48 protein-coding genes (1 of these 48 running past the window's edge) are annotated in these 57,671 nt (G+C 64.0%); 32 read left to right on the top strand and 16 right to left on the bottom strand.

Annotation, left to right across the window (positions count from 1 at the left end; translation table 11 throughout):
• The 9 genes in view from hypF to K1X74_16760 are tightly spaced (at most 4 nt apart) and all read right to left on the bottom strand, a layout consistent with a single transcriptional unit that may run on beyond the window.
• On the bottom strand, positions 1–2,109 hold the 5' portion of the coding sequence (gene hypF / locus K1X74_16800) for a carbamoyltransferase HypF (GenBank protein MBX7167996.1). It extends 246 nt beyond the left edge of the window; 2,109 of the gene's 2,355 nt are visible here — the first part of the coding sequence; it begins with the start codon at positions 2,107–2,109; its stop codon lies beyond the left edge, outside the window.
• Positions 2,110–2,111: 2 nt separating this feature from the next.
• A complete protein-coding gene (gene hypB, locus K1X74_16795; GenBank protein MBX7167995.1) occupies positions 2,112–2,846 on the bottom strand; it encodes a hydrogenase nickel incorporation protein HypB in 735 nt (244 codons plus the stop codon).
• Entirely contained in the window at positions 2,843–3,202 is a 360-nt protein-coding gene (locus K1X74_16790) for a hydrogenase maturation nickel metallochaperone HypA (protein ID MBX7167994.1), read from the bottom strand. The genes hypB and K1X74_16790 overlap by 4 nt, the downstream gene beginning before the upstream one ends.
• Complete coding sequence (locus tag K1X74_16785; GenBank protein MBX7167993.1) at positions 3,195–3,662, bottom strand: hydrogenase maturation protease; 468 nt, start codon at positions 3,660–3,662, stop codon at positions 3,195–3,197. Before K1X74_16785 ends, K1X74_16790 begins: the two co-directional genes overlap by 8 nt.
• The gene (locus tag K1X74_16780) at positions 3,659–4,975 is read right to left on the bottom strand and encodes a Ni/Fe hydrogenase subunit alpha (GenBank protein ID MBX7167992.1); all 1,317 of its coding nucleotides are present in this window, start codon (positions 4,973–4,975) and stop codon (positions 3,659–3,661) included. The genes K1X74_16785 and K1X74_16780 overlap by 4 nt, the downstream gene beginning before the upstream one ends.
• The gene (locus tag K1X74_16775; GenBank protein MBX7167991.1) at positions 4,972–5,754 is read right to left on the bottom strand and encodes an oxidoreductase; all 783 of its coding nucleotides are present in this window, start codon (positions 5,752–5,754) and stop codon (positions 4,972–4,974) included. Before K1X74_16775 ends, K1X74_16780 begins: the two co-directional genes overlap by 4 nt.
• Positions 5,755–5,758: 4 nt before the next feature.
• On the bottom strand, positions 5,759–6,619 hold the full coding sequence (locus K1X74_16770) for an FAD/NAD(P)-binding protein (protein MBX7167990.1): 861 nt from the start codon (positions 6,617–6,619) through the stop codon (positions 5,759–5,761).
• Positions 6,616–7,737: a 4Fe-4S dicluster domain-containing protein gene (locus K1X74_16765; GenBank protein ID MBX7167989.1), complete on the bottom strand. Its 1,122-nt coding sequence runs from the start codon at positions 7,735–7,737 to the stop codon at positions 6,616–6,618. Before K1X74_16765 ends, K1X74_16770 begins: the two co-directional genes overlap by 4 nt.
• Positions 7,734–8,228: a cyclic nucleotide-binding domain-containing protein gene (locus K1X74_16760; GenBank protein MBX7167988.1), complete on the bottom strand. Its 495-nt coding sequence runs from the start codon at positions 8,226–8,228 to the stop codon at positions 7,734–7,736. Before K1X74_16760 ends, K1X74_16765 begins: the two co-directional genes overlap by 4 nt.
• Positions 8,229–8,448: 220 nt before the next feature.
• Between K1X74_16760 and K1X74_16755 the strand changes: the two genes are divergently transcribed.
• Together K1X74_16755 and K1X74_16750 are read left to right on the top strand one after the other, a co-directional pair.
• Positions 8,449–11,133, top strand: coding sequence for a GNAT family N-acetyltransferase (locus K1X74_16755; protein ID MBX7167987.1), 2,685 nt, complete (start codon positions 8,449–8,451; stop codon positions 11,131–11,133).
• A 111-nt stretch (positions 11,134–11,244) separates the two neighbouring features.
• A complete protein-coding gene (locus K1X74_16750; GenBank protein MBX7167986.1) occupies positions 11,245–12,219 on the top strand; it encodes an alpha/beta hydrolase in 975 nt (324 codons plus the stop codon).
• A gap of 34 nt (positions 12,220–12,253) precedes the next feature.
• On the opposite strand, the gene K1X74_16745 is transcribed toward K1X74_16750, so the two are convergent.
• The 4 genes from K1X74_16745 to K1X74_16730 form a co-directional block, all read right to left on the bottom strand.
• Positions 12,254–13,144: a tetratricopeptide repeat protein gene (locus tag K1X74_16745; GenBank protein MBX7167985.1), complete on the bottom strand. Its 891-nt coding sequence runs from the start codon at positions 13,142–13,144 to the stop codon at positions 12,254–12,256.
• A 302-nt stretch (positions 13,145–13,446) separates the two neighbouring features.
• Entirely contained in the window at positions 13,447–15,366 is a 1,920-nt protein-coding gene (locus tag K1X74_16740; protein ID MBX7167984.1) for a thioredoxin family protein, read from the bottom strand.
• Positions 15,367–15,550: 184 nt separating this feature from the next.
• Positions 15,551–18,265 (bottom strand): glucosidase, encoded by a 2,715-nt coding sequence (locus K1X74_16735; GenBank protein ID MBX7167983.1) that lies wholly within the window; start codon positions 18,263–18,265, stop codon positions 15,551–15,553.
• Between the two features lie 18 nt (positions 18,266–18,283).
• A complete protein-coding gene (locus tag K1X74_16730) occupies positions 18,284–18,493 on the bottom strand; it encodes a hypothetical protein (protein ID MBX7167982.1) in 210 nt (69 codons plus the stop codon).
• A 357-nt stretch (positions 18,494–18,850) separates the two neighbouring features.
• Here K1X74_16730 and K1X74_16725 point away from each other — a divergent pair, with 357 nt between their 5' ends.
• The 3 genes from K1X74_16725 to K1X74_16715 all read left to right on the top strand — a co-directional run bounded on the left by K1X74_16725 (position 18,851) and on the right by K1X74_16715 (position 22,751).
• Positions 18,851–20,164: a DEAD/DEAH box helicase gene (locus K1X74_16725; protein MBX7167981.1), complete on the top strand. Its 1,314-nt coding sequence runs from the start codon at positions 18,851–18,853 to the stop codon at positions 20,162–20,164.
• Between the two features lie 595 nt (positions 20,165–20,759).
• On the top strand, positions 20,760–22,106 hold the full coding sequence (locus K1X74_16720) for a DUF2252 domain-containing protein (protein MBX7167980.1): 1,347 nt from the start codon (positions 20,760–20,762) through the stop codon (positions 22,104–22,106).
• 156 nt (positions 22,107–22,262) lie between these two features.
• Positions 22,263–22,751 carry a hypothetical protein gene (locus tag K1X74_16715; protein MBX7167979.1) on the top strand — a complete coding sequence of 163 codons (489 nt, stop codon included), beginning with the start codon at positions 22,263–22,265 and terminating at the stop codon, positions 22,749–22,751.
• A gap of 46 nt (positions 22,752–22,797) precedes the next feature.
• Here the strand turns inward: K1X74_16715 and K1X74_16710 are convergent, their stop codons facing one another.
• A complete protein-coding gene (locus K1X74_16710; protein ID MBX7167978.1) occupies positions 22,798–23,682 on the bottom strand; it encodes a hypothetical protein in 885 nt (294 codons plus the stop codon).
• A 194-nt stretch (positions 23,683–23,876) separates the two neighbouring features.
• Positions 23,877–24,578 (bottom strand): hypothetical protein, encoded by a 702-nt coding sequence (locus K1X74_16705; GenBank protein MBX7167977.1) that lies wholly within the window; start codon positions 24,576–24,578, stop codon positions 23,877–23,879.
• Positions 24,579–24,947: 369 nt separating this feature from the next.
• On the opposite strand from K1X74_16705, the gene K1X74_16700 reads away from it, so the two are divergent.
• From K1X74_16700 to K1X74_16595, 22 genes are all read left to right on the top strand, one after another.
• Positions 24,948–26,858: a phage tail sheath subtilisin-like domain-containing protein gene (locus K1X74_16700; GenBank protein MBX7167976.1), complete on the top strand. Its 1,911-nt coding sequence runs from the start codon at positions 24,948–24,950 to the stop codon at positions 26,856–26,858.
• Between the two features lie 68 nt (positions 26,859–26,926).
• Entirely contained in the window at positions 26,927–27,448 is a 522-nt protein-coding gene (locus K1X74_16695) for a phage tail protein (GenBank protein ID MBX7167975.1), read from the top strand.
• Between the two features lie 12 nt (positions 27,449–27,460).
• Positions 27,461–28,198 (top strand): hypothetical protein, encoded by a 738-nt coding sequence (locus K1X74_16690; GenBank protein MBX7167974.1) that lies wholly within the window; start codon positions 27,461–27,463, stop codon positions 28,196–28,198.
• Positions 28,199–28,491: 293 nt separating this feature from the next.
• Positions 28,492–29,028 carry a hypothetical protein gene (locus K1X74_16685; protein ID MBX7167973.1) on the top strand — a complete coding sequence of 179 codons (537 nt, stop codon included), beginning with the start codon at positions 28,492–28,494 and terminating at the stop codon, positions 29,026–29,028.
• Positions 29,025–30,395, top strand: a complete 1,371-nt coding sequence (locus tag K1X74_16680; protein MBX7167972.1) for a DUF4255 domain-containing protein — start codon at positions 29,025–29,027, stop codon at positions 30,393–30,395. The genes K1X74_16685 and K1X74_16680 overlap by 4 nt, the downstream gene beginning before the upstream one ends.
• A gap of 1 nt (position 30,396) precedes the next feature.
• Complete coding sequence (locus K1X74_16675; GenBank protein ID MBX7167971.1) at positions 30,397–32,394, top strand: ATP-binding protein; 1,998 nt, start codon at positions 30,397–30,399, stop codon at positions 32,392–32,394.
• Positions 32,391–32,648, top strand: coding sequence for a hypothetical protein (locus tag K1X74_16670; protein ID MBX7167970.1), 258 nt, complete (start codon positions 32,391–32,393; stop codon positions 32,646–32,648). The genes K1X74_16675 and K1X74_16670 overlap by 4 nt, the downstream gene beginning before the upstream one ends.
• Complete coding sequence (locus tag K1X74_16665) at positions 32,645–33,301, top strand: hypothetical protein (GenBank protein ID MBX7167969.1); 657 nt, start codon at positions 32,645–32,647, stop codon at positions 33,299–33,301. Before K1X74_16670 ends, K1X74_16665 begins: the two co-directional genes overlap by 4 nt.
• Positions 33,298–33,696, top strand: coding sequence for a LysM domain-containing protein (locus K1X74_16660; protein ID MBX7167968.1), 399 nt, complete (start codon positions 33,298–33,300; stop codon positions 33,694–33,696). Before K1X74_16665 ends, K1X74_16660 begins: the two co-directional genes overlap by 4 nt.
• Before the next feature lie 19 nt (positions 33,697–33,715).
• Positions 33,716–34,813 (top strand): hypothetical protein, encoded by a 1,098-nt coding sequence (locus tag K1X74_16655; GenBank protein MBX7167967.1) that lies wholly within the window; start codon positions 33,716–33,718, stop codon positions 34,811–34,813.
• Entirely contained in the window at positions 34,810–35,355 is a 546-nt protein-coding gene (locus K1X74_16650) for a phage baseplate assembly protein V (protein ID MBX7167966.1), read from the top strand. The genes K1X74_16655 and K1X74_16650 overlap by 4 nt, the downstream gene beginning before the upstream one ends.
• A gap of 10 nt (positions 35,356–35,365) precedes the next feature.
• Positions 35,366–35,674, top strand: coding sequence for a DUF4280 domain-containing protein (locus K1X74_16645; GenBank protein ID MBX7167965.1), 309 nt, complete (start codon positions 35,366–35,368; stop codon positions 35,672–35,674).
• 37 nt (positions 35,675–35,711) lie between these two features.
• Positions 35,712–36,074: a GPW/gp25 family protein gene (locus K1X74_16640; protein ID MBX7167964.1), complete on the top strand. Its 363-nt coding sequence runs from the start codon at positions 35,712–35,714 to the stop codon at positions 36,072–36,074.
• Positions 36,071–38,929 carry a hypothetical protein gene (locus tag K1X74_16635; protein MBX7167963.1) on the top strand — a complete coding sequence of 953 codons (2,859 nt, stop codon included), beginning with the start codon at positions 36,071–36,073 and terminating at the stop codon, positions 38,927–38,929. Before K1X74_16640 ends, K1X74_16635 begins: the two co-directional genes overlap by 4 nt.
• A gap of 2 nt (positions 38,930–38,931) precedes the next feature.
• Positions 38,932–44,124 carry a putative baseplate assembly protein gene (locus K1X74_16630; protein ID MBX7167962.1) on the top strand — a complete coding sequence of 1,731 codons (5,193 nt, stop codon included), beginning with the start codon at positions 38,932–38,934 and terminating at the stop codon, positions 44,122–44,124.
• The gene (locus K1X74_16625) at positions 44,121–46,697 is read left to right on the top strand and encodes a hypothetical protein (protein MBX7167961.1); all 2,577 of its coding nucleotides are present in this window, start codon (positions 44,121–44,123) and stop codon (positions 46,695–46,697) included. The genes K1X74_16630 and K1X74_16625 overlap by 4 nt, the downstream gene beginning before the upstream one ends.
• 14 nt (positions 46,698–46,711) lie before the next feature.
• On the top strand, positions 46,712–48,490 hold the full coding sequence (locus K1X74_16620; protein ID MBX7167960.1) for a hypothetical protein: 1,779 nt from the start codon (positions 46,712–46,714) through the stop codon (positions 48,488–48,490).
• Positions 48,491–48,546: 56 nt separating this feature from the next.
• Positions 48,547–49,341, top strand: coding sequence for a hypothetical protein (locus K1X74_16615; protein ID MBX7167959.1), 795 nt, complete (start codon positions 48,547–48,549; stop codon positions 49,339–49,341).
• A 42-nt stretch (positions 49,342–49,383) separates the two neighbouring features.
• Positions 49,384–51,483 (top strand): hypothetical protein, encoded by a 2,100-nt coding sequence (locus tag K1X74_16610; protein ID MBX7167958.1) that lies wholly within the window; start codon positions 49,384–49,386, stop codon positions 51,481–51,483.
• Between the two features lie 85 nt (positions 51,484–51,568).
• The gene (locus K1X74_16605) at positions 51,569–52,432 is read left to right on the top strand and encodes a hypothetical protein (GenBank protein ID MBX7167957.1); all 864 of its coding nucleotides are present in this window, start codon (positions 51,569–51,571) and stop codon (positions 52,430–52,432) included.
• Positions 52,433–52,890: 458 nt separating this feature from the next.
• Complete coding sequence (locus tag K1X74_16600; protein MBX7167956.1) at positions 52,891–53,970, top strand: hypothetical protein; 1,080 nt, start codon at positions 52,891–52,893, stop codon at positions 53,968–53,970.
• A gap of 108 nt (positions 53,971–54,078) precedes the next feature.
• Positions 54,079–54,318, top strand: a complete 240-nt coding sequence (locus K1X74_16595; GenBank protein ID MBX7167955.1) for a hypothetical protein — start codon at positions 54,079–54,081, stop codon at positions 54,316–54,318.
• 343 nt (positions 54,319–54,661) lie between these two features.
• On the opposite strand, the gene K1X74_16590 is transcribed toward K1X74_16595, so the two are convergent.
• Positions 54,662–55,021, bottom strand: coding sequence for a helix-turn-helix domain-containing protein (locus K1X74_16590; GenBank protein ID MBX7167954.1), 360 nt, complete (start codon positions 55,019–55,021; stop codon positions 54,662–54,664).
• 176 nt (positions 55,022–55,197) lie between these two features.
• Here K1X74_16590 and K1X74_16585 point away from each other — a divergent pair, with 176 nt between their 5' ends.
• The 5 genes from K1X74_16585 to K1X74_16565 form a co-directional block, all read left to right on the top strand.
• On the top strand, positions 55,198–55,335 hold the full coding sequence (locus K1X74_16585) for a helix-turn-helix domain-containing protein (protein MBX7167953.1): 138 nt from the start codon (positions 55,198–55,200) through the stop codon (positions 55,333–55,335).
• Complete coding sequence (locus K1X74_16580; GenBank protein MBX7167952.1) at positions 55,296–55,697, top strand: winged helix-turn-helix domain-containing protein; 402 nt, start codon at positions 55,296–55,298, stop codon at positions 55,695–55,697. Before K1X74_16585 ends, K1X74_16580 begins: the two co-directional genes overlap by 40 nt.
• Positions 55,613–56,182, top strand: a complete 570-nt coding sequence (locus tag K1X74_16575) for a transposase (protein MBX7167951.1) — start codon at positions 55,613–55,615, stop codon at positions 56,180–56,182. The genes K1X74_16580 and K1X74_16575 overlap by 85 nt, the downstream gene beginning before the upstream one ends.
• Positions 56,183–56,326: 144 nt before the next feature.
• Positions 56,327–57,292, top strand: coding sequence for an IS5 family transposase (locus K1X74_16570; protein ID MBX7167950.1), 966 nt, complete (start codon positions 56,327–56,329; stop codon positions 57,290–57,292).
• Between the two features lie 30 nt (positions 57,293–57,322).
• Positions 57,323–57,671 (top strand): hypothetical protein (locus K1X74_16565; GenBank protein MBX7167949.1); only part of this gene is annotated, 349 nt, incomplete at its 3' end.

Raw genomic sequence — 57,671 nt, 5'->3', positions numbered from 1 at the left:
GCGATGAAACCGCATGGCGACCTGGCCGGGCGCCACACCGCGCTGCACCTCGCTGACGATCTCGTGGACGAGCGGCCGCCAGTCCCAACGGACCAGCTCGCCGTCGGCTTCCCAGGCCCAGGAGTAGGGCCCGGCGCCCCGTTGCCCGCTGCCGGCCGCCGCTGCTTCGAGGCGTACGGCCGCTTCGCCTTCGTAGGCACTCGTCTCGTGTCCCAACACGAGACAAGCGACGGCGTCGAACAACCGACCGACACTGCTCGACAAGAGGCGATCGCGCGTTCGCGACGACATCCGCAGCAATGCTTGCACCCCGTCGCGCGCGGCCGGCGAAAAGGGCCAGGCCTGCGCGGCCGCAGGTCCCAAGGCGTCGGCCAACAGGGCCGCCGCGACCCGCCAGGGCTGGCGCACGGCAAGCTCGCCGCCCCACAGGGGAAACAGCCGCACGCTCGCCACGCGTCGGAACCCGTCGCATCGCGCGCAGAGCAATTCTCCACCCCAGACCGTGCCGTCGGTGCCCCAGCCGGTACCGTCCCAGACGGCGCCTGCCACCTCGTCGGCGCCACGATTCAGGTCGGCCAGCGCCGCCGCGACGTGGGCATGATGGTGCTGCACGGCGATCGTCGGCGCCGGCTGCTGTGCCGCCCAGCGCGTCGAGAAATAGTCGGGGTGCAAATCGTGAACGATGGCCGCCGGCGCGACGCCGGCCAATTGCTCCAGCGCCACGACTTGCTCGGCGAAACGCTGCCGCATGGACGGTGTGTCCAGGTCGCCCAGGTGCGGGCCCAGGTACGCCTGCCGCGAACCGGCCAGGGCCACGGCAACCTTTTGTTGACCGCCCACCGCCAACAGCGCCGGCCCCTCGGGCAGTTCGAGGCTGACAGGCGCCAACCCCCGGCCGGCCCGTAGGACCATCTGCCGTCCGGCGATCACTTGCACGACGCTGTCGTCGATCGGCCGCAAGATTGGGCGATCGTGTTCGAGCACCAGGTCGGCCAGCGGATCGATTTCCGCCGGCGCTTGCGCAGGGTGAAAAACGATCGGGTCACCTTCGCGGTTGCCGCTGGTCACGACGAGTGGCCTGTCGACGGCCGCTAGTAGCAGCCGGTGCAGCGCCGTGGTTGGCAAAAAGATGCCCAAGGTCGGCAAGCCTTGCGTGACCGCGGCGGCAATCGGGGCCAGCGGGCGTTGCCGGACAACCACGATCGGATTGGCGCCGCTCGTCAGCACCCTGCGCTCGGCGTCGTCGAGTTGCACGCACCGTTCGGCGGCCGCCACATCGGCAAACATCACCGCCAGCGGCTTCGCCGGGCGGCGCTTGAGCTTGCGCAGCCGCTCGACCGAATCGGCACGACACGCGTCGACCAGCAATTGATAGCCGCCCAGGCCCAAGAGGGCGACGATTTGACCCTGGACCAACGCGGCGGCGGCGGCGGCGATCGCCTGGGCGCTTGTGTGCAGCACGGCCGACTTGCCGGCGCGACGACACACGAGCCGTGGGCCACACCGCGGGCAGCCGATCGTTTCGGCATGAAACCGCCGGTCGTCGATCGACAGGTATTCGCGCCGGCAAGATTCGCACAGCACGAACGACTGCAAGCTGGTGCGCGACCGTTCGTAGGGCAGGGCGGCAAGCACCGAGTAGCGCGGTCCGCAATCGACACAGCTTACGAACGGATCGCCCGCGCGGCGCGCCGATTGCTCGGTTATCTCGCGCAGGCACGTCGCACACGTCGCGCGATCGAGCGGGATCGCCGTTTGCGGCGCCGTCGCACCGTCGCTGGCCAGAATCACGAGCGAACGATCGACCCACGGTTCGAGCGCCGAGCATTCGACCGACGCCAAGCCCGGCCAGCCTTCTCGCAACGCGCGCACGCGACAGGCAAAGTCCCGCACGGCTGCGTCCGACCCGCAGACTTCGGCCACGGCGCCCAGGGGGCTATTGAACACCCGACCCGCGAGCCCGTGCTCGCGCGCGAGTCGCACCAGCCAGGGCCGCAGCCCGACGCCCTGTACGCAACCGCGCAGAACGAGGCGCACCGCGGCCGCCGGCAGATTGCACGTCGAGCCGGCTTCAACGGGCAATCGCGGTTGCAGGTCGCACTCGATCACGGCTATTCCACGCCAGGGGCCATGTCGTCCGGTACGGCAACGGGTTCGCGGGCTTGCGCGGTCAGCAGGCGCTGTTCCGCCAGCATGCGCTGACGACGCTGTTCCAGGTAGGCGCACAATTCGGCAATTCCCTCGCCGCTGCGGGCCGCCGTCGTCAACACGTCCAACTGCGGCTGGACGCTCCGGGCATCGCGCGTCGCGGCGTCGAACGAATAGGGCACATACGGCAGCAGATCGATCTTGTTGATCACCAGCACCTGGCTCGTGCGAAACACCTTCGGATACTTGGCGGGCTTGTCGTCCCCCTCCGGCGTGCTCGTCACCACGATGCGGACGTGCTCGCCCAGGTCGAACGAGGCCGGGCAGACGAGATTGCCGACATTCTCGATGAATAGAAAATCGAGGGTCGTCGCCGCCAGCGCGCTCCAACCGCGCTCGACCAGCGACATCTCCAGATGACACGCCCCGCCGGTGGTCAGCTGCAGCGCCGGCACCAGCGGCGCGAGCCGCTCGGCATCGCGGTCGGTGGCCAGGTCGCCGACAAGCACCGCCAGCGTGTGGCGTCCGCGCCAATGGCGCGCGACGGCCTCGAGCAGCGAGGTCTTGCCTGCGCCCGGCGACGACAACAAGTTGACGACCAGCGTGCCGGCCCGCGAGCGCGCGTCGCGAAACTCGGCCGCCCTTTGTCGCGCCTCGGCCAGCACGGGACGATCGATCTGCAATCGCGTTGCGCTCATGTTTCCGACTCCACGGCCCCGAGCACCAACTCGGTCAGCACGAATTGATCGCCCGATCGCAATTCGATCTCGACCGCGCCGCACCGCGGGCACGCGTGCGCCAGCCCGGGCAGCTCGACGTCGCAACGGCACGCCGGACAATGGGCCAGGGCCGGCGGTTGCTCGATGTGCAAGGTCGCCTGCGGCCATCGCGCCGCGGCCAGGCCGCGAAACGCCGTCTGCAGCAGCGCCGGCTCGGCGCACAGCCAGGGCCCCAGCTCGACGCGCACTTCGCAAAGCGCCTCGTCGCCGGCATGATCGCGCAGCGCCTGATCGACCTGGCCGATCAAGGCACGAATCAACGAATACTCATGCATGACACGGATGTTCCCGAAGCTCTGCCTCGATGCGTGCCACGAGGCCGGGCAGCGCCGCGCGAACGATCTCCGACAGCCGTTCGGCCGGCCCGATGCTCACGGCCTCGACACCCCAGATCACCACCTCGCCGGGCAGCGTGCCTAACCGTTCGGCCAGGGTCAGCGCCTCGCGCAGCCCCAGGTCGTGACTTCCGGCCGCCTGCCACGGTGCCGCCTGCGGCAGCGGCCAGTTCCAGCGGGCCACGGTGCCACCCGGCCCCATGCCGCGCACCGCGTCGCAAATCACCAGCCGCTCGGCACCGGTCAGCAGATCGAGTACCGCGGCACCGCTATTCGCCAAACGCACGTCGCAGCCGGGCAGGTTCAGCTCGGCGAGCGCGCGGGCCACTTCCCAGCCGGCGCGATCGTCGCCGTGCGGGCTGCCCAAGCCGATCACCAACTGCGCGGGGAGCGCGGTCATGTTCGCTCGCAGGTGAACTTGAGGAAGTGCGTCGAACAACTGATGCACGGATCGTAGCTGCGCACCAGTTGTTCGCAACGCCGAGCAAGTACGTCGTCGGGCTCGCCGGCGAGCCGTTCGACGAGCCGGCGTAAGTCGCTCTCGATCTGCGCCTGATTTTGCGAAGTGGGCGGTACGATCTTGGCCTCGACTACGCGATTGTCCGCATCGATCTCGTAGCGGTGATAGAGGAGCCCGCGCGGAGCCTCGGTCGCGGCGCAGCCCGTTGCGGCCCGGGGCGTCCAACCAACGCGCGCCGGCCCGCGCCAATCGTCGCTGCGCAAGATTTCGAGCGCCGTTTCGTAGGCGATCACCAGTTCCAGGCCCCGGGCCACGATGGCCTGCTGCCGGTTCATCGCGGCCGGTACGAATCCGACCTCGGCGGCCAGGGCCTGGACGAGCGGCGACCAACGCTCGTGGTTCAATGCCGCCCGGGCCAGCGGACCGACCAGATAGCACTCGTCCGTCGCCGTGCGCCGGGCGTGCAGGGCCGTCGAGTGCGGCACCTGCTCCTCGTGGAACACGCGTTCGTAGTCTTGCACGTCGATCGCCGGATGGCGCGTCGAACCGATCAGCCCGTGGTTCATCGGGTATTCGACGGGCGAGACCAGGGCCACGGCCTCGTCGCGCGTGTCGTCGTGCAAATCGCCGCGGGAAAAGTCGAAATCGGCCACCCACCGCGTCGCCTCGCAGGCCGCGGCGAGCCCCCACTCGAAATCGGGGATCAGGTTGCGCATTTGCTCGGCCGGCGGCGCGCGATAGAAGCCACCCACCGCCACGTTCACCGGGTGAATGGCCCGGCCGCCGAGGGCCGCTAGCAGATCGTTGCCGAGTTTCTTCAGCCGCAGGCCGCGGCGCAACGCCTCGCCGTGCAGGGGGGCCATGTCCCAGGCGTTGTCGTAGCCGAGGAAATCTGGCGCGTGCAGCAGGTGGATGTGCAGGCCGTGGCTCTCGATCCACTCTCCGCAATACAGCAATCGACGACGACGTTCGATCGCCGGCGGAATCTCGATTTCCAGCGCGCGTTCGAGCGCGTGGACCGCGCTCATCTGGTAGGCCACCGGACAAATGCCGCAAATCCGCGCCACGATATCCGGCACTTCATCGATCGACCGACCGACCAGCAGCGACTCGAACAATCGCGGCGGCTCGAAAATCTCCAGGCGAATCTCAGCCACGCGATCGCCTGCCAGGCTGACGTACAGCCCGCCTTCGCCCTCGACGCGGGCCAGGGCGGCGATGCGGATACGGCGGTCGGGTGATGATTCAGTCATCCATCGACGAGTCGTTCACTCGCCTCGCGGAACTCGGGGGCATAACCGTTGAAGTTGCGCAACGCGCGCTGGACCTCGGCCAACCGTACACCGCTGGCCGCCAGATGCTCGGACAGCGCCACGACGTTTGGTTGACCCGTCGGTCCGTAACAGCCGTAGCAGCCGCGCTCGTAGGCGGGGCAAATCGCGCCGCAGCCTGCGTGCGTGACCGGACCTACGCAGGGCACTCCGCGCGCGACCCAGATGCAGACCGTACCGCGCCGCTTGCAGTCGCCACAGACGGCCTCGTCAGGCAGCCGCGGCCGAATGCCATGCAGGAACGCGCGCAGCACCTCGAGCAACTGGACCTTGTTGATCGGGCAGCCGCGCAGCTCGTAATCGACCGCGACGTGGTCCGAGATCGGCGTCGACGTCGCCAGCGAGTCGAGATAATCGGGCCGGGCGTAAACCGCGCTCAAGAATTCGGCATGGTTGGCCCAATTGCGCAGGGCCTGGATGCCGCCCGCCGTGGCACACGCGCCGATCGTGACCAGGTAACGGCTGCGCTGCCGAACTTCCTGAATGCGCGCCGCATCGGCGGCGGTGGTGATCGAGCCTTCGACCAGCGCGAGGTCGTAGACGCCCTCCACCGCGCGGCTCGAGGCTTCGAGAAAATACGCCACGTCGACCTGACCGGCGAGCGTCAACAACTCGTCCTCGGCGTCCAACAGCGTCAATTGACAGCCGTCGCACGAGGCAAACTTGAAGACGGCCAACGTCGGTCGGTGTGCAGATGGCATCGGTCTAGAGCCCCTCGACGTGCAACAGCCGCGCCACGCGGTCGTAGGAAAACACCGGTCCGTCGCGGCAGATGAATTCGGCGCCCAACTGGCAATGCCCGCACAGTCCCACGGCGCATTGCATGTTGCGCTCCAGGGACAGCCAGATGTGTTCGGCGGGAAAACCTCGCGCCCGGGCCGCGCGGATGACGTAGCGCATCATCACCTCGGGTCCGCACAACAGCAGGGCCGTCTCGGCCGGCGCGGCCAGCGGGCAGCGATCGACCAACAGCGGCACGACGCCGACGTGCCCGTGCCAACCGGGCGCGCTACGGTCGGCGGTCAATTCGATCTCCAGCCCGGCTTTGCGCCAGGCGTCGTACTCGTGTGGATAGAGCATGTTGGCGGGCGTCCGCGCACCATACAACAGCATGATCCGGCCGTACCGCGCGCGGTGGTCGAGCAAGTGATAGATGGCCGGCCGCAACGGCGCCAGCCCCAGGCCGCCGGCCACCAACAACACGTCTCGGCCCTCGATCTCTTCCAGCGGCCAGCACGTTCCAAACGGCCCGCGCAATCCGACGAACTCGCCCACCGGCAAGCGCGCCAGCGCCCGCGTCACGTTCCCGGCGGCACGCACGGTATGTGCCAGCGACTCGCGCGCGTCCGGATGTGCACTGACCGAAATCGGAACTTCGCCGATCCCAGGCAGGTAGAGCATATTGAACTGGCCGGGCAGAAAGCGGTATTCCGGCAACTCGTGTCCCGTGGCGGGGCTCAAGAAATACGTGTCGACCTCGGCGATCTCCGGCGCCTTGTCGCGCAAGACCATCCACCGCACCTGCCAAGGCTGTTCGGCAACCGGCGGCTGCATGGTCCGGCTCATCGCGTCGACTCCGCCAGTGCCGCGACTTCCTCGGTCAAATCGATTCCCACGGGGCACCAGGTGATGCACCGCCCGCAGCCGACGCAACCCGAGCTGCCGAACTGCTCGTGCCAGGTGGCCAGCTTATGCGTGAGCCATTGCCGGTACCGCGCACGGATGTCGTTGCGCACCAGGCCGCCGTTGAGATAGCTGAGCTGCGGATGAAAACAACTGTCCCAAGTGCGGACCCGTTCGGCCGACTGGCCTTCCAGGTCGCCCAGCTCGTTCACGCCGCTGCAAAAGCACGTCGGGCACACCAGCGTGCAATTGGCACAGGACAAGCAACGCTCCGCCACCTGCTGCCAGCGCGGGTGGTTGAGGTTCGACATCAACAACTCCGGCGCGCGCTCCGCATCGAGCCGCCGGGTGATCTGCGTGACGGCCTGCTGGCGCGCGGCTGCGGACGTGCTCAGGTCCGAATCGCTCGCCGGGCGCGTGGGCAGCTCGGCCAACACCTCCGCGCCGCGCGGGCTGCCCGTCTCGACCACGAAGGCCTCGGGCAATTCGGTCAAGCCCAGATCGAAACCGGCCGTCGCTCGAGGACCGGTGCCCATCGAGGTGCAAAAACAGGTCTCTGCCGCTTGCGTGCAATTCACGGCCACGAGCAGCGCCTCGCGCCGCCGGGCCACGTAATGGGGGTCCTGGTAGGCCGACCCCTGGAACACGCGATCTTGCACCGCAATGGCTGCCAGTTCACAGGCCCTGACGCCGACAAACGCGTACCGCTTCACCTCCGGCGTCGCCAGTTCGGTTTCCCAACCCGTCGCCGTGCGTCGCGAGACGCACAACGATACGTGGGGAGGAAACAGGTAGCGCTTCCACGAGTGCGGACCGACGACGTAGCCGAACCAGGCGTCGTCGTCGCGGCGTTCGAGCCGATAGCGGCCGGGCTCTTGGCGATCGGTCCAGCCGCGCGGCAGATCGGCCGCCGCATTCAGCGGGCCGTAGACGATCGCTCCTTCGGCCAGCGTCGGGCCGAGAACCTCGTAACCACGAGCGCGCAGCGCGCCCAACAGCGCGTCGAAATCCTGTTTGGCGAGCACCCGCGCCGGCGGCGCGGTGCGATCGGCATCCGTCATTGTGGTTGCACTCCAAATGGTGCGGACCGACCGTCGGCAAACATGTCGAGCAACTGCAGCCGGGTCGCCAACAAACGATGCGCCAGCGCCCGGGCAATCTGCGTCATCACCTCGTACCCCAACTTGGAATCTTCGCGGCACAGTTCGTGCAGCTCCGCTGCGGCGATCCGAATGAGCATGCAAGGCTCGCTGACCAAGGCGGTCGCGGTCACGGCACCGCCGCCCAACAAGGGTGACCAGCCGAGAAACTCGCCGCGGCCCACCGAGAGCATGGCGACATCCCCGCGGCCTGGCACATGCATCTGCAACGACACGCGTCCTTCGACCAGCAGATACAAATCAGGGCACATCTGCCCTTCACGAAACACAATCGCCCCGGCCGGCAGTCGTTCAATCACCGATGCGCCGGCCAATGCCGTGAGCGTGTGCCGCGACAGGCCCGAGGCAAAACTCAATGAAGTCAGCACAGACAACACTTCGTCGATCGCCATGGCCAGGCCTCGCCTGAGTGTTCAAGGTTGCCGCAGCAATTAGTTTGGCAAATTCTAGCCGAACCTGCATGTTTCAGGCTGCCGGAACTTCGAGCGGATTGGACGAATATCTGCGGTCTAGCTGGAGATTCACACGGCAGTCGAACAGTCGCCCGCTACACTACGAGGCGCGCCGGGTGGTGCCAGGTGCTTCCCTGTCGATCGGTCCAGGATTCGTCGCGTGACAGTTCGCTTGCTCAAACAAATCCTCCAGCCGCAACGCATTGCCGTCGTCGGCGCCAGCAACCAGCCCGGCAAAGTCGGGCACACAGTATTTCGTAACTTGATAACAGGCGGCTTCGAAGGAGTCGTCTATCCGATCAACAGCCAGCGGGACGCTGTGCAAGGCGTACAAGCCTATCGCGAGCTGAGCAAATTGCCGCACCCGGTCGAGACGGTGATCATTTGCACGCCGGCCGAGACGGTCGCCGGTGTCGTGGCCGATGCGATCGCCGCGGGCGCCAAGGGGGCGGTCGTGCTCTCGGCCGGGTTTCGCGAGGTCGGCGCGGCCGGGGCTCTGCGCGACGAAGAACTCCGGCAAGTGCTCGCCGGCGCCGAGGAGTTTCGCCTGATCGGTCCCAACTGCCTGGGATTCATGGTCCCGCGGCTGCGCCTGAATGCGAGCTTTGCGGCCGATCTGGCCGCACCGGGCCAGGTGGCTTTCGTCTCGCAATCGGGCGCCCTGTGCACCTCGGTGCTCGATTGGGCGCTGCGCGAAGGGATCGGCTTTTCGCACTTTCTCTCGATCGGCAACATGCTCGACGTCGGGTTTGCCGACCTGATCGACTACCTGGCAGCCGACCCGCAAACGCAATCGCTGATCGTCTACATCGAATCGATCGAGTCGCCGCGCGAGTTCATGTCGGCCGCCCGGGCCTTCGCTCGTACGAAGCCGCTCGTGGCCTTCAAGGCGGGGCGCTTCGCCGAAAGCGCCCAGGCCGCCGCATCGCACACCGGCGCCCTGGCCGGCGTCGACGCGGTCTATGCCGCGGCCTTCGAGCGCGCGGGCATCGTTCGCGTCGAACAGATCGACGACCTGCTCGACTGCGCTCGGCTGTTGGCGCGGCCGCGCCCGTTGCCGGGCCCGCGCCTGGCCATCCTGACCAACGCCGGGGGCCCGGGCGTGATCGCCACCGACGCCCTGCTCGAGCGCAGCGGCGAGCTGGCCCGGCTCGATCCGGCCACGATCGCCGCGCTCGAGGCCCAGTTGCCCGAGCATTGGTCGCGGCGCAACCCGATCGACCTGCTGGGCGACGCGCCGCCGCAGCGCCTGGCGCAGGCCCTGGCCAGCGTGCTGGCCGACGCGCAGGTCGACGGCGCGCTGGTCATTCTCACGCCGCAGGCGATGACCGCCGTCACGGCCACCGCGCAGGCCGTGATCGACGTGGCGCAGCGACAGCACAAGCCGGTGCTGGCCGCGTGGATGGGCGGCGCGCGGACCGCGGAGGGATCGCGGCTGCTGGCTGCCGCCGGCGTGCCGACCTACGAAACGCCCGAGCAGGCGATTCGTGCGTTTCAGTATCTCGTGTCGTACGGGCGCAACCTGCGCGTGCTGCACGAGACGCCGCGCGAGATTGCGTTGCCCTTCCGCCTCGCGCAGCCCCAGCGCGACCAGCAAGCCGCGGAGATCTGCGCCGCCAATCTCGACGCGTTTTCGGCGGCCGATGCCAAAGCCTTGCTGTCGCTCTACGAGATCCCCGTGGCCGCCGCCCAGGAAGCCACGAGCCGCGCCGAGGCCCAGGCCCTGGCGCGACAAGTCGGCTTTCCGGTGGCGCTCAAGCTCTGGTCGCCGCAAATCCAGCACAAGACCGACGTCGGCGGCGTCGCGCTCGATCTGGCCGACGTCGAAGCCGTGGGGCAGGCCTACGATCGCATGATCGATCGTGCCCGTTCGATGCGACCCGACGCCGAAATTCGTGGCGTGACGGTCGAGCCGATGGTCGTCTCGGCGACCGGCGTCGAATTGATCCTCGGTGCCAAGCAAGACCCCGTGTTCGGCAGCGTGGTGCTGGTCGGCATGGGCGGCGTGACGGCCGAATTGCTGCGCGACGTGGCCCTGGGCCTGCCGCCGCTGAACGAACGTCTCGCGCGGCGGATGCTCCAGTCGCTGCGCGGCTGGCCACTGCTGAACGGCTATCGTGGGCGGCCCCCGGTGGCCGTCGACAAGCTGCTCGAAACGCTGCTGCGGTTCTCGGCGCTGGTGGCCGAGTGCCCGCAACTGCGCGAGTTCGACATCAATCCACTCCTCGCAACCCCCGATGCGGTGATTGCGCTCGATGCCCGGGCCACGATCGATCGGGCGGCCGTCGCACATCCGCCCAAGCGGTTTGCCCACCTGGCGATTCGCCCCTATCCCGATGAATGGACGCGGCCGGCCGTGATCGATCACACGCAGCAGGTCGTGCTGCGGCCGATCAAGCCCGAGGATGAGCCGCTGTGGCACGATCTGTTGGCTCGGTGTTCCGAACGGTCGATCCACTACCGGTTTCGTTACCTGTTCAGGAAGACGACGCACGAAATGGCCGTGCGGTTTTGCTATGTCGACTACGATCGCGAGCTGCCGATCGTCGTCGAGATCGCCGGGCCACCGCGCGAGCTGATCGGCGTGGCGCGGTTGGTCGCCGATCCCGATCATGAATGCGCCGAGTTCGCCGTGCTCGTGGCCGATGCCTGGCAACAGCGCGGCCTGGGCGGCATGCTGCTCGACTACGCGTTGGAAATCGCGTCACGCTGGGGGCTCAAGCGTGTCTACGGCGAAACCTCGGCCGACAACCGCGCAATGCTGCACACGTTTCGCTCGCGCGGCTTTGAGCTGCAGCCCGAAGGCGACTCGGTCCTGGCGACACGGATGATCGAGCCGGCCTAGTCCGCCGCCGACGGCCAGGCCGCTCGCACCTTTCCCCCAAGGGGGCATCTAGCGTCGAGCCCAGCGGGGGCCCAGAATAGGCCACAACCACCCTGCGTCGAGGAGTTTCCCATGTTGCGCATGCTGATCGTGGCCGGATACGTCTGCCTGGCGGTAGCGACTGGATTTGCTCAGCAGCCGGCGGCCGGCGACAAGGCAGACCCCAAGGCCGACGCTCCGGCGCCCACGATTGCCGACTTCGCCTATGCCCACGACTCCGAACGCCAATGCTTCGATTTCTGGCGCGCCGCATCGCCCGGGCCGGCGCCGCTGGTGCTCATGATTCACGGCGGCGGATGGATGCGGGGCGATAAGTCGGGCTACCACTCGAAGGCGATTCAACAATATCTCGATGCCGGCGTCTCCGTCGCTGCGGTGAACTATCGTTTCATCCTCCAGGCTATGGAGCAAAAGGTCGAACCGCCCGTGAAGGCGTGCTTGTACGATGCTGCACGTGCCCTGCAAACTCTGCGGGCACACGCCGGCGAGTGGAACATCGACCCGGCCCGGATCGGCGCGACCGGCGGTTCGGCCGGCGCTTGCACTTCGCTCTGGCTGGCGCTGCACGACGACCTGGCCGATCCACAGAGCGACGATCCCGTGTCTCGACAGTCGACGCGTCTGTGGTGTGCGGCCGTCGAAGGGGCGCAATCTTCGCTGGACCCCGAGGAGCTCCGCCGCTGGATCCCCAACGCGATCTACGGTGGCCATGCCTTCGGCTTTGCCGCGCCCGGACGAAGCCGCGCCGAAGAATTCGATCTGCTCCTGGCACATCGCCAAGACGTGTTGCCGTGGATCAAGGAATATTCGCCGATCGAGTGGGCCAGCGCCGACGACCCGCCGATCTACCTGCGGTATTCCAAGCAGGACAAGCCGCCCATGGTCGGCCAGGTTGAAACCGACCCCACGCATTCAGCCATGTATGGCGTGCAACTTGCCGAACGACTGAGCGCCGCCGGCGCGACGGCGATCGTCGCTTACCCCGGCCACGAAGACGAGCGCTACGGCTCGATCGCGGAATTCCTGCTCCGCGAACTCAAGCGGTAAGGCCCGGGCGGGCGCTGCCGGTCGAAGCCCGCGGCTACTTGCGCCGGTCGCGAAAGGGTTGGCCTTCGCGGTACAGAGCCAGCCGCGCCTTCAGCTCAGGCTTGAGCGTTTCATCGGCGACCAGCTCGAGCGCTTTTTCCTCCCACTTCACGGCATTCGCAAAATCGCCCGCCTCGGCATAGGCCGCGGCCAGGGTGTCGATCCGGTCGGCATTCTTCCAGCCGGTCAGCTCGCAGGCCTTCGTCGCGTCGGCCAGGGCTTCCTTGCCGTTGCGGATCGCATCCTCGGGGCAAGTGGCCTGCAGCCATGCGCGGTGATTGAACGGCGTCGCGTATTGCGGATCGAGCCGGATCGCATCGCTGTAGTCGCGCAGCGCGCGAGCATAGTCCCGTTTGGCTTCCCGCACCACGCCGCGGTTGTTGAAGGCAAACGGATTCTGGGGATCGAGGCGAATGGCCTCGCTGTAGTCCACGAGCGCGTTGTCCAGCGCGCCCTTCGCTTCCCAAACGACCCCGCGATTGTTGTAGGCAAAGGCATATTTCGGGTCGCGTCGAATCGCCTCGGAGTAATCCTTGAGCGCGTTGTCGAGCTGGCGTTTCTCGTACCAGGCGAGGCCCCGGCATGTATACGTCCAGGCATCGGGCGCGCGTTGAATCTCGCCTGTGAAATACTTGAGCGCTTCGTCGAGCGACAGCGCGTAGCTGACGTGCATCCAACCGCGACCCAGGCTGAGCCAATCACCCTGCACCTTGAGGACCGTGGCCGGGAACCACTGACCGGTCACTTCTTGCGTGCCCAACTTGACCTTGAATCCGCGTTTGGCCATGACCGCGCGGCCCACCCACTCCTGCTGCGCGCTGGCCGCGGCCGGTAGCAAGGTCGCCGCGAAGCACCAACCGAGCACCCAACCCCGTCTACGATTCATCGACGATGTGCCTGCTACTCGAAGGAAACTCGATCGTGCGGCGCCCACAGGCACCGCGAAATGCGGGCCCATTGTCGGCCGGCTCGAGTCGCTTCGCAACCAAACGGACCGCCTGGCGTCGCCCGGCGAATGATCCGAAAAGGTTTGGATCATTCACCGGTCCAGGTTCGATCATTCGTTTCACGGCGACGCGAACTGCTGTGTGCAGTACTCGCGGTCCGTGGCCTCATGTCCATCGCGACCACGGCATTCTGCGTCAGCAACTCGCTGCCGGGAAGGTCATCACCCGGCGCAGCGACCGGTTAGCGCGGCGCCAGCTTGCGCAGGGGAGCGATGCCGGCCACTTCGCGCCGCGCCGGCAGAATCACTCCCGGGCGCAACGCCTCGACGGGCCGCGCGACGGCGGTCGTTTTGTCCCGAAGCGGACGGATCGTCGAAAAGAAGCCGAACATCATCTCGTCCCAGGTCTGTTCGCCCCAGGTAACGGTCTGATTCGGATCGGGATTCGCCGGATTGTGTTCGGAGTTATCGAAGTACGCCGTGCAGATCATCTTGCTCCCCTTGGGGATCAGGCGCGGCTGCTCGAGGTTGTACCAGAGCTGCCAGTTGAAGTCGTAGCGCGGGACGTCGAGCAAGATTTCGCGCTGGCCATCGGGCGACAGCAACTCATAGCGGAACGCCTTGCCGCGCACGTGCATATGCGGATTCATCCCCAAGAGCACGGTGTCTTTGAGAAACTTGCGGTCGGCGACCACTCGGTAGTTGTCGTCGCCCGGCGGAATACGGAAGGCCATGTCGCCGCAAGCGCCGCCTTCCACTTCGTGGGTCACTTCGCTCGGATCGGCATAAACGAACCCCACATAGCTGCGGTCGGCCTGAGCCGTGCCATTGGGCGTGTAGTGCACCTGAAACGTGAGTCGGCAACCCGCCGGGGCGCGAATCGCCATCCCCTGATCAAAGCGACGCGGGGTCATGCCGGGCGCGTAGGCCATTTGAGGCGCGCCGAAGCGGCCGCCTCCCGCGCCACCGATAAACACGATCACGTGATGCACGACGGCCGCCGCCGAGCATTTGACCTCGGCCTCGCGAATCCACTTGTCCTCCGTAAACCCAGGATCGACGTCGTAGAGTTGATAATCGACGACACCCTCGGCGGGAACCTGAAACGGGGTGTCGCTCATGTAGAAAATCTCGTCGGGCTTCGAGATGCCCCAACCGGCTTCAAAAGCAGCCGGCGCCGGCAGCTCGGCCTCATCCCCCTGGGGACACCCTCCCGCCACCCAGCGGTCGATCAGGGCAACTTCTTCGGTCGACAGCGACGGGTCGTTCTTGAACTGGCCGTGTCCCGGTGCGGCCAGCCACGGCGGCATGCGCCGTTCGTGCACGACCTCTTGAATCATCTCGGCCCAGCCGAGCACCTCGTCGTAGCTGGTCAATGCAAACGGCGCGATCTGGCCGTCGTGGTGGCATTCGACGCAGCGCTTTTGCAGCAACCGTGAAACCTGATTGGCATACGTGATCTCGCCCGCCGGGTCGGGACGCTTGACGCGGCCGATCAGGCAACCCAGCGCCTTGGTCGTGGGCACGGCCACTTCCCGGCCGGAGAGGAGCTGCTCGAGCGCGTCCTTCAGGTCGGCATGCTCGGCTTGCTGCTTCTTCGCGCCGATCACGTATTGATCGTCGATGCGCCCCCAATAGCGGACGACGCGGTCGCCATCGAGCACAAACACCTCGGGCGTGCGGACGGCGCCAAACACGTCGGCAACGCGGTTGCCCGGGTCCTTGAGCAGCGGAAACGCGACGTTGTATTTGTGCGCAAAGTCGGCCAGCTCCGTGAGCGAATCCTGCTGGTTGGAATTGATGCCGACGAACTGTACGCCGCGGCCGGCATAGCTCTCGGCCAGCTCGTTCAGCCGCGGGGTATAGAGCGTGACCAAGGGGCATTCGGTACCCAAGAACGCGACGACCACGAGCTTGGCGTCGCGGAAGTCGGCCAACGAGCGCGGACGTCCGTGAACGTCGCCCAGCTCAAACGCGGCAATCTGCCGGCCGACGCGCGGGGCGTCCGGCGCGAGGCGCGGTGCGTCCGGCGCGAGGCGCGGTGCGTCCGGCGCAAGGCCCTGTGCCTGCGACGTACGACAGGGGCAGCCGCCGGCCAAGAGCGGGAGCAAGCCGAGAGCCAGACCACCCCAAGGGCGCATCCACGAGCGACCACGATTCATCACCTGTACTCCCTGGAGAGGCTGGGAACGTCTTGCAAGCGAAGTGTTCGAGCAGAGGGAACGTTCTGCTCAAGAGGTTGCCACGAGATATTGGAGAGTAGCGTCCCACCGGGGACAACGCCCACCCCCACCGATGTGCCGATCGGCGTGATTCTCGCCGGCAAGGCACCGGCGCGGGGCACCCTCAGCGGGCCGCCATGGCGACGTCGCCGTACGAATCACGCGGGATCGTGCCGAGGCCTTTGGCGCCCGACTGCAACACCTGTTCGGAAGTGCTCGTCGCAAACAGGTGCATCAACCGGGCCACGATGCCCGTCCAGCCGGTCTGATGACTCGCGCCCAGGCCGGCTCCATTGTCGCCGTGGAAATACTCGTAGAACAGGACGAGGTCGCGCCAATGAGGATCGTCCTGGAACTTCGCGGAGTCGCCATAGACCGGGCGCCGCCCGTCGGGGCCTTTGAGGAAAATGTTCGCCAGTCGGCGCGAGATCTCTTCGGCCACCTGGTAGAGATTCATCATCCGGCCCGAGCCGGTCGGACATTCCACCTGAAAGTCGTCACCGTAATAGCTGTAGTATTGCAGCAGGGCCCGAACCACGAGCCCGTTGACCGGCATCCAGATGGGACCGCGCCAGTTCGAGTTGCCGCCGAACATGCCCGAGTCCGACTCGGCCGGGAGATACTCGACGCGGTACTCCTGGCCACCGGCGCAAAACACGTACGGACGCTCGGCGTGGTAGCGCGACAACGAGCGCAGGCCAAACGGGCTGAGGAATTCCCGTTCGTCGAGCATCTTGCTGAGCACGCGGCGCAGGCGCGTTTCGTCGAGAATCGACGCCAGCCGGCGACCGGCCACGCCTTGCTGGCCAGGATCATGAATCGCGCTGCGGATTTCCGGTCGGGCTTCGAGAAACAGCCGCAGCCGCTCCTCGAGCTCGGGGTATTTCTGCAGCAGTTGGCCGTCGAACGTCGTCGCGGCGCACAAGGGGAGCAGCCCGACCATCGAACGCACCTTGAGCCGCTCGGCATGTCCGTCGGGCAGGCGGAGCACGTCGTAGAAGAACCCGTCTTCCTCGTCCCACATGCCGGTCGAGCCGCCGACGTTCGACATCGACGAGGCGATCCAGAGAAAATGTTGGACGAACTTGAGGGCCATGTCGGCATAGTCCGGGTCGGTCATCGCGAGGGTGCTGGCGATCTGGAGCATGTTCTCGCAGAACAAGCACATCCAGGCCGTGCCATCGGCCTGCTCCAGATGACCGCCGGTCGGCAAGGGCGCGCTGCGATCGAAGACGCCGATGTTGTCGAGACCCAGGAACCCGCCTTCGAACACGTTGCGCCCCGAGCGGTCTTTGCGATTGACCCACCAGGTGAAATTCAACAGCAGCTTGTGAAACACGCTCTTGAGCCACTCGTTGTCGGGCGTTCCGCGCGCCGCCTGATCCATCACATAGGTGAAGATCGTCGACCAGGCGTGAACGGGCGGATTGACGTCGCCGAAATTCCACTCGTAGGCCGGAATCTGGCCGTTGGGGTGGATGTACCGCTCGCGGACCATCAGCTTCAACTGGTCCTTGCCGAAATCCGGATCGACCAGCGTCAACGCAATCACATGAAACGCCAGGTCCCAAGCGGCATACCAAGGGTATTCCCACTTGTCGGGCATCGAGATGACGTCGCCGTTGTACATGTGATGCCAGTTGTCGTTGCGCGGGGCCACTTTGCGGATCTGCTTGAACGGATCGCTGCCGCGCTCTTCGAGCCACTTGTCGACGTCGTAGTGATAGAACTGCTTGCTCCAGAGCATGCCGGCCAGCGCCTGGCGGACGACGTTCGCCTGGTCCGCGGTGAACGATGGCGGAATGATCGCACCGTAAAACTCGTTGGCCTCTTCGCGCCGGAGCCGGAGCACCGCGTCGAAATCGTGGAAATCGCCGTTCGATTCCGCCGCGACGGGCGACAACCGCAAGCGCAAAGTCTGGCTTTCGCCCGGAGCGACCGTCAGGTGGTAGTGAGCCGCGGCTTTCGTCCCGTGCTGTTGGCGGTTGATGGCGTCGCCTTGCCCGTGCACCAGGTAGTTGTTGATCCCGTCCTTGACGTACGGGCTGCGGTTGGCGACGCCAAAGATCCGCTGCGTGTTGGTTTCGTTCTCGGTAAACAGCAACTCTGGCGTACCGTCGCAGGCCAGATAACGATCGCCCAGAATCGGATGCGTGGCCTGAATGGCCTGCCCGGCGCGCTGCAGGCGCGGACGATTTGCGCCGGCCGACCAGGACCATTCGTTGCGGAACCAGAGCGTCGGCAACACGTGCAGCTCGGCCGCCTCAGGACCGCGATTGCAGACGGTGATCTGCATCAACAGGTCTTCGGGGCCCTGCTTGGCATATTCGACGAACACGTCGAAGTAGCGATCGTCGGTGAACACGCCCGTGTCGAGCAATTCGTATTCGAACTCGTCGCGGCGGCGCGTACGGTTGGTTTCGACCAGCTCCGCATAGGGGAATTCCCGTTGCGGATACTTGTACAGAAACTTCATGTACGAGTGGGTCGGCGTGCTGTCCAGATAGAAGTAGTACTCCTTGACGTCTTCGCCGTGGTTGCCCTCGCTGTTGGCCAGGCCGAACAACCGCTCCTTGAGGATCGGGTCGCGGCCATTCCACAAGGCCAGCGCGAGGCACAATTGCTGGCGGTCGTCGGAGACTCCGGCCAGCCCGTCTTCACCCCAGCGATAGGCCCGCGATCGGGCCTGATCGTGCGTGAAGTAGTTCCAGGCGTCGCCGTTGTCGCTGTAATCCTCGCGCACGGTGCCCCATTGCCGCTCGCTGAGATAAGGGCCCCACTTTTTCCAGGGCACCTGCTTTGCGCGGGCCTCGTCCAACCGAGTCTGCTCGGCCGTCATACGCGAGTTGCCTGAGTGCTAGAAAGGGATCTCGAGCAGGTACTTGTAATGGCCCGGCACGGGCTCGAGATCAACCTCGGCGCCGGACGGATCGAAGGGTTCGCGACGCTGCCAGGAATGCTCGCCGGAAGGGACGATCCAGAAGGCCCCCTCGGGGTCTTTCACGATCCATTGTCCGCGCGCCTTATGCACGAAGATCGCCACCCGCAATGCGCCCGGGGAGTGCATGCTTCCGTTCCTTCGGGCAGGTGCGGAGCGCCCGTGCGGCCACTACGACGTCAAAGTCTACCTCGCCCCCAGGGCAAGTAAACGCGTGACAAACGCCGGCATCCTGCGGCGCGACGCGTGCGTGCGCCAGGCACAACCCCCGTCTCCTCAACGACTTCGGTCTCGTTCACCAGGGAACGACGCAGGGGCCGGTTGTGGCCTGGACCTGGGCCCGACGGCCGGCATGTGCTACAATTCGTTCGCTCGACTCCTCTGTGCGGTTGCCATTGGATTCCTGCCACGGACCAATGGCTCCCTGCGGGCGCTTTCGTTGCGACCCCTCACTTGGTCCTGGGACTCTCCCACGAGACCGTTGCCTTGAGATTCACAGAACTGGGGCTCGCCGAGCCCATCCTCCGCGCCATCGTGGCCGCGGATTACCACACGCCGACGCCCGTCCAGGCCGAGGCGATTCCCCACGTGCTCGCCGGTCGCGACCTGTTGGCCTGCGCGCAAACCGGCACCGGCAAGACGGCCGCGTTCGCCTTGCCGATCCTGCACCGGCTGCGCGAGGACGACTCCTCGCAACCGCGGCGCCGACGGCCGATCCGTGCGCTGGTCTTGTCGCCGACCCGCGAGTTGGCGATTCAGATTCGCGAGAGCTTTCGAACCTACGGTGAGTCGACGCAACTTCGCGCCGCCGTGGTGGTCGGTGGCGTCTCGCAGCACGACCAGGTCCGCGAACTGCGCGCGGGCATCGACATCCTCGTCGCCACGCCCGGTCGATTGCTCGATCTTATCGGGCAAGGACACATCCAATTGAACGCCGTCGAGACGGTCGTGCTCGACGAAGCTGATCACATGCTCGACCTGGGGTTCATTCCCGACGTTCGTCGCGTGATGGCCCAATTGCCTCGCGAGCGACAGACGCTGCTGTTCTCGGCGACCATGCCCGACGACATCCGCGGGCTGGCCGACTCCGTCCTGCGCGATCCGGCCCGCGTGACCGTCGCGCCGGTCCGCGCCACGGCCGAGTTGATTCAGCAAACGGTGTACAACGTCGAGCGCGGGCAGAAAGTCAAGCTGCTCGTTCACTTGTTGAAGTCGTCGTCCGTTACCCGGGCCTTGGTCTTCACGCGCACCAAGCGTCGTGCCGATCAAGTGGCCCGTCAGCTGCAGCAGGCGAACCAGCCCGCCCTGGCGATTCACGGCAATAAATCTCAGGGCGCACGGCAACAGGCGCTGGCTCGATTCAAGTCGCAGCGACCGCCGATTCTCGTGGCAACCGATATTGCCGCCCGAGGTATCGACGTCGACGCGGTCTCGCACGTATTCAACTTCGATCTGCCGGAATCGCCCGAGACCTATGTTCATCGCGTCGGCCGCACCGGCCGGGCGGGCTCTCCCGGCATCGCCGTCTCGCTCTGCGATCCCGAGGAGCGCAATTCGCTCAAGTCGATCGAACGACTGTTGCGCCGCAGCTTGCCGCGCGAAACAAGCGCCCTCGGAGCGACGGCGCCCGCTAACGATGCTTCGCCGAACCAAGCTGCCGCGCCGCGGCACCGGCCCCCGGCCCGGAAACCCACCGAACACCGGCAGCACACTCACACCTCGGGCCGGCCGCACAATCAAGTTGCGGCAAACAAAACGGGCCGCAAGCGCCGCCGCAGACGACCCGCGCTGGCGCGGTAGAGGGCCGGGGATCGCCAGCGTCGCCTCACACAGCCGACAAATCGCTGGGCTGTCGATCGGTCGCAGCAAGGTTCGAACCGCAGACTGCGATCCTGCCGATCTATCAACGCCCGCTGTGTTCTGAGCCAGGGAGCTGTACCGGATTCCGAGCTATCCACACGTCGCAGGCCGCATGCCCGATCCGCGCGCAGGTTTGCCAAGTCTCGGCGATCTGCGCCATCGATTTGCCGTGTTGGATTGCGACCGCCGTCGAGCGAAATGCTGACTTTACCGCGAACCGCTCTGGGGAACGAATTCCAGGCCCGACAACTCGCGCGAGCCCCGAGCCCCGCCTGAGAGCGACGACGGCCCTGCCGGTGTGGGCACATGTTCGATACGCCGCGCAAGGGCCGCGCTTCGGCCGTGCGTTGCCAGATGAGCTGACCACGTTGCCTTGTCCAGTGGACCCGATCATGATGACCGTCTGCATTTGCCGATTGCCGCCGTCCACGCGGCATGCGGGCCTCGCTACGAAGCGAGCCTCGGCCGCCTACGCTCAGGGGCGGTCGGCAACTGCCGCCGGGTCAACATGCGCCTGAGTTCGGAAACCTCGATCTTGGCACGAACTCGCACTGAGAAAAAACTAGCGGGCAAAGCGCTGCGCACGCAGGTTCCCCGCGCGTCACATGGCGCTTGGAACCCGGGTGGCGACGGTCGTGATCCGCTTGAGATCATCGAGCGTTCGAACGAGGGTCGGCTGCGCAGGTTGGCGCCTTTGCGCTACGGCCGGATGCTCCGCAGCCCGTTTGCCTTCCTGCGTGGCTCACCGGCGCTCATGGCTTACGACCTGGTGCAAACGCCGGTGACGCGCAAGCAGGTGCAAACTTGCGGCGATTGCCATCTCCTGAATTTCGGTCTATTTGGCACGCCGGAACGAAACCTGATCTTCGACATCAACGACTTCGACGAAACGCTGCAGGGCGCCTGGGAATGGGATCTCAAGCGGCTGGCCGCGAGCGTGGTTGTGGCGGGTCGATCGGCGGGAGTTTCCGAACCAGGATCGCGCGACGCGGCGCTGGCTTGCTGTCGATCGTATCGGCAGCACCTGGCCGAATATGCCGAGCTGAGCCCGCTCGAAATCTGGTATGCCTGCGTTCGCGCGGAAGACTTGATTGGCATCGCGCCCAATGCACAATCGCGCAAGCGGCGCGAGCACGTCGCCGCCAAGGCGCGGCGCCGGATCAGCGACCGTCTGTTTCCCAAGATTACCCGCGCCGCAGGGCAGGGCTATCGATTCGTCGAGCGCCCGCCGGTCAAGACGCGCGTGACCGACGAGCGGCTGCTCGAATTGGCGCGCCAGGGGTTTGCCGATTATCGCACGTCGCTGGCCGAAGAGCGGCGATGCTTGTTCGACCGTTACCAGTTGCACGACCTGGCCTGGCGCGTCGTGGGCATCGGCAGCGTCGGCACGCGCTGCCTTGTGGCGCTGTTCCTCTGCGACGATCGCAGCCCGCTGCTGTTGCAGGTGAAGGAAGCTCGCCCCTCGGTGTTCGAGGCGTACACCGGCCAGGGCCCGTTCGAAAACCATGGACAGCGCGTCGTCGTCGGTCAGCGGTTGACGCAATCCGCCAGCGATCTGTTTCTCGGTTGGGCACGCGTAGCGGGTCACGACTTCTACGTCCGCCAACTACGCGACATGAAATACTCCTTGCCTGTCGAATCGTTCAATGCCGTCGATTTGGAACACTACGCCCAAGCCTGTGGATGGACCTTGGCACGGGCCCATGCCACTTCGGGCGATCCGGCGATCATCAGTGGATATCTGGGAAACGGCGACAACTGCGACCGAGCGATGACCGAATTCGCCCAGCGTTATGCCGACCAGGTCGAGCGCGACCACGAAGCCCTGACGGCGGCCCATGCCGCGGGGCACATCGAGGCGATCATCGAAGCAGACGATTAGCAGCCCGTTGTAGCAATCAAAGGGCCGCTACCCTCGCGCTGTGTCCCATAGCGCCGATCCCCGGCATGCGGTACACTTTCGCGGCCCGCGATCGGAGGCTTGCCACGTGTCCTATTTCCGCAACCTGCCAGAAGTGCGAGCAGAAGGAACGATTGCATGACGAGCCAAGGCAATGCGGCCGATCGCGCTGGGCGACCGTCGCCCGCGGGCATTTGGATCATCCTGGGCGTAGTCCTGTTCTGCGCGGCATTTGCGTACCTGGCGTATCAAGCGGCCGAGGCGATGCTCGCGGCACTCGGTTCCGAACAATCGCGCGAAACGGCCGCGCGCCTCCGCAACTGGCTGGTCTTTGCCGCGCTCGCCGCCGGGATCACATTCGCCGGTCTCAAGTTCGCCTGCCAATCTGTTTATGGCCTGATCGAGGTGGTCGTGGCCGCCATCATGGCAGCCGAGCTGGCCAAGACCACGCTCGCTAAAGAACCCTTCGCCGCGCTGATGGGCCTGGTCGGGATCGCCTATATCGTGGTGCGCGGACTGGAAAACGCCAGCAAAGGCTATCTGGTGCTTCAGGAAAAGCAGCGCCGAGGCGAGGTGCTGTTTGGCCCGCTGCGCGAAAACCCGCCGACAGGCGCCACCGCCCCCTAGCAGGCAAGGTGGTGTTCGCACCTGGCCCATGACCTGCATGACAAGTTCAGCGGGGTCGAGCCCGAAAGTCGTGTTGCATCGTCAAGGGATGCATCAAACCGCCGCCGACCCACTCGGGACAAAACATGGTCCACACGTCTTGTAGTGCACCTTCAAGCGTCGCCGTATAGGGCATCCACCCGTAGCCTGCGTGGCCCCATTCGATACCCAACAGCGGTGTCACGAGCAGCGCGCCCCGCGGTTCGCCCTCTTCGTCGCCGGCATCGTCATAGCCAGCAATGACCACGCTGCGCAGCACCGACGTCGCAGGCGAGGATCTGAGCTCTGCTCTCGGTCGCAACTCGACCCGCGCCAAATCGGCGACGGCGACTAACGGGAATCCGGCTTGAAGAAACAGACGCACACCGTGCAGCCGCACCCAGGCATCCAGATCGTTCGCAGTTGGATGAAAATACACGAGCTGTGAAGGCCGTTCGCACGAGGCATATAGAAACGCTTCCTCGGGATCGTTGCGTAATCCGTCCGGTCCTCGCCGCTGCGGCAAGAGGCCATACTGGGCCGCGACCTTGAACATCGTGCGCAGCGAGATGGCCTCCTCGGGAGTTGCCGCGTAGCGGTCGGCAATCGATTGCAGGAACGCCGCCGAGTAGGCCTCGTCGACTTGCCGCACGCGGCGCTGAAAGTATTGAAACAGCGCCACCACGACCAGGGCCGCGGCCGAACATCGCCCGCCGTCAGGGTCGCTGAACCCGAGGAACGCGCGAAGGTCTACTTGCTCCGCCACCCCGGGCTGGTCGGTGCGCCAATGATTGCGTCGGGGCGGCAGTAGCGCTAACTGGGCTTCGACCGCGCTGGACTGCGCGTCGTAGTCGCGCGGATCGACCGGATCGCATAGGTGCCCACCGACTTCCTGCCAGTGATGTTGCGGCATATTCAACCACCCTTCACTCGGGTTGCTCGCCCAAAGAGCACTCGCGCCGGGCGACCATCCTCCTGAACAGATTGCGGCGCGCGTCGCCTACATTAGTAGCGACCCAAGTCCGGTCGCGACAGGGGCGCGAATGGGGCGCGGGCGCCCTGGGAACCATGCCGTGCAATCCGGATAGAGATTCCGGTCTTCCGACATCAACGGCCCACGATCGCACAAAACTCCCAGCGCACGCCTTCGCCACGGCCGTCGCCAAAGAATCGAACCAGTTGCACCTCGTGCTTCCGGTTCAGACTCTTGATCGTATCCGCCAGCCGGGCGCGAGGAGAAATATTGGGGGCTTGCGGCAGGGGATCATCGATCCGCAGCGGCCACCCCTCTTCTTCGAACGCGGCGAGGACCCGGTGTTGATTCTCCGCCGGCTCACGAAACCGTTTGATGAGCTGGCCGACGCACCACAGTTCGCGGAGTTCACAGTTGTAGTGCGGTCGCCGTTGCACGCGGCGACTGACCGTCGCCGTTCGCTTCGTGTGCAACTCCAAGGCCAACTGGACGCCGATGCTGGTCAATAACACAACGGCCTGTTTGCCCGAGAATAGTAGCGACAACAACACCTCGGGAGAGCCGTCTTCGTCGGTGTTCTCCACGGCGGTGCCAGCGAACTCACCTGAAACGCGGCTCGCGCGATGCCCGCCGATCCAGCGTTCGCGACACAAGAACCGCAAATCCGTATCGGTCACGCCGAGCGTCTTGACGTACTCCAAGGGCACACCGTATTCCCACCGGTCCACCTGCTCGAACTCGGCATACTCATGAGCCTTGAGCAGTTCCGCAAACAATCGCCGCAAAGCAGGCCGCTGGCGCAAGAGCTCGACGCCGGTCAGATTCCTCGCGTCCAACGACGCAATCGGCAGGGCGTTCGGCTGTCGAAGGGCATCGCGGGTAGATTCCGGGGTCGAATCATGATCGAACCCTGAATTCGGGCGCGGTGCCGCATTCGAACATCCCATTTCGACCCTCCTATGCGGTGAGGCTTCGATACGCTAACAACCGCGCAGGTGCAATGCAACGCGCTACAACACATTTCTTTCTGTATTCCGCCTCGTAACATTCTTCCCGCCTTAACGTGCCCGCCTTCCCGTGGCTTCCTAAGCGCACCCCGGCGGCGCCCGTAGTGCACCGCAGCATTCGCACGGAGAATCCGGCGACTTGGGCAGGCACTTGCCGAGCCCTTTCCCGTTTCCCGACTCGCGAAGGCGATTTCAGCCATGCCGACCACCCCGAGCTATCCCGGCGTCTACATCGAAGAGATTCCTAGTGGCGTGCGCACGATCGTGGGTGTCGCGACATCGATCACCGCCTTTGTCGGCCGCGCCCGTCGCGGGCCAACCGACGAGCCGACGATGATCCACAACTTCGGTGAGTTCGAGCGACAATTCGGTGGACTGTGGAGCGAAAGCAAGCTGGGATTCGCGGTACGGGATTTCTTTCTGAACGGTGGGTCGGACGCGCTGATCGTGCGGTTGTTTAACCCCAAGGACCCCCAACTCAAGCCGCAGGCCACCAAAGGAGCTGAGCTCGTTGCGGCAGCCGCCGAGAATGAAGCCAATCGCACAGGCGACACTCCACCCACCGCAGCTTCGGTCATTGCAAAAGCGAAAGACGCGATTCCCGATACAGCCGGCGTCGCGCACGACGCCGGCCAGCAAGTGTATGAAGCCATCAAGAACAACACTACGGAACCCGACGCCAAGAAAGTCGCCGCAGTGGCAAGAAACGCCGTAGGACCCGCCGTCACGAGCGCCTTGGACACAGCGTATACGAAGACGCATGCGGTGATTCAGGGAAAAGCTGCCGGCGTCGTAAAGTGGACCATGGAGGCGAAGTATCCGGGACAATGGGGCAACAAGTTGCGAGTGCGAGTCGACGATCTCGTCGCTCCGGCAGCGGCTGAACAGCTCAAGGTGACAAAAGAGGACTTGTTCAACCTCGAGATCCGGGACACAGAATCCGGTGCGGTTGAACGATTTCGGAACCTAACCGTTGTGGAAAGCCCTCGCCGAGTGGATCGTGTTTTGAAGGCCGAGTCGAACCTGATTCAGATGGAATGCCCGACAACCGTTCCCGAAAAGCACGCTCCGTATTCAGAGGCAGACCGCAAGAAACCCCTGTCCGAACTTCTTGAAATGGAAGAATACTGGGCCAGAAGTGATGGGTCGGCGGGTGATGGAGGACCGCTGGATGAGGCGACGATTCTCGCCGACCTCGACGCGAAATCAGGGCTGTACGCGCTGGAAAAGGCCGATCTGTTCAACCTGCTCTGCATTCCACCGTTTAACGTGACACAAGACAGTGTCACAAGGATCGAGCAAGAGCTTAAGCCCAAGGCTAGTTTTCATGATGCGGTTGCCAAGTACTGCCTGGATCGACGAGCCCTGTACTTAATTGACGCGCCGGACGACTGGGCGGATAAATCGACGGTAGTCAAAGATGTCGGCTCCTCATCCAGCACGATCGGTGCTCCTCACAGGAATGCTGCCGTTTTCTTCCCTCGACTGAGGCAGCCGAATCCGCTTCGCGAGAATCAGGCCGAAAGTTTCGTGCCCTGCGGCACGGTGGCTGGCGTTTTTGCTCGCACCGACGCCCAGCGCGGAGTTTGGAAGGCGCCGGCGGGATTGGATGCCTCGATACTCGGCGCTGTTGGCCTCACGGTTAACTTGACAGACGCTGAAAATGGAGAGCTCAATCCGCTGGGGGTGAATTGCCTGCGGACCATGCCCGGCGCGGGTCGCGTCATCTGGGGCTCACGCACACGTGTGGGCGACGACCGCCTGGCGAGCGAGTGGAAGTACATCCCCATCCGCCGGACGACGTTGTTTATCGAGGAGAGCCTGTACCGTGGCACGCAGTGGGTCGTATTTGAACCGAACGACGAACCGCTGTGGGCCCAAATCCGCCTGAACGTCGGCGCGTTCATGCACCGGCTCTTCCGGCAGGGCGCGTTTCAAGGACGCACGCCGCGCGAGGCGTACTTCGTCAAGTGCGACAACGAGACGAATCCGCAGACCGATATCAACCTCGGGATCGTCAACATCCACGTCGGCTTCGCGCCGCTCAGGCCGGCCGAGTTCGTGATCATCAAGATTCAGCAAATGGCCGGACAAATCGAGACCGGCTAGCGCACGGCGTTCGCGCCGCTTGAGATCATCTGCACCTTCCACTTCGCTCCCAGAGGGATTCATTGGCCATGGCCACGTTTACGAAGAACGGCGAACGCGTCGACCCGTACAAGAATTTCAAGTTCCGCGTCTACTTTGGGCGAGACACGAAGCCGGTCGCCGGCGTCTCGAAGATTGGCAGTCTGAAGCGCACGACCGAGGTTGTCTCGCACCGCGAGGGCGGCGATCCGAGCACGTCGCACAAGAGTCCCGGCCGGACCGAATACGACGCCATCATGCTCGAACGAGGTGTCACTCACGATCGCGGATTTGACGATTGGGCCAATCTCATCTGGAAGGTCCGTACGCAGCCCGGCGGCGAAGTCTCGCTCAAGGACTTTCGCCGCGACATCCGCATTGTGCTCTTGAACGAAAACGGCGACGAAGCGCTGGCCTACAACGTCTACCGCTGTTGGGTCTCGGAATACCAGGCCCTGCCCGAACTCGACGCCAACGCGAACGCCATCGCGATCCAAAGCATCAAGTTGGAAAACGAAGGTTGGGAGATCGACGCGGAACTGCCCGAACCCGACGAACGCGGCTCGGCGTAAGGAGCCGCGTGCATGTTGCGGGCGGATTTGACGGAACACGATTGGTTGCGGATTTGGGAACGGGCCTACGGACGTCGGCCTTACGAGTTTGCGGTGACGTTGCTGGCTGCAGCGTTCGAAGGCGCCGCGAGCGACGACGTTTGGCAATGGCCCCTGGGCCTGCGCGATGCCTGGGTTCTGCGTGCACGCCGGGCGTTGTTGGGCGATGCGTTGGTCGTCACGGGTCCGTGTCCGGAATGCGGCGAGGTCTTTCAAATCGAGCTGAGTACCGGTGACATGATCGCGACGCTGAACGAACCCGAGGACCGATTGATCGAGCATCGCGAGGGTGCGTGGCACCTCGCCGCGCGAATGCTCAACAGCCGCGACGTGCAAATGGTCGCCGCGCTCGCCGCAGACCTTCGGCCCAACGAACTGCTGAATCGCTGCATCGTCTCCGTCTCGCGCAACGGATTGCCTGCCACGATCTCCGAGGTTCCCGAGGATGTCCGTGAAAAACTCATTGGGCAATTGGAGCAGGCCGATCCCGGCGCGGAGATTCGCCTCGACGTCGAGTGCCCGGGCTGCCAAGTGCGTCGGAGTTTCTTGCTCGACGTGGCGCAAGTGTTTTGGCTGGAGTTGAACCACTGGGCGCAACGGCTGCTGGCCGAGGTCCACGTCCTGGCACAAGCATACGGCTGGACCGAGCCTGAGATCGTGGCGCTCGGTCCGTGGCGGCGCGGCGTCTACCTGGAAATGGTGCGATCGTGAGCGGATTCCTCGAGCGACTCGCCGAACGCAATCTGGGTGAAGCTGCAGTGCAGCTGGTTCCCCAGACGCCGCTGCGATTTGAGCCGCGCGAGTCAACTCGGGGACTCCCGCCGGCCGAACCGGCCGTGGAATCGCTCGAATCAACCGCAACGATTTCACCAGCTCACGAAGCCTCACCAGAGCCGCGGCGGCATTTCTCGCAACGATCCCGGCCAGCGGAGGTCGGGCCTCGTTTCGTGCCAAGCCCCATCGCGGCCACGCCGGCGGAAGTGCGCGCGCCGGCCAGGCCGCCGATGTCCGTCGAGCCAGACCGCTACGGGTCGGAACGGCAATCGGACCACCGGCTGCGCAACAACGCCGAATTCATCCCGACAGTTCGCACCGCGAACGACGCGACGCCGCCGGCAGTGTCGCCGACGATCGAGAAGATCCTTGTCGAGCGGCACTTCGACGCAGCGCTAACCGTACCTCGCGTGCCGGCCGCCCCGGATCGCGAGCTGCACGGCGATCGCGATTTGCGGCCGCATCCCGTCGTTCCATCGATCAGGCTGCCGAGCCAACCGCTTGCAGCGCGAGGGTCGGCGCTCGGCGAGTCGCGCGAGCCAGCGCCGCAGACACAGCCGCCGATAGTTCCGCCGAAGATCGACGTCGAGCCGGCCCGACAAGCGCTGTCGGTGGAGCCCACGATCGAGATTCGCATCGGCCGCCTGGAAGTTCGGGGACACCTGCCCGAACGCAAGCCGGCCCCGGCGGCTCCGCCATCTGCCCCTGGTCGCGGAACTGCGACCTTGGATGACTACATGCGCCGCAGGCAAGGAGGCCGGCGATGAGCAATGCCCTGGCGATTGCGTCGGTGACCGCCACGTTGCGCCACCGGTTGCAAAGTGCGGTGCAACAACTCGCGAACGTCACCGTTTCAGTGCAGCCGCCCAACCAGATCACGGGACCCGATCTGCGCAATCGCCTCAACTTGTACCTGTATCAAACGGCTCCCAGCGCCGCTTGGCGCAATGAGAATTTGCCCGGTACGACGAAAGCGGGAGAGCGGGGGCATCCGCCGCTGGCGATCAACTTGTACTACTTGTTGACCGCCTACGGCGAAGACGGCATCGACGCGGACATCTCGGCGCATCAACTGTTGGGTGCAGGCATGCGTGTCCTGCACGATACACCCCAGTTGCGCGAAGCCGATATCGCCCAGGCGGCGACTCTGTTGGCGCCGCCGCTTTCCCAGGATCTCGATCGCCAGGTGGAGCGCGTCAAGTTGACGCCCGTCACGCTCAGCGTCGAAGAGATGTCAAAGCTCTGGTCGACGTTTCAAGCGCCGTATCGCATCTCGGCGGCCTATGAAGCGTCGGTCGTCTTGATCGAAAGCCAACGCCCGCCGCGAGCCGCCCTGCCGGTCTTGCGCCGCGGGGCGGCCGACAGCGGCGTGGACATGTCGGCCGGTTTTGGGCCCGTGCTGCAGGCTGTCGAGTACCGCCCTGATCCTCTGGCCCCGCTCATGCCATCGGCGGTGCCTGGCGAGCAGATCACGATCATCGGGAGCGATCTGTCGAGCGAGTCGATCGAGGTCCTCGTGCGCGACCCGCACCGACGTCCGACTTTGGCCGATCCCGAGGGCGACGTTGTCGCGCGGCTCGTGGCCGACTCCACCGCCTCGACCGCCACGCGGATGGTCGTTCCGTTAACCCGCGACGGGATCGATTGGATGACCGGAATCTTCCAATTGGAATTGGCCCAGCGCGAGCCCGCGACGATCGAGCCGGGTCAGCCCGACGCCGAGGGTGCCACGCGCCTGCGCACACTCGGCAACCCGTTGCCGCTGTTGATCAGTCCCGTGATCGCGCGAGACAGCTCCAACCGGCCGTTGATCACGCAGCTTGTCGACGACGGCCAGCGACGCCTGGAGGTGACGCTGGTCGACTCAATTCCTCCGCGTCATCAGGCATCGCTCGTCTTGACGGCCGCAGTCGGCAATGCGGCGTATCAGCTGCCGCGGCTGCCTGGGATTGCCGAGCTCGCGGAATCGAATCCGCGCTTCGACATTTCGCGCGTTCCACCCGGGGAGTATTGGGTACGACTGCGCGTCGACGGCGCCGACAGCCGGCTGTTTACCAAGGTCGAAACCAACGTGGGGGGACGCAAGAGTTCCGTTTGGGGTTTCGACCGTAAGTTCATCCTGGGGATTGTCTGAGATGCACGCCAACCGTCGCTGGCATCAGACGAACGATCGATACCTTGCCGCGCAGCTGGCCGAGCTACGCGAGGCTCTCGAGCGTTTGGCGAAAATGAACGACGTGCCAGAGCAAGGGGAAGCTCCCGTTGCGAAGCCCAAGCGTGTGCGCCCCAGCACGGCTGCACCCGGCGCGCCCTCGACCATCGCATCGTCCCCACCGCCGGCGTTGGAATTGCTCGCGGAGCGTTACGGTCTGACCGACTTCGAACGTCGCTTGCTCTTGCTCGCGGCGGCGACCGAGCTTGATTTCGGCGTGGCCCGCGCCTGTGCGGCGGCTCACGGTTCGCCGGAGCGACCGTATGCGACCTTTGCGCTGGCCATCAACGCCCTGCCAGGCGCGAGCTGGGAGGCGCTGGCACCGTTTGGCAATCTGCGTCGAGCCCGCCTCCTCGAAGTCGAACAACGTGGCGCGCAACCGCTGATGCAATCGCGGCTGTACGTCGATCACCGCATCGCGTCGTTCCTCAAGGGCGTGAACTACCTGGACGAGCGTTGGAACCTGCTGATCGAGCGGATCGAACCGCGCTGCGAGGTTCTCCCGCCGTCGCAGCAGGCTCTGGTCCAGCGCGTCGTGGCCACGATGTCCGCTGCGGAACCCGCCACCGGATCGCAAACCTGGACGCTGTTAGGACACGATACGACGACGAAACGCGAGCTGGCGGCTCACGTGGCGCAGCGCTTGGGCCTGCAGCTATGCCGCGTCGCGGCGACGGCGCTCCCGCACGATCTCGTCGAGCTCGATGCGCTGGGCCGATTGTGGCAACGCGAGGCGACGCTGTTGCCTCTCGCCCTCTATCTCGACCGCTTTGAGACGGAGCCGGCAACCTGCGAGGCCTCGGCCGAGTGGTTCGTTCGCCGCGTGGGTGGGTTGGTGTTTTGCGACTTGCCTCACGAATACTCCGGCACGTTCGAAACCGCTCTCCCCCTTGATGTGAGTAAGCCCACGGCGGCCGAGCAGGCCGAGGCCTGGCGGTCGGCGTTGGGCGAAGACCACGCGGAGACCGCCCGCGTGCTGGCGGGCCACTTCAACCTGAGCCTCCCTGTTCTGGAGGGGATCGCCGCCGCCGCGCCCACCGAGGATGAGACCGCGGCGGCACTTTGGGAAGCGTGCAAATGCCACACGCGTCCACAGCTCGATTCGTTGGCGCAGCGGATCGAGATCAAGGTCACGCTCGACGACTTGGTGCTACCCGAGGAACAATCGGCCCTGTTGCGGCAGATCATCGACCAGGTGCGGCATCGCGGGCGCGTGCTGGACGAATGGGGCTTTCGCGCCAAGCTCAACCGCGGTTTCGGCGTCACGGCCTTGTTCGCAGGTGATAGCGGTACGGGAAAAACGATGGCCGCCGAAGCCATCGCGTCGGCGCTGCGCCTGGATCTTTACCGCGTCGATCTGTCCAGCGTCATCAACAAGTACATCGGCGAGACCGAGAAGAACCTGCGCCGATTGTTCGATGCGGCCGACGACGGCGGCGCGGTTTTGTTGTTCGACGAGGCCGACGCCCTCTTCGGGAAGCGGACGGAAACTAAAGACGCGCACGACCGCTATGCCAATCTCGAAGTGAACTATCTGCTGCAGCGGATGGAGAGCTACCGAGGACTCGCCGTGTTGGCGACGAATTCCAAGGGCTCGCTCGATCACGCGTTTCGACGGCGGCTGCGATTCATCGTCGATTTCCCCTTCCCCGAGGCTGCCCAACGGCAGCGCATTTGGAAACACATCTTCCCGGTTGACGCACCCCTGGCTGCTGTGGATCTGAGTCTCTTGGCGCGCGTGCCTGTGGCCGGAGGCAGCATCCAGAATATCGCGCTCAATGCGGCGTACGCCTCGGCGATGTCCGGTACGGTCGATTGGGACCGGATTGTCGCGGCCACGCGCGAGGAGCTACGCAAATCCAACAAGCCGGTGACGCTCGCCGACCTGCCGGTGGAACGGTCTTGGGAGAGCGCGTCATGAAACTCCGGTTGCAGATCGACGAACTCGTCTGGCGCGATGTTCCCCCGCGCTGGCGAGATGCCCAGGCCCTGCGCACGGCCCTGGCAGCGGCGCTGCACGAGCGGCTCCCGAGTGCGGCGCCGACGCTGCAATCGAGCACCAACGAGATGGCCCGTGTGGACAGCGCTCTTTCCTGGCCAGACATCGCCGGTCAGATCGCAGAGCGAATTCTGAGCGTTCCGTCCGCCGACTTGGCCAGCAAGGTCCTCTCATGAGCCAGATCAGCCCACGACTGATTAAGGGTGGACTCGTCCTGCTCGATCCGAGCAGCGGGGCGACGCTGCGCGTGATTCCCCTGCAATACAATCCCCAGACGGTTTCACGCTCTCTAGCGCCCCAGTCGGTCGAGGCGACCGGGGGCGATCGCTCGCAGGCCCTGCGACTGACTGGGCCCCCGATAGAAACCATTCGCCTCGAGGCCGAGCTCGACGCGACCGATCGCCTCGAAACGCCCGACCAGAACCGCAACACGGTGGAATTCGGCCTGTTTCCCGACCTCGCGGCGTTGGAACTCATCGTCTATCCGACCACTGCGCAGCTCAAGGAGAACGACGGCCGCGCGAAAGCGGGGATGCTCGAAATCACGCCCCTCGAGGCGCCGTTGACCGTCTTCGTCTGGAGCAAGTCGCGCGTCATGCCGGTCCGGATCACCGAGCTGAGCATCGAAGAGGAGTTCTTCGATACGCAGCTCAATCCGATTCGCGCGCGGGTCAGCCTATCGCTGCGCGTGCTCAGCGTGAACGACCTGGGCTTTCGTCATCGTGGCTCGGGTCTGTACTTGTTGTACCAGGGTGAGCGCGAACGGCTGGCGGCACTATCCGCCGGCGGGCGACTGAGCGACCTGGGCATCGAAAGGATTCCTCTATGATCGCCCCTCTCCGTTCCGGCCAGACGCCGGGGATCGATCCGCGGCAGGTGCTGCCCGCGCCGACGGCGCTCGAGGCCTCGGCCTTCGTGCCAACGAGTCGATATCACGGGTTGCCAATTCGCTGCCACGTCGACGAGTCAGGCCGCCAGGTGGCCTATGTCGAGCGACGCCTGCTCCCGCCACCCGAGGCGATGGCTGAACTGCGCGAGCATCGCGTCGTGCAAGGCGATCGTTTGGACTTGCTGGCGCATCGCTACTTGGGCGATCCGGAACAGTTCTGGCGGCTGTGCGATGCGAACGGCGCGATGCGTCCAGACGACTTGGTTCACGAAGTCGGCCGTCCGTTGCGCGTAACCCTGCCCGAAGGAATCCCCGGAGCTCCGACGCGTGCTTAAGGGTATGCACCTCACTTTGATGATTGGCCCCGCCGTACCGCGTCCCGTGCCGAGCGACGTGATCGAGGCGTTGCGCCGCGTTGAAGTGACCAGTAGCGAACGGGGTCCGGACGCGTTTCGCCTGGAGTTTTCCATCGGCCCGCGCTCGCCCTTGCAATCGTTGTTTCTATTGTCCGGTGGCGCGCCGATCCCGGCCATCCGCGTGATGCTCATGGTCACGCTCAATGGCTCGCCGCAGGTCTTGATCGATGGTTTCATGACCGACCATCAGATGCAGCCCGAGGCCGACGGGCGCTCGACCTTGGTCGTAACGGGCGAAGACCTGACGGTCATCATGGGCTACAAGCAATTCAGCGGGCTGCCGTTTCCGGCGATGCCGTCGTTCTTACGCGTCTCGTTCATCCTGGCGAAATACGCCGCCCTGGGGATTCAGCCGCGGGTCGTGCCTACGTTGTCGTCGATCTTCCCCAACCCGCTCGACAAGATTCCCCGCCAGGAAGGCACCGACCTGGAATACATCCGACTGCTCGCGGAACGAGCAGGCTATGTGTTCTATCTCGAGCCCGGCAACTCGCCGGGGTCGAGCATTGCGTATTGGGGACCGGCGGTGCGCAGCGGCGCTCCGCAACCGCCGCTCTCGGCCAACCACGACGCGGACACGAACGTCGAGTCGATTCGTTTCAGTTTCAACAACGAGCGAAAGGTGATGCCCGTCGCCTGGGTCCAGGAGCCGTTCAGCAAGATGACGTTGCCCGTTCCGCTGGGCGACATCAATCCGTTAAGCCCTCGCCTGGGCCAACTGATTCCGGTTCCCAAGCAAGTTCGCGCCCTCCGCGAAACGGCCAAATTTTCGCTCGTCGAAGCCGCCGAACTGGCACTCGCCGCGGCCTCCAAGACGTCGCAGGTTGTCACTGCGCAGGGCAGCCTGGACGTGCTGCGTTACGGCCGCATTCTCGCAGCGCGCCGCCTGGTCAGCGTGCGCGGCGCGGGCAACGCCTACAACGGCTTGTACTACGTCGAGCGCGTCACGCATCGCATAGCGAGCGGCGAGTACAAGCAGGACTTCGAACTGAGCCGCAACGGCCTCGTCACAACCGTTAACAGGGTATCTGCATGAACGTAGCCGACGCGATCGAAGACCTCCTGACGCCCCGCAATCGCTACTACGGCAAGTACAAGGGCGTCGTCGTCAATCAGAGCGACCCCAAAGGCATGGGGCGGATTCAGGTCCTGGTTCCCGACGTGTCGGCCACGGCCATTTCAAGCTGGGCCTTGCCGTGCTTGCCTTGGGCGGGGCGGCAGTTCGGGTTCTTTACGGTCCCGTTGCCCGGCTCGTCGGTGTGGATCGAGTTCGAACAGGGCGACCCGGATTATCCCATCTGGGTCGGCTGCTTCTGGGAAACATCGGCCGAGATGCCTTCGTGCGCGCGGAGCACTCCCGCCCAGATCCCCAGCCTGACAGTGCAGACCCCGCTGCAACACTCGATCCAGATCAGCGATTTGCCGGGGCCAACCGGTGGGATCCAGTTGCGCACGCCGCTCGGAGCGAAGATCGTCGTGACGAACGAACTGATCGAAATCTCCAACGGCACGAACGCCTCGATCAAGCTGGTCGGCCCCACCGTGTCGATCAATGGCACGGCCCTGACGGTTACCTGAGAACGATTCGATGCCCGGATTCCTGCTCCATCAAGGTGCGACGGTGATGTGCAGCCACGGCGGCCAGGCGACGCCGACCGTGCCGCAGCCGCGCGTCCTCGTGTCGAATCAGCCGATCACGACCATGCCCAACCCCTATATCGTCGCCGGTTGTCCAATCGCGCCTTCGCCAATCTGTGTGACGGCAACCTGGACGGTCGCCGCCACGCGGGTGACCAGCGGCGGCGTTCCCGTGCTGCTGTTCGACAGCCAGGCCACCACGAACAACGGGGCCCCGCTGCAAATCCTGGTCACGCAGATGCGCGTCAAAGGCACTTAACGCACCGGCAAGCGACACCTCGACGGCTGCTATGTCACTGCAGATTCAATACCCCTGGGATTTCGACGCGCGGGGCCGCACGGCCACCAGCAGCGAGGCTCGGCACATTTTCGAGATGGTCGAACAATTGCTGATGACCTCACCCGGCGAACGCGTCAATCGACCTGACTTCGGCGGTGGTGCGCTGCAGCTGGTCTTTGCGCCGAACAGTGATCAACTCGCTGCGGCCTTGCCCGTCAATCTGCAGGCCTCGATTCAACGGTGGCTGGGCGACATCCTGGCATTGGAGAAACTCGAAGTCTCGCACGATGACTCGACCTTGTTGGTCGACTTGATCTATACGGTGTTGCGGACGGGCGAACAACGGCGCGAAACCATCGCACGGAGGAACGTCTCATGACGAACCTCGCCGTGGCTTGCCTGCCGCGAGTCGACGCCTCGCAGCCCATTCGCTGCGACAACGGCATCGACTATGTCTGCGTCTCGTCGCAGGCCGGTCAGGATGCAAAGACGACGTTTTCAATCGCGGTGCACTTGTTCGACGCTCCGCCGGAAACGTCCGAGCACATCGTCGAGTTGCTCAATGCCGAAGATTGCCAGATCGCTTGCGCCGTCTGTGGCACGCAGGCTGATTCGGGCAGCGTCGTAATTCTCAAATGCGAGCTGGAGCCGGCGTGCGTCCAGGACCCCCATCGCGTCCGCATCCGCACCAGGTGCTGTTCGACTGCTCCGGGCAGTGATCCGCAACCGCAGGCCTGCCCCGCGCGCTGCGAGATTCAAGTTCCCAGCGGCTTCCATCCGCGGGCGGTCGAGGCCGAGGTCTGGCTGAATGGCCAGCCGATCGTGGATGTCGACGTCGCCGCACATCCTCCGGTGCCTGCGCCCACGCACCCCGAGCCGCAACTCAATTACCTCGCCAAGGACTATGCCTCGTTCCGCCAGCTGATTCTCGACCGGCTCGCCGTCACGATGCCAGATTGGCGCGAACGGCATGTGTCCGACATCGGGGTCGTGCTCGCGGAAGTCTTCGCTTACGTGGGCGACCGGCTCAGCTATTACCAGGACGCCGTCGCCACGGAAGCCTATTTGGGTACTGCGCGTCAGCGGATCTCGGTCCGCCGGCACGCGCGCCTGGTCGACTATCGCATGCACGAAGGCTGCAGTGCGCGGACCCTCGTGCGAATCAAAGTGAGCGGCGACACAACCTTGAAGCAAGGTGATGTCTTCTTCACGACCGAGATCGCCGGACTTCCGCCCCACCAGGCAATCTCGGCCGTACTGAAAGATTTCGAACTTCCACGCGACTGGGAAGAAACCGCCGAGGCCTTCGAACCGATCGATCTGCCCCGGCCCTGCGCAGCGCAGCCTGCCGCGCCACGGCAACCCTTTTATCACCACTCGCTGTGTGGTCGACAAGCCGCGCCGCCCGCCAGCGGCGCCCAGCACATCCAACTCTACCAGCGACACAACACGATTCACTTCTGGTACGACAAGGACGCCGATCAGGCCTGGCTGCCCCCCGGCGCTACGTGCGCCTATCTCTGCAACGACCCGTGCACGCTGCAACTCAAGGTCGGCGATCTCTTGGTGTTCGCTGAAGTTCTTGGCCCGCTTACCGGGGAAAAGTGTGATGCTAACCCGATGCATCGTCAGGCCGTGCGGTTGACGCACGTCGGTCCCTGCGGCACGCATCCGCTGCGGATCGAGTGGTCTCGCGAAGATGCCCTACGGCAGCCGTTTTGCCTGCGTGCCCGCAAGGCCGTCGCCGGCTGCGCACCGGTCAACGACATCACGGTAGCCTGGGGCAACATCGTGCTGGTCGATCACGGTCATCGGGTCGACTGGGAGCCACTCGGCATCGTCGCTCAACGTCCCGACCCTGGCGGTTGCAGCCCGGACGCCCTGGCCGACGTTGCGACGATCGACGCGTATCCGTTTCGCGCAGTACTGCAAAGAGCGAATCTGGTGCACTCGGCGCCGCCCCAGGCTGGCGATTCTGCCAGCGACTTGCTGATCCCCAACCTGGACGAGGCCCTTGCCGCGGTCGACATCTTAGAACTTCCGCTGCCGTTACGGGCCGCCTTGTGCTGCGTGCTCGAGAACTGCGACGACATGCGCAAGGTGCCCGCTTGGCTTGCTGATGGGAAACAGGTCACCTTCAAGGGCGAACCGCAGTTCGGCAGTTTCCTGCCGACTCTGATCGAGGCCATCTCCGGTATTTTGCCGCGTCATGCCTTGGGCTCGTTTGATGGCGACCCGGACAAGGCGTGGAATCAGATAACTTGTTTGACCGACGACGCCATGCGCGCCGCGATCTTCGACGCGCTGCGTTGGTATCCCGTGTACGACCTCTTGCGCTCGGCTGCCGATGACCGGCAGGTGGTCGTCGAGATCGACGACCTAGGGCGCGCTCACTTGCGGTTTGGCGACGATGCCCTGGGCCGTCAGCCTGCCGTCGAATCGGAGTTCTTCGCCCGATATCGCATCGGCGGCGGCGTGCGCGGAAATATCGGCGCCGAGCGCATTCGTCACCTCGTGATCCGCAACGATACAGACGCGTCCCAAGTCTGCAAAGTGACCAACCCGTTGCCGGCCCTGGGTGGCACCAACCCCGAGTCGACGATGGCCGTGAAGCTACGAGCGCCGACGGCGTATCGCGAGCGCAAACAGCGTGCGATCGCCGCCGAAGACTATGCCGGCCTCGTCCGCGAGCGGTTTGCCGAACAGGTGCAGAGCGTGGCCGTCTCTCTGGAGCATGTCGGCACCCATTGGCTGGCCCGCGTGGTCCTCGATCCTCGGGCCAACCTGACCGAGTCGCACGGAGACTTGAAGCAGCGGGTCCGTGATTTCCTGAATCCATTGCGGCGCTTGGGCCATCGCATTTCGGTCGCAATAGCCAGCCGGGTGTTCCTGGTCCTCGACGCCGCGGCGTGCGTCCGGCCCGACGTGCTGCGTGGGCCGCTGCGCCGCGCGCTGCTCGATTTGTTCAGCGACCAGGAGCTGGCCGATGGTTCGCTCGGTTTGTTCCACCCCGATCGCTTGCGCATCGGCGAATCGCTCTATGTGAGCGATTTGACCATTGCGGCCATGCAGCTTCCGGGAGTCGAGAACTTCTTCATCAATTACCTCGCGCGGCAGGACCAACCCCAAGTCAACGCCACGGGCGACGGCTTGCTGATGCTGGGTCCTGGCGAGCTGTTCGCCGTACAGCCGCATCGCGTCGGCCTGACGATCGAAGTGCGAGGAGGACGCTGACCATGCCGCGACTCATCCCTTGCACCGGCGTGCAACGACTGACGCCGCGCGACCTGACCAACCCACCGCACCGGAGTTCTCTGCGGTACCGGATGGGCACGCATGCCGCGTTTCTCGACACGATGCTCGCGCGGCTGAGTCTGTTCGATGCCGCCAGCGACCCGGGCCGGGCAGGCGCCGAAGCTCCGGACGATCCGGCCCAGCTGGCAACCATTCTCCGCACGCGCTTGACGACCCGAGATCCGGACGATCCGAGCTTGGCGCTCCTCGACGCCTGGGCCGCGGTGGCCGACGTCCTGGCGTTTTATCAGGAACGGATTGCGAACGAGGGGTTCCTGCGGACCGCCCAGCACCTCCGTTCGCTGTCCGAATTGAGCCGGTTGGTCGGCTACGAACCGCGGCCGGGCGTCGCAGCCCGGGTCCACCTGGCGTTCGAAGTCGATACGCCGCCGGAGATTCCAGGCTTACCTTCGCAAGGCCCCTCGGCGTTCACGCCCCGCGAGGTCCTGATCCCGCGCGGCACTGCCGTCAAGAGCACGCCGCGCCCCGGCACGTCGCAATTGCCACAAGTCTTCGAGACGACCGACGATCTCGTGGCCCGACCTGAATGGAACGGCTTGCGTCCGCGGCTCACGCGGGCGATGGACCTGCGATCCCAGAATCTGTCGAACATCGAACAGCTGTATTTCCAAGGCGTTGGCCTCGGACTGAAGCCCAACGACATGCTCCTGATCGTGCCGGAACTCAATGACCAAGAACCGAACTCCAACCGCGACTCCTTGGCGCCGGTCGCGACAACTGACCGCGCCAGTCCCGAGGCGTTCTCGATCACCTCGGTCGAAGAGCAGCCGGAAGCGCAGTTGACCGTCGTAGAAGTGCACAATCCCTTCAGCCCACTGTCGCTGGCGCGAGTCGTCGCGCCGCCTCTGCTGGCCATCGCCGACGCCCTCGCCAGAAACAATTACATGCCGCCTGACGAGCTCCCGAAGTTGCGGCGGTCTCTATTGCAATTGCTACCGACGCCGGTCGGCATTGCGCGCCCGACGTGCCTCGCGACGCTCGACGGAAACTTGCGTCTTCTCCCGTGCACACTCGCAGGCCCACCTAAGGCCAATGAACCTCTAGCACTTCCCGTTCTTCGGGCTGCACACGAAGCGCGGAAGGCGATTGTCGAGGCCTTCACGAAGATCGCGCCGGCACCAGAATCCCCTCCATCCGCTCTCACGGCAGCGAGTAGCGATGTCGCGAAAGCACACCGGGTGTTTTTTGAAACCTTCGACACACTGTTCCGCACCATCACCGATCCGCAACAGACATCTGCTTTTGACGTAGCCGCCACGAAGGCCAACGCCGCGCACGCCAACGCGGCGCATGTTCTATTTCAGATCGCCCGCCAGGACACGGCCGCCCCGTGGCTGTTCACACTCCGAGCCGACGAGCTCGCCCGCGCCGACAAGCCGTTCGAGCATGTCGCCGTCGTGCGCGGCGCCACGTCCACCGATCCCGTGTCGATCGATTTCGCCTTTGTCGTGGGCGCACTCGCCGCGACCTCGGCCGGCGAGCCCCTGGCTTCGGTAGATCCTTCCGGAGTGCAAAGCACGCTTGCTGCACTCGCTTTTCCCACGAACGAAAACAGCGTCGAACAACCGTACTACGTTCGGATCCACTGCGCCTCCTCCAACGGCAACGGCGTTTCGTATGCAATGACGCGTCACCAACACCCAGCCAATGCCGTTGATCCACCGAAGGGATATCCCCTGCAGTGCAATTTCATCGTTGCTCCGAGTGATTCCAATAATGACTTTCTGCGCGATCTCGAGTTTTCAACCGACTCCGGAGAGTACCAGGCCAAGAAAGTCGTCGTCACGCGCCTGAACGGCACCGCCACGCTCGCCACGACCGCCACCGGCTGGACGCTTGCGACAAGCCCAGCGGCCTCAGCTTCACCAAACACCTGGACATTTACGGACAACGACGGCGCAAGCGCAAGAGGACTCATCAACAGCCTCAAGATGACGCTTCCTGTCACTGACATATCGACCTTCCAGGTCACGTTTCACACGGACACCGAACCCACCAGCGCGATACTCGTTACGCACTTACCCACCTCACGGTTCCGCCTGTATCCACAACATCTTCTCACGCTTCTTAAGAACACCGACGTTAACTCGTTGCAGGAAGCGCTGGCACAGTTACAGAAAGGACTGACCTCCGAGTCGCAACAGATTGCCGCGTTGCTGGAAAAGGCAAAGTCCGCGGAGACCGATGCGCAGCTGGCCGGAGCGGAGCGCCTGGCCAGGTTGCGCGATCTCTTGCATGGCACCAAGCAGATCATCGCGACACTCACCGGTCAGCAGGAGCCAGCAGCCTGGATCGGCGAGAATCCCAGTTCGTTAGAGGCAGTGCGCGCTAAGCTCCAGGAAACAGTCCAGTCACTGACATCCGCCTTGAGTTCGGCACCACCGCTGTTGCTGAAGGCGCTTGCGCTCAGTGAATTAACGATTCCCGATGATGTTGCCAGCGACGACAAGAAGAAGCAGCTTGCATCGGCTCTCGATTTGTTTGTCACGCGCACCTTGCGCGTCAAGGACGACCTGGATCAGCTCCTGGGCGTCTACGCGCTTTCAGCTCAGACAATTCGCAGTGAACTGGCCCATCGCACCTCGGCCATCACATCACCGCTGCGACGACTGCTCGATGACGACACGCTCAAGGTTGCGGCCTGGGCGGACAAGGTCCAGGCATTGCGCGACAGCCTTAAGAATCTCGCGGATTCCAACGCTTGCACTCGCGATGACACTGACGTGCTGGCGAAAGTCGGTGACAGCGCAGAAGGGCTCGCGAAGGCGATTATCCCAGGACAGTCGCCGGCGTCGGACGCCCTAAGCACCGCGCAGCGGCGACTGCTGGGCTTCGTCAGCCGCGTACGTGCGCCCTCACAGCAGCCGGAACTGAACGCGGGTCAATCGATCGGCGGCGAGTTGAACCAGGCCGTGGCGGACTTGCGGGCCGCGTTACGGCCAGGGAGCGCTGCGACGGTCAACGACGATCAGATCGTGGCGCTGCTCCGGGACAAGACCTATCTGCTGCCGCAAGTGGCCTCGAGCCTGACGGCCGACGAGGGTCGCGTGCTGCGCGCCGCGCTGGCGCAGCACAGACAGGGAGCGAACTCCCCACCGCGGGTCTACGTCTTTCGCGAACAAGCGCCGCTGTTCGGCTGGAACAAGCCCGCACCCTTCGTCACCGAAAAGGACGGTGAGCACTGCCCTGACACTCTGCACGTCAGTCCGGGACCCGGCGACAACGACGTTGAGACGGACAATCGCGTCTTCCTGGATGGCGGTCACCCCGCCGTAGTGCCAGGCTCCCATCTACTCATCCGGCAGATCGATGGCAACGATCAGATTGTGGAAGTGCTCCAGGCCAAGGTACGGCCGAGAACGCAGTACTGCATCAGCAATCAATGCACCGAAGTCGAGGTGAGCCCCAGTTGGTGGCATCCAACCGCGCCCTTGTCCGAAGGCACGTATCATCTTCCCAATGAGGACGCAGCGAAGCTAGAAGCAGACCTGAAAAAGGCTCATTTTCAAGTAACGACAGAAGCCGACGGTTCGGCGAACACGATTGTAAAGATCTCGTTCAATAGTCCAGCCGACCAAATCAATGTCTTAAGAACCTCGCTCGCCTTCTGCTCGCCCGCGCTGCTCCCGCTGGCCGAAGCAACCGATCGCGAAACGATCAGGGATCCGAACTCGCCGGACCCGAGTCGCGCCATCGAGCTCGACCGGATCGCTCTCGATCTGTCGTTGGGTCAAGGAGTGATCGTCGAATTCGCGGGACGGCAGTTGCTGCCGGCGGGCGACGACGTGCAACGCGTGTTCGCCAGAATTGAACAGCTCACGCATATCGGGCCGAGATATTTCGGCGATCGATTTACGACGCGCCTGGTGCTCGATCGCTCGCTGCCTGCGAACTATAGCCTCGAGACGGTGCGCATCTACGCCAATGTCGTCGAGGCCACGCACGGCGAGACCGTACACGAGATTCTCGGCAGCGGCGACGGCGATCAGGCGTTCCAGGCCTTTGCGCTGAAAAAGCCGCCGCTGACGTACGTGCCCTCGCGGCTCGATCGGGGCGCCGTCACCGATCTGGAGGTCCGCGTCAACGACGTGCGCTGGGATCGTCGCCACCGACTCGACGACCCCCAGCAGGCACCGCCGCATTACACCCTCCGCCACGATGCCGACGGCAACGCCAAGATCATCTTCGGCGACGGACGCTCCGGCTATCGACTGCCGTCGGGCATGGAGAACGTGCAGGCGCTCTATCGTTCGGGCATCGGCGCCGCTGGCAATGCCGAACCCGGCCAGATCGATCAGCTGGTCAACGCGCCCTTGGGTGTGCGGGGCGTCACGAATCCTTTGCGCGGTGACGGTGGCGCCGATCCCGACGGCCCGCTGGACATCCGCGACCGGGTTCCGCTCATGAGTCGGGCCCTCGACCGGCTGATCTCGGCCCAGGACTTTGCCGATTTTGCCCTGTCCTTTGCGGGCGTGGGCAAGGCCAGCGCCAAGCTGATCGGCACAAAGGTCTTTGTGAGCGTCGCCGGTACGACGCCCGAAGCGCTCGTGCCCGACTCGCTGATTCTCCGCAACCTTCGCGAGGCGTTTCAGCAGAATGGCCCGCCGGAGGCAAGCTGCGAAGTCGCGCCGGCCGAGCTCGTATTTCTGCAGATCATCGCCAAGGTCAAGATCGACCCGCGCTACGAGTGGCGCCTCGTCGAACCGCAAATCCGTGCAGCATTGCTGACTCGCTTCGCGTATGAGCGGATGCAACTCGGCGAGGACGTGCGCTTGGCCGATGTGTTCCAGACGATCGAGCAGGTTCCCGGAGTGATCTATGTCGACGTGGACACGTTTCGAGCGCGACGTGAGGACAACACGACAGAGGACGACTCTGCTCCACGTCCGCGCGTAGCCGTCCACGACGCCTTCGAGGACCAGCAACCGCGTCCCGCGACGCATCGCGAAACCGCTCCCCCAGATACCCAGCCCGCTGGCACTGATGTCGGCAACCCGGTTTCGAGCGCGGCATTTGGCTCGGCGCCCGCCACGTTGCAGCCTGCATGGGTTGCCGAGGTGTGTTTCCTCACGCCCGAAATCCCCAACCTCTTGTATTTGACTCAGATCCCATGACCTGCGATTCCGCGCTCCCGAAACCCGTCGCACCCCAAGCCGCCGCAGCGCTCTATGACGGCCAAGGACTGTATCGCCTGTTGCCGGCGATCTACCAGATCCGCGACGCCGAGCGCGGCTATCCTCTGCGGGCCTTGCTGGAGGTCATCGGGGAACAGGTGGCATTGGTCGAGGCTGATCTCGATCGACTGTACGACAATTGGTTCATCGAGACCTGCGACCCTTGGGTCGTGCCCTACCTGGGCGACGTCGTCGGTTTACACCGCCACGGCCCCCAATCCGAATACCGCGCTGCAGAGCGAGCCATGTCCTGGCGACAGCCCGGCATGCTACCGCGCCGCGAAGTGGCCAACGTCATTCGCGATAGCCGCCGCAAGGGCACGCGCAAGGTGCTCGAAGAGCTGACCTACGATGTGGCCGGGTGGCGCGCGCGTGCCACGGAGCTATACCCCTTTGTGACGCAGTTTTCCGGCGCCTGGTCGGCCGGCGAGCCCTGGAGCCACTTTCCGCGGTTCGCCGAGCTGGAGCGCGGTGGTTCGCCCCGTGGGATGGTGCCGTGCTTTCCACGCCTCAGCGGCGAACCGGCCGAAGGCCGGGTCGAACCGCACGCTGCGCGCGTCGCGCTGTCCGTCTGGCGACAACAGGTTTACTCGCACCGCGAGACCACGCCCCATTACCGCAAGGCAATCCAGGTCAAGTCGAACGAGGGCTCGTGCGATGGAGCAGCACCGACCTGCGTGATGCTCTACGCGTTCCATCCGCTCGGCTTCGACACGCCGCTGTTTGCTCGCCCCGAACCTGGCATTGCCCACGACGAGCAAGACGTGTCGCACTTGCCCTTGCCGTTGGGAGAAGCCAACGAACTGCTCTTGGCGGCGGCGAGCGCGGCCACGAGTTCGCCGAACTGCCTGGCCGCGGGAAGCTTGCAGCCATTGCATCCAAAGCTATACGGCAGCGACAGCAGTCTTTGCATCTGGCAGCACCACGAAGGCGGTCGGGGGCGCGTGAAACACGTTTTCTTGGGCAACCTCGCCGACCTGGATCGCGACGTCGAATGCCCTCCCGGCCAGGCGATCGCCAGCCACGTGCTCGCCCCCACCGTGGCCAAGGCACTGCTCGACCAGATTGCGGCCCACAAATTCAGCCCGGCGGACGACTGGGCGATCGTCGATCCCGCGCTAGGGTTGTTGCTGCTTCCCGACGTTTGCAAGATCGACCCGTACGTGACCTACCACTATGCCTTTTCCGGCGATCTTGGCGGCGGGGAATATCGTCGCCCACCGTTGCGCGACCTGAACGGCGACTGTGATTCGCCGCTGCGGGTGCATCGCGTGCTGTACAGCAAGAACAGCTCGCTCGACCTGCGGCGCATCCTTTGCGATTACCGATCCAATAGCACGGGCAACCAAGCGACCTTACGTGCACAGAAAGCCGTGCAGCTGCGCCTGCTGTTCTGCGACAGCGAGGTGTACACGATTACCGGCCAGTTCTTGCGGCTCTTTGCCGGAGATCGCCTGGAGCTTTGCGCCGCGGCCGACTGCCGTCCGACCATCCGGCTTTCCGGCGATCTCCGAATCCGCTTCTCACCCAATGCGCACGTGCGCTTTTCCGGAGTCACTTTGGGCGATGGCAAGCTGATCGTCGAAGGACGCCAATCCTGCAAGCCGGATTCCGTTACGACGTGCGCGCCGTCAACCGCGCCCCTCGCGCCAGATCAGCGTCCGAGCTTGGTCCTGCACCATGCGACGCTCCTCGCGCCGCGCGGCCAGACCGATCCTGCCCTGACAATCGCCTTGCCCGATGGACGCGTTTCGGTGCAACACAGCATTGTCGGCCCCATCCTGACGAAAAAAGACGTCGATCGCCTGGCTCCGGCCGATTGTTCCATCCGCGATTCGATCGTCGGTTGTCTCCACGACTCGGGATGCGCCGATGCGGCGTACGCGATTCTTGGGTCCGGCGCCCTGCGCCTCAACATCGCGCGGTCGACGATCTTCGGTCGCCTGCATGCCCGCGAACTGATCCTGGCAGACAATAGCATCTTCACAGGCCCGTTGACGATCGTGCGGCGTCAGGACGGGGGAATGCGGTTTTGCTATGTGCCGCCCCATGGCAGCACGGCGTGCGGCGCCGACTGCGATAGCCGGGTCGAGCCTGCGCACGCGCGTCCCCAGTGGGACACTCCGCGACAGTTCTACTGTCAGCCTGGGCTCTGGAGCGCACAGCAAGAAAACAACTCCCAGCAGCCGCGGTCGTGCAATCCATCGGCCGGCAAGGGCGCGGCTCTACGCGGGGAAACGGACGACGTCTGCGAACAGCAGGCCACCAGCTGTGCTCTTGATCCTTACGCCGCCTGCCCGCATTTGGCTTTCACAAGCCAGCGCTACGGCGACCCAGGCCTGGCACAACTTTCGGCTGTCTGCGCGGTGGCGATTCGCCGCGGCGCCGATGACGGCTCGGAGATGGGGGTGTTTCACGACCTGTTCATCGCTCAACGCGAGCGCAATCTGCGTGAGCGGATCGACGATTTTACACCCGTCGGAATGGACGTGGTCCTGCGATATGAGAACTAACGGGAGTGCAAACCATGTACGGTGACTTCAGCCGCCCACCGCTCTTGACACCTCACGAATACCCTGGCCCCGGTTGGTACCTGGCCGAACAGGGCCGCGCGTTAACAGACGCCGACTGGAATCTGCAAGCCGCAACGCAATTCGAGAGCTGGCGGCAAAGCAACCTCCGCCAGTTCGGACACCTGGCGTTTTTCAAGCGCGAGGAAAACTCGCTGGACAACCCTGCCATCGTGCGACGAGCGTGCTTGAATTCGAATCGCACAAAACTTGCGCTTTGCCAATACATCAATCAAGTCAACCCCCAGACAGCCACCGTCGCAACCATTCCCGAAAACTCCGATGGCACTGACTTCAGTTGCCTTGGAGTCAGCGTGCAAGGCGTCCTCATGCGTAACGAGACGAAGGATCCTCTTAAGCACATGAATGCTGCACTTGCCGCGACTAACGACGCGGACCATGCGCTTGCTCCTGGTGTCATTCTCGCCAGTGCTGTCCCGCTCGGTATTCCCGGCGGCGCCCTGCCACACTTCCTCGCCGAGGGCGCGTTCGAACGTTGCGAAGACCAGGCGTTGGCCACGTTTGTGAGGAGCATGGTGCCCTGTGGTTATGGCTACACACGGCTCACGTTTTTTCCCCGCTGGAGCGTCGTCCCCAAGAATCTCTTCTTTGACTACACCACCTACCTGCAGCGCCGACCAACGCTGCGATTGAACAACCAGGTTGCCGCCTGCACTGCGGTGCTGCATGTAGCAGCCCACAGCTACGACCGCAAAGCCTCGGAGGTCGAAAAGAACAGGCGGATTGTGTGCTTGTCGAGTGCGCGTCGCCCGACCTGGCTGGTCGGCGTCTGGCAGGAGGATGGCAATCGCCGACGGATTCGCCTCATGGGCGACCAACTCGAGCGATTCAGTCATCTCAAGAAGAATGCCCTGATCGAAGTCTTTTCGGCTGCGCAGCAGATGCAGGTTCTCGATCGCTCCATCGCGGCTTCCAATCTGTATCAGGTAGAGACCCTCGACTCGGCCACGAACTCGCTGACGCTGAAAGACGCGACGGAGCCCGAAGGGTGCCAGATTCCGTTTTCGCATTCGCTACCGCTTGACGAAGGGCAACTCGTCGTTCTGAGAACTTGGGAACATTGTGAAATGCTCTGTGAGCTGTCGCATAATTCGTCCAAGGCCGATGGCTCGCATTTGAGTCTTGTCCGAACGAAATGTGGCGACAAGCATGAACCCACCGAGTCTGCAGCGCCCACAGACAAAGCGAAAGAACAGGCACTGAATACCGTTGTTCCTGGAGATGAGTGGACCGTTTATGTCCGCGACGGCGTCCAGTACTCGCTGTTTCATCAAGCCGATCGCTATTGCGTGATGGTTGCTCGGAAGGCAGACAACGGGACCCCACTCGAATTCCTCGGCCAGATCGCGCAGGCCCCCCAAGTGGCACCGGCGCCAGGCGCTCCTCCACCCGCTACGGGCGGTATGTCGCCCGCCAACCACGACGCCACCAATCTCGCCCAGGGCGACAATTCTCACGATCGCCTGCGCGATCTACCCCTTCGCCATCTGAACGTCGAACTCCAATCGCCCCACGTACGCCGCTGGATCGCCAGCGCGAACGTCAGCGAGGTCGCACATCTCACGCGCAACGCGCTGCGCGAGTCGATCGTGCAGGCCGTCAAGGTCGACGCCGCTTCCCTGCCGCAGTTTGACCAGGATGTCTCCGTGCTGCACAAGGCCGTGGCCGCCGTCGCCGGCCGCTTGTCGAGGTCACCGTCGTCCACCGTGGCTTGATCGGCTTCCCTCCACGCGCGAACAACACCGGACAAAACTTGGACCGGAGAAACCCCATGATCCTGAACAAGAAAACCACTTTCGCCGAATTCTGCGAAGAGATGCAGCTTCGTGTCGTGAAACACGGACCCGGCTCGCGGCCGGTGCATCAGGCCTTGCGCTTCGCGCGGGGACACGCCGATCCGCGGTTCCTTCGTGTGGCCATGGAGAAGATTCAGGCGCAGCGCCATTACCGCCTCGAGACCGAGGGGCCCACGCGCTGGGAGCGGATCGTATCGACGCTGGGGCTTGCCTCTGCAGCCGAAGCCGCAGTCGCACTGGGCATCGTGATTCTCGGTTGCGGCGCCGTCGAAATGGCCCGCGGCTGGGTCCCTCGGCGCACGGAAGACGCGTTGGCCAGCAAGGAGATCGACCGGCTCGCGGAAAAACTCGGCGTGCAGGTCCGGTCCGAGAAATCGACCCAGGGCCCTCGGTCGGGAGCTCGCGATCTTTCCGGCCAGGCCAGGGCTGCGAGTCCCACCTCGGCCGAAGTCGAAGAGATGCTGGCCAAGCGCCTCGAACAAGTGGCTCAATCGGCCGCGTTTCAATCGGCTGTCGAAGCAGCGGTCGCCCGAGCGATTGCCCAGTCCGGCCAGACGGCTGCCGCGAGCCGCGAACCCGCGGTCGGCGAGCAACCGCCAGGCGCAGAACCCGCGCCGGCGAAGGAGGCCGCCCCGGGGGAAGGCGAACCGGCCGCTGGCACCCCATCGAATGGCGCGCCCGCGCCCGTCGCTGAACCACCGCCCCAAATCGCCGGAGTGGCGGGCACCAAGCCCGAAGCATCGCCTGCGCCGGTTCCCACGCAGCCCTGAATGGGTCTATCCATGTTTCCCCGCGATCATGCAATTCGAACGATGGGTTGCCCGAGGGTAACTTCGACGTTTTCGCGCCAGTTCCGCGTGCTGTGCCACGGCCCCTGGGTGGTCGCGCTGATGTTGCTCAGCCCGTTGGCGCCGGTCGCGTCACGCGCTCAGGACGACGGCGTGCCGGTCCAGGCCGCCGATGCGCTGAACAATGATGCGCAGGCCTGGCTCAAGCGGATTTGGCCCGATCCACTCGCCGAGCCGATCCTGGCAAAGGAGCTCGAGCGCCTGGCTCAACAATTCGAGCTGGCCTTAAGCGAGGCACAGCGGGTAGGCACGAGTGATGCCTTGCGATTGGGAACCTTTCGCGCCGGTTGCGCCATCCTCAAGCTGCTGCAATCCGACTATCCAGGAGCGATTGCTCATTGTCAGGCCGGGCTTGCCTCCGGCCTGGGTGTCGACGCCGATTCGCAGCGCGTGCTGGCTCGTTTGAATCTGGTGTGGGGACGTGCTGCATGGGCCTGTTACGAAACCGAGGTGGCCTATGAGAAGCTGCTCACGGCGCGCGCCGCCTTTGAGGCGATCCAACCCAAACAACCGACAGCCGACAACGAATACGTCGTCACGCTCGTCGAGTTGGCCAAGGTGCAAACCTCGCTGGGCCACTATGTGGACGCACAGCGGACCTTTGAACTCGCACTGAAAGACTCCACGATCACGCCGCCGCAACGAGCGCTTGTGCTCGAATGCTGGGGCAGCCTGTTCTGCGCCATGGGCGATTATCGCAAGTGCGACGATCTGCGGGCCGAATGGCAACGCATTCTCGCCGGATCCGGTCGCCTCGCGCGGGAACGGTTCCTGCTCAACCTTGCCGGCGCCGTGTCGTTCGCACGCAACGCGTGCCTGCTGGGCGACTTGAGCCAGGCCGAGAAGCTGCTCAATCGCGAACAAGATGTGCGGTTGATCGAAGACCCCTGCTATCGCTGGCTGAAGGCCGAGTACTGGCTCGTCAAGGCGCGCCTGGCCTTGGGGCGCGAGGAGCTGCGCGAGGCGCTCCTCTGCTGGGAAAAAGCCCGCAACTTTCTGCCGGCCGAGGAGCACTTTCTGTGCGGCGAACTGCATCTGCTCGATGCCATGCTCTCCAACGCCTGCGGCCAACGGACCGCCGCGATCCGCAGTTGTTACGAGTCGATCGCCTGCTACGAGGCTGCCTGCGGTGACGTCTGTCCCCAATTGGGCGAGCCGTTGCTCGAACTGCTCGAGGCCCGGGTGGCCATCGGAGCCGATCTTCAGACCGTGGAAATGCTCTGCGATCGCATCCTGTCCATCAGCACGCTCGCCGCCTACGGTCCTGGGTTGCCTCACCATCGGCTGTACATCGGTAGAACGCTCCACCTTCGCGGTCGGCACGAGTTGTTCAACCGCAATCGCAAGGATTCAACGCGGGCACTCTTCGACCAGGCGAACCACACGCTCGAGTCCATGGGCAATCCACGCCATCCGGCGATCTACGCGCTAAGGATCGACCAGCTGCGCCTCGATTCGTTGTCCTCGGACCTGGTTCTCCAGCGCCGCCTCTTCGAGAAAGTTCCTGCGCTCGGCCAGGAGTTGCAGACCGGTCGCGACCGATTCGAGCTCGGCGCGCGTCAGGCCACAACGGCAGGTTGGTGGGCCTTGATGAACGGACGCCGAGCGGCGGCCAAGGTCTATTTCGATCAGGCCTGTGTCTTCTGGCAACGGCTGGAAAACAAATTTCCCGATCGCGCTCAGCCGGCGCGCCACCCCGATCGAGCCGAGATTCGACTGGGCGAGGCCTTGCTCGCCGCAGCGCAGCAGCCGAACAAGGAGGACGTTGCCAGCATCATCCACATGTATCTCACCAGCGATGAAGAAATCCCCGGCGCCGAGGTCCTGCTTGCTCGGGACCACACCCCCGACGCGGTGGCCTACTTCGAAGGCGTTCGCGGAGCCTGGCTGCTCGAGCATCAGCAACAACAACTCGGCTGTTGGACTTATCGACAGCTTGTCTATCCAAAGTATTGGTCCCTGTACCAACAGGATCCCGCGCGTTTCAAGATCCCGCTGGGGACGGTGATGCAAACCATCGAAAACCATTGCCCGGGCCCCTCGCCCAACGCGGCCGATCCGTAACCCAGGCCGCAGCCTTTCGCGGCAGTGGCAACAGCTTCTCAACGCCCCGGAAAACTTTCACCCCATTTTCTTCGAGGAGGACCCCATGTCCGATCAACGTCTGCTGCACACGATTCTGCAATTGAAGGAAGTCGCCCGAGAAAAGTCGACCTGGACGCGAGTTGCGCTGTTGGTCGCCGTCATGGCCGGGCTGATTACCTACGGCCCAGGCACGCTGTCCTACGTCTCGACAGCGGCCAGGCTCGTCGGCGGCCGCGTGCAAGAACAGATTCCTGTCGAATTCGAACTTGAACGTGCCCGCACGATGGTCACCGACCTGATTCCCGATTTGCGCAAGAATATCTACGTCATTGCCCAGGAGAAGACGGCGGTCGAGCACCTTCGCGCCGACGTCGCTCGTCAAGAAGGTGTGCTCGGCGAGCAGCGGACCGCGCTCCTGGCCTTGCGCGACGATGTCAACAACGAGTCGGGCACCTTGCGCGTCGGCACGCGTCCGGCGACATCCGAAGAGGTTCGCGAGGAGCTCGGCAAGCGCTTTGGCCGGTTCCAGACGCTGGAAGCCACGCTCGACGCTCAGCGCCAGCTCCTGTCGAGCCGCGAAAAATCGCTCGCCGCGGCCGAAGCCAAGCTCAAGAACATGCTCGACGCCAAACGCGATCTGGAGGCCCAGATCGAGCACCTGCAAGCCAAGCTCCGCACCCAGCAGAGCCAGGTCCAGTCGACCGCCGTGGCCTTCGACGATAACCAGGTGGCGCGTTGCCAGAAGCTGGTCGACGAGGTCCGGGTGCGACTCGACGTGGCCGACAAACTGGTCGTCGCCACGCAGCAGGACCTGCTCGCTGAAGACACCCCAACGGCGATGGTCGCAAACGGCGACGTTTGCGACGAAATCGACGCTTACTTCGCCCAACGCAACGGCGATGCCCTGGCGGCAGGGGCGAAAAACTAAGCAGCTCCTCGGCTCGCGCGACGTCGGCCGTCACCGGGCAACGAAATCGATACGTTCCCATCCTCCAAGTGCAGAGGGTCGCAACGGTGCTCCCGGCAGGCACGTGGCATGATTGGCCAAGTGCTTGCCGGGACATCGTGAACGACGAGCTACAAACCACGATGACGCCAACTGCTACGCCTTCGCCTCAAACAAAGGGATCCTTCTACACACCGAAATGCATTGACGCCAAAGAGGCCGAAAGACGACGCAAGCTACGCATGTCCACAAGCACGAGAGCAGACTCGTCGTCACAAGATGTCGCGGCGCCGGTAGCGGACACGCCCTGGACCCTACCAGAGTGGATGCAGTCTTGGTTCGCACCCCAATGTATCAAAGCCGAACAGCAGCAATGTACGTCTACAGCAACACAGCCTCACAACTTCGCCGGCGAGACTCTCTCGGATTGCGACAAGCAAATGATTGCCGACGAACAGGCCGATTGGCCGGACCCATCATCCCCGTTGCAAGCCGACGCGGGCGAGAAGTATTTTGTCCTACACGACTTTGGCGCCGAAAAGATCGACCTGAACGAGAAAGACCCAACCCGGAACATGTACGGCCCATCCAGTGACACGGGCACGTTCGCCTTTATACCACAAACGCGCGATTCATCGCGCCCGATATACGGTCGCTCGCGCCCCTTCGAACAATATCGCGTCACATCCACAAAATACGAGAGAGGCGAAGATATTGGCGTGACCGACCAAATGGTTAATGACGCGGTGCAGACAAAGACGCTACCTGCCCTTCAAAAAAAACAAGAGAACAAACTTCCTAATCTCGCACGCAAGCTATGGAAAGGGCTTGAAGGCGGGAAAAGCGACGAAGACAAACGTTCCGTTATCAATCAGGCACTCAACGACCACGGGTTCACGGACAAGGTCGCCAAGAAGAACGCGGAAACGCGTGATGGCGAAATCACAAAGGCGTTAACGTTTTTGAAACAAGGAGGCACACACAGCACCTCGGCGTTATGGGCGGTTGAGTCCCTCTGCAAAAAACTGACAGCGATCAAGAACTACCCCTTCAAAAAAAGGGAAAAACAAGATTGTCAAGACTATCTCAACGCAATGAACGCACGCAATGAGCGGATTGCAGCTCGCGTCAACATCGAAATCGAGCCACCTGCTCAACAGACCTTCGAGACGCTTGGCTTGCCCGGCCAACCGGACGCATACACGGACACGCAATATTGCACGATCGCCAGGCTCTATGCCACCTTGTCGCGTCATGCGAATCATTTTTTGCATGTGACAACACACTTCATGGAGGATTGCCGTTTGCCTCAGCATGGAGGACACAGCGATCCACGAAGGTTCAATCTTGAGCGACTATATCGCGAGATCGCTGGCATCTTTGGCCATCCCACCGGCAGTACCTATGGCGTAAAGTACAGGACAACCTCCACTACACAATGCGAAAAAGGAGCCCCGATATCAACCGAAATTGATCCCACTCGTAGCAACAAGAAGAAGAACGCAAAGAAGCCCAAGTAGTCTTGGACCGTGCCTTACAATTAGAGCACTTGCATTGATGACGGCATGCGTCGATCACAGACGACTCGGGCATTCGTAGCCTTCCTCGTCGACATAATGCAGGCCGACATGCAAAACCTCCCTGCCAAGTCCGGTGTACCGGCAACGCCCAAGCTCGACCGCTACGGACAACCCGGCGAGCTGTTGCAGGGCCTGCTCTGCTTGGTGCTCGCCTTTATCCCGGACATGACGGACAGCGGTGACCCGACGGCGGCCAAGCTGCGGGCACCAGGTCCTTGTCTGAGCGCGGAAAAACGGCTCAGGCTCTCGCTTGCGGCGCATAGAAACACCTCACGAACTCTGCACTGATCACTGCATTGTTCGGAGGTGTCGTCGTAAGTCGAATGGGCGATACAGGGCTCGAACCTGTGACCCCCAGCTTGTCGATCCGCCAAAAAAGCCGCAGAAAAACGACATAACTCACACAGACGCAACGCATTCTACAGTCGTCGATCGCGCATGCAAACCGATTCGTCAGCGCGCAAATATCCGCAGAACACGACCGTATCGAGCGACGAAAACCGTAAATACGGAAAGCCGGATCTAGCTCGATCGTTTGTGATGATGTGCCGTTCCATTTGGAGGTACGTGCGTTGCCCACAAACGCGTGAACAATGTTCGCACGCTCTCGAATCGACCCTTGGCGACAAGCTTAATCGATCGAACATCGGAGGCATCCGGCAGCGATCCATGCTTTGAGATCTTCGTAACTCCAGCGAACCGCCTTGCCAATGCGAATGGCCTTGGGCATTTCACCGCAGTGTTCCATTCTCCAAATGGTGCGAGCGGACACCTTCAGCAACTTTGCGGCTTGGTTGGTGTCAATCAATAGACCACGATCCTCCGGTGGCTTCTGTCCCGCAAATAGCGCGTTCCGGGATGATTGGAGCCTAGCAGCCCGCCGTTCATCTTGCTCCGCAACCTCCTGACACGCGGTGCGAATAAGGTCAATTAGCGTGCGGGCACTAACCTCATCGAGTGTCATGCGGACGGTGAGTTCTACGGGTTTCATTTGTCGGACCTCCAAAAATACTCAGGAGCTGTAAATCGACTGCTCTCCCTGCGGAAAGCTTGTACTGGTGAGAATGGACACTCTTACTCCCCCCTGCGCTCCCTTTGAACCAACCCCGTCGCTAGCACCGTAGAAGGTGCATGAACACTTCTTCTTCCCGCAGCCCCGAGGACTGGATGGTCCTTCGTCGCGTGGCCGTGGAGTTGCTCCGGGAGGGAGCGACCCAGGCGGCTGTCGCCGAGCGGTTGGGAATCAGCCGTTCGAGTGTGAAACGTTGGAAAAGGCCCATGCCTCCGGCGGGGTCGCGGCCCTGAAGCCGAAGAAGCCCCGGCCGGTTGCGCGTCGCCTCACGGAAGACCAAGGCTACCAGCTCTGCGACCTCCTCGTCGCGGGCCCGTTGGCCGCGGGCTTCGACAGCGATCTATGGACTTGCCGGCGAGTCGCCGAGGTCGTGCGGCGCGAGTTTGGCATCTCGTACCATCCCGACCACCTCGGCCGCATCTTGCACAGCTTGGGCTTCTCACCACAGCAGCCGCAGCGGCGGGCTCGCGAACGCGATGAAGCGGCCGTGGAGCAGTGGCGTAAGAGCGACTGGCCGCGAATCAAAAAGGGGGCCGGCGGCGGCAAGCTACCATCGTCTTTCTCGACGAATGCGGCTTTCGTCTCCAGCCGCTGAACCGCCGCACCTGGGCCCCGACCGGATCGCGCCCGCAACAGATCGCCTCGCAGCGGCACGATCGCTTGAGCGTGATCGGCAGCCTGGCTGTCTCGCCGCGCCGCCGGCGCGTGAAGCTGCGTTTTCGCGTGCACGACCACAACGTCCGCACGGCCGATGTGGTTCGTTATCTGTACGCGCTGCATCGCGAGCACCGCGGCCCGATCGTCGTCGTGCTCGATCGGCTCAACGTGCATCGCGCGGCCGTGAAAAAGCTGCGGGCTCGCGGCGCGAGCTGGCTGTCGGTCGAGTGGCTGCCGCCCTACGCGCCCGACCTGAACCCGGTCGAGGCCCTCTGGAGCCACGCCATGTACACGCCCCTGGCGAACTTCGTGCCCGACAATGTCGAGCACCTCAACGACGCCGTGATCGAAGCCGTGGGCGACACGCATTTCAACCAGCCCTTGCTACGATCGTTCTTTCACGCAGACCAGCTCAAGTTATGATCCGGCTCAATCGCGGCGCAGGTAGGAGTAAGCCGGCCGCACGATTGAAGCTCGCGGCACGATTGGCCTTGTCGAACAACCGCTCAATCTGCCGCGTAATTCGCTCCAGGATGGAGTCTCCGGTCTCTTGCAGGAGCGAACGCGATGGCCACGGTGGATGCTAGCAGGCCGAATGCGGGGAAGAAAGCGACTTACCAGATCACGAACTGGCGGGAATACAACGAAGCGTTGGTGCGCCGCGGCGACGTGACCTTCTGGTTCAGCCAAAACACGCTCGACGAGTGGGAGCACGACAACGCCGAGAAGAAGAACGGCCGCCCATTCAAGTACAGCGATCGGGCCATCGAGTGCTTGCTCGCCCTCCGCGAACTGTTCCGCCTGCCCTACCGTCAGACCGAGGGCCTGGGCCGCGCGCTGGCCACGCTGCTGGGTGCCCAGATTACGATCCCCGACTTCACCTCGCTGGCCAAGCGGGCCGCGAGAATGGGAGTATCGATCGATGTGTCTCAGACGCGTGGCCCCTTGGATGTGGTCGTCGACAGCACGGGCCTGAAGATCTACGGCGAAGGGGAATGGAAGGTCCGCCAGCACGGCGTGGGCAAGCGGCGGACGTGGCGGAAGCTGCACCTGGCGATCGACCCGGACACGCACGAGATTGTCGCCGAGGTGCTGACGGAGAATAACGTCCACGACGCCGATCAGGTAGAGCCGCTCTTGCAGCAGATCGATCGCCCCGTGCGGACCTTCTATGGCGACGGGGCGTACGATCAGCGGAAGGTCTACGACGTACTCGGCACGCGCGGCGTCGACACGATCATTCCACCGAGGAAGAACGCGAAGATCGCTCAACATGGGAACAGCTCGGCCGATCCGCTGCCGCGTGACGAGTGCATCCGCCAGATTCGCCGCGATGGCCGGAAGGCGTGGAAGAAGTCGATCGGTTACCACCGCCGCAGCCTGGCCGAAACGGCGATGCACCGTTTCAAGTGCAGCTTTGGCGACCGCCTCAAGAACCGCGTAGCCCCGAACCAACGCGCCGAAACCAGCTTACGCTGCAAGCTGCTCAACCATTTCTCCCACCTCGGCATGCCCCGCTTCACCTGGAGTTAGGCAACAAGGTCGGTCGAGACCGTCAACAGTATGCTCAAGCGGCTGCTGGGCTCGGCCTTGCGAGCGCGACGTTATCGTTCCCAGTGCCGCGAACTCTACCTGCGAGCGATCACGCTGAACGTGATGATCCTCCGGCGCAGCGGGGTTTTCTACGGAGCACTACAAACCAATTATTCAGTTCAGGAAAACCCAGGCTTGGGCAACTCGGGACTGTATTACTACTACCAGTTGATGTCCAAGTGCCTGGACGCGCTGGGTTCGCCAACTTTTGTCGACGCGTCAGGTGTCGAACACAACTGGCGGGCGGAGCTGGCCGCCGAATTGGCGAACCGACAGAATCCCGATGGCTCTTGGACCAATCCGGACAACCGCTGGTACG

It is taken from the genome of Pirellulales bacterium (assembly GCA_019694435.1).
GTDB lineage: Bacteria > Planctomycetota > Planctomycetia > Pirellulales > JAEUIK01 > JAIBBZ01.
Note: the sequence above shows the minus strand (reverse complement) of the source record. Positions and strands in the feature narration are given on the sequence as shown.

Excerpts from the sequence above, each read along its gene's own strand:
- hypB (MBX7167995.1), bottom strand. The coding sequence starts at position 2,846 with ATGAGCGCAACGCGATTGCAGATCGATCGTCCCGTGCTGGCCGAGGCG.
- K1X74_16790 (MBX7167994.1), bottom strand. The coding sequence starts at position 3,202 with ATGCATGAGTATTCGTTGATTCGTGCCTTGATCGGCCAGGTCGATCAG.
- K1X74_16785 (MBX7167993.1), bottom strand. The coding sequence starts at position 3,662 with ATGACCGCGCTCCCCGCGCAGTTGGTGATCGGCTTGGGCAGCCCGCAC.
- K1X74_16780 (MBX7167992.1), bottom strand. The coding sequence starts at position 4,975 with ATGACTGAATCATCACCCGACCGCCGTATCCGCATCGCCGCCCTGGCC.
- K1X74_16775 (MBX7167991.1), bottom strand. The coding sequence starts at position 5,754 with ATGCCATCTGCACACCGACCGACGTTGGCCGTCTTCAAGTTTGCCTCG.
- K1X74_16770 (MBX7167990.1), bottom strand. The coding sequence starts at position 6,619 with ATGAGCCGGACCATGCAGCCGCCGGTTGCCGAACAGCCTTGGCAGGTG.
- K1X74_16765 (MBX7167989.1), bottom strand. The coding sequence starts at position 7,737 with ATGACGGATGCCGATCGCACCGCGCCGCCGGCGCGGGTGCTCGCCAAA.
- K1X74_16760 (MBX7167988.1), bottom strand. The coding sequence starts at position 8,228 with ATGGCGATCGACGAAGTGTTGTCTGTGCTGACTTCATTGAGTTTTGCC.
- K1X74_16750 (MBX7167986.1), top strand. The coding sequence starts at position 11,245 with ATGTTGCGCATGCTGATCGTGGCCGGATACGTCTGCCTGGCGGTAGCG.
- K1X74_16745 (MBX7167985.1), bottom strand. The coding sequence starts at position 13,144 with ATGAATCGTAGACGGGGTTGGGTGCTCGGTTGGTGCTTCGCGGCGACC.
- K1X74_16740 (MBX7167984.1), bottom strand. The coding sequence starts at position 15,366 with ATGAATCGTGGTCGCTCGTGGATGCGCCCTTGGGGTGGTCTGGCTCTC.
- K1X74_16735 (MBX7167983.1), bottom strand. The coding sequence starts at position 18,265 with ATGACGGCCGAGCAGACTCGGTTGGACGAGGCCCGCGCAAAGCAGGTG.
- K1X74_16730 (MBX7167982.1), bottom strand. The coding sequence starts at position 18,493 with ATGCACTCCCCGGGCGCATTGCGGGTGGCGATCTTCGTGCATAAGGCG.
- K1X74_16715 (MBX7167979.1), top strand. The coding sequence starts at position 22,263 with ATGACGAGCCAAGGCAATGCGGCCGATCGCGCTGGGCGACCGTCGCCC.
- K1X74_16710 (MBX7167978.1), bottom strand. The coding sequence starts at position 23,682 with ATGCCGCAACATCACTGGCAGGAAGTCGGTGGGCACCTATGCGATCCG.
- K1X74_16700 (MBX7167976.1), top strand. The coding sequence starts at position 24,948 with ATGCCGACCACCCCGAGCTATCCCGGCGTCTACATCGAAGAGATTCCT.
- K1X74_16695 (MBX7167975.1), top strand. The coding sequence starts at position 26,927 with ATGGCCACGTTTACGAAGAACGGCGAACGCGTCGACCCGTACAAGAAT.
- K1X74_16690 (MBX7167974.1), top strand. The coding sequence starts at position 27,461 with ATGTTGCGGGCGGATTTGACGGAACACGATTGGTTGCGGATTTGGGAA.
- K1X74_16685 (MBX7167973.1), top strand. The coding sequence starts at position 28,492 with ATGTCCGTCGAGCCAGACCGCTACGGGTCGGAACGGCAATCGGACCAC.
- K1X74_16680 (MBX7167972.1), top strand. The coding sequence starts at position 29,025 with ATGAGCAATGCCCTGGCGATTGCGTCGGTGACCGCCACGTTGCGCCAC.
- K1X74_16675 (MBX7167971.1), top strand. The coding sequence starts at position 30,397 with ATGCACGCCAACCGTCGCTGGCATCAGACGAACGATCGATACCTTGCC.
- K1X74_16670 (MBX7167970.1), top strand. The coding sequence starts at position 32,391 with ATGAAACTCCGGTTGCAGATCGACGAACTCGTCTGGCGCGATGTTCCC.
- K1X74_16665 (MBX7167969.1), top strand. The coding sequence starts at position 32,645 with ATGAGCCAGATCAGCCCACGACTGATTAAGGGTGGACTCGTCCTGCTC.
- K1X74_16660 (MBX7167968.1), top strand. The coding sequence starts at position 33,298 with ATGATCGCCCCTCTCCGTTCCGGCCAGACGCCGGGGATCGATCCGCGG.
- K1X74_16655 (MBX7167967.1), top strand. The coding sequence starts at position 33,716 with ATGATTGGCCCCGCCGTACCGCGTCCCGTGCCGAGCGACGTGATCGAG.
- K1X74_16650 (MBX7167966.1), top strand. The coding sequence starts at position 34,810 with ATGAACGTAGCCGACGCGATCGAAGACCTCCTGACGCCCCGCAATCGC.
- K1X74_16645 (MBX7167965.1), top strand. The coding sequence starts at position 35,366 with ATGCCCGGATTCCTGCTCCATCAAGGTGCGACGGTGATGTGCAGCCAC.
- K1X74_16635 (MBX7167963.1), top strand. The coding sequence starts at position 36,071 with ATGACGAACCTCGCCGTGGCTTGCCTGCCGCGAGTCGACGCCTCGCAG.
- K1X74_16630 (MBX7167962.1), top strand. The coding sequence starts at position 38,932 with ATGCCGCGACTCATCCCTTGCACCGGCGTGCAACGACTGACGCCGCGC.
- K1X74_16625 (MBX7167961.1), top strand. The coding sequence starts at position 44,121 with ATGACCTGCGATTCCGCGCTCCCGAAACCCGTCGCACCCCAAGCCGCC.
- K1X74_16620 (MBX7167960.1), top strand. The coding sequence starts at position 46,712 with ATGTACGGTGACTTCAGCCGCCCACCGCTCTTGACACCTCACGAATAC.
- K1X74_16615 (MBX7167959.1), top strand. The coding sequence starts at position 48,547 with ATGATCCTGAACAAGAAAACCACTTTCGCCGAATTCTGCGAAGAGATG.
- K1X74_16610 (MBX7167958.1), top strand. The coding sequence starts at position 49,384 with ATGGGTTGCCCGAGGGTAACTTCGACGTTTTCGCGCCAGTTCCGCGTG.
- K1X74_16605 (MBX7167957.1), top strand. The coding sequence starts at position 51,569 with ATGTCCGATCAACGTCTGCTGCACACGATTCTGCAATTGAAGGAAGTC.
- K1X74_16600 (MBX7167956.1), top strand. The coding sequence starts at position 52,891 with ATGATTGCCGACGAACAGGCCGATTGGCCGGACCCATCATCCCCGTTG.
- K1X74_16595 (MBX7167955.1), top strand. The coding sequence starts at position 54,079 with ATGCAAAACCTCCCTGCCAAGTCCGGTGTACCGGCAACGCCCAAGCTC.
- K1X74_16590 (MBX7167954.1), bottom strand. The coding sequence starts at position 55,021 with ATGAAACCCGTAGAACTCACCGTCCGCATGACACTCGATGAGGTTAGT.
- K1X74_16585 (MBX7167953.1), top strand. The coding sequence starts at position 55,198 with ATGGTCCTTCGTCGCGTGGCCGTGGAGTTGCTCCGGGAGGGAGCGACC.
- K1X74_16570 (MBX7167950.1), top strand. The coding sequence starts at position 56,327 with ATGGCCACGGTGGATGCTAGCAGGCCGAATGCGGGGAAGAAAGCGACT.